Source organism: Ruegeria sp. HKCCD6426 (assembly GCF_057221115.1).
Map to the genome: position 1 here is coordinate 57,036 of NZ_JBWVBF010000006.1, position 57,216 is coordinate 114,251.

Genomic DNA, 57,216 nt, shown 5'->3' on the forward strand with positions numbered 1-57,216 from the left:
CGCCCGCTCTGGCGCGAGACTACAAGACGTCCGTATCACGGTCGCCGCAATATTCACTGATCTCGCTGCAAAACTCGGCCAGCGAAATCACCGGCCCCGCCTTTGGCCACAACGATGTCGACCCTTTGGACAACGACCTGATTTACAACTACGCCCAGCCCGAGCAGAGCGCTATCGGTGAACGGATCATTCTGCATGGCCGGGTACTCGATGAAAACGCCCGTCCGATGTCGAATACTCTGGTCGAGATATGGCAGGCCAACGCCGGTGGCCGCTACCGCCATAAGAAAGACACCTATCTGGCCCCCATCGACCCGAATTTCGGCGGTTGTGGGCGGACACTTACGGATGAAAACGGCTATTTCTACTTCCGCACGGTCAAGCCGGGTGCCTATCCTTGGCGCAACTATGTCAATAGCTGGCGGCCGGCGCATATCCACGTCTCGGTCTTTGGTACAGCTTTTGCTCAACGCCTGATTACCCAGTGCTATTTCGAGGGCGATCCACTGATCCCGAAATGCCCGATCGTCAACACGATCCCCGACCCCGAGGCGATCGAGCAGTTGGTGGCGCGGCTTGACATGAACGCGACCATCCCGCTCGACACCATTGCCTACAAGTTCGACATCGTGCTGCGCGGGCGCCGGTCCACCCTGTTTGAAAACCGTCTGGAGGGGAACTGATCATGGCACAGGAACTTCACTATCTCAAAGAAACTCCTTCACAGACTGCCGGGCCCTACGTCCATATCGGGCTGGCCCCCGGTGCTGCGGGATTTGATATCTACGCGCAGGAACTTGGCTGGGACATCGCCGGTCCCAATGCCAGGGGCGAGCGTATTCGGGTCGAGGGGCTGGTGGTCGACGGCACCGGATCTCCGGTCAAGGACGTGCTTCTGGAGGCGTGGCAGGCCAATGCCGACGGAATTTATGCGCATCCCGAACATAGCGGTGACGTGGAAGAGGGCTTTCGCGGCTGGGGCCGTGTAATCACCGATTTCGAAACCGGCGAGTGGGGGTTTGACACTGTCAAACCCGGGCCGGTTATGGGGCGTTCCGGCAAGCTGATGGCGCCGCATATCAATCTGTGGGTTGTGGCACGCGGTATCAATGTGGGCCTGAACACGCGACTTTACTTCGAAGATGAGACCGAAGCCAATGCTCAGGACCCGGTCATCAACCTGATCGAATGGGAACGCCGCCGCGCCACACTGATCGCGAAACGAGGCGAGCGGGACGGTCAGATCGTCTATCGTTTCGACATCCGGCTTCAGGGTGAGGATGAAACGGTCTTCTTTGACATCTAAGGCCCCAACCGTCCGGGCCTGACCCGGGCGGTTTTCGTACTTCTTTGAGGAATTTCAAGATGACCAAACCCTGCATCATCTGCGTTGCGATCACTGGATCCCTGCCCACCAGAGAAAACAACCCGGCGGTGCCGATAACCGTCACCGAACAGATCGAAAGCACGCATGCAGCGTTCGAAGCCGGCGCTTCCATCGCACATTGCCATGTGCGCAACGACGACCAGACGCCCAGCTCGGACCCCGAGAAATTCGCCCGCCTCAAGGAAGGGCTTGAAAAACACTGCCCCGGCATGATCGTGCAATTTTCCACCGGCGGTCGATCCGGTGCCGGTCAGGCCCGCGGCGGCATGCTGCCTCTGGCGCCTGACATGGCATCGCTGTCAGTTGGTTCGAACAACTTCCCGACCCGTGTCTATGAGAACCCGCCTGATCTGGTGGACTGGCTGGCCGGAGAGATGCAGAGCCACGGGGTGAAGCCAGAAATCGAGGCTTTTGACCTCAGCCATATCCATCAGGCCGTGGCGATGAACCGGGACGGGCGGATTTCCGGAAAGCTCTATGTCCAGTTCGTGATGGGTGTAAAGAACGCGATGCCGGTGGATCGCGACGTCTTTGATTATTATATCCGGACGATGGAACGTCTGGCCCCTGATGCCGAATGGTGCGCCGCAGGGATCGGACGGCATCAACTGACCGTCAACGAGTGGTGCATCGCCTCTGGAGGACACACCCGCACCGGGCTGGAAGACAACGTGCGCCTCGACCGCGATACACTTGCCCCCTCAAACGCGGCGCTGGTGCAACGCGCAGTGGAGCTTTGCGAGAAATACGAACGTCCGGTAGCGACCTGGCAACAGGCGCGCGATATACTGGACCTGAAACCGGCAACCGGAGACAGCCGATGACCACGCGAAACATCCTTTGCGCCTATAGCGGCGAAGAGGCCGGGCTGAACACCCTCGACTATGCGCTCAAGATCGCCCGTCACCACGACGGCTGGCTGACTGGCGTCGTACATCACGGACAGCCGATCTTGGAATCCCGGTTTGCCGGGCAGTTGCCAAAAGAGGTCATCGACACCCTGCACGAGGCGGATGCACAGCGGGTTCGGGAAATCTCGACTGTGTTCAAGCGCGAGGTCGAACGCGCCGGATTTGCCGAGAGGGCAGAATTCGTGGAGGTTGACAACATCTCGGAATTTGCGCTCAGCAAGTTTGCACGCAGCTTTGACCTGATCGTGACCGGTGTTCAGACCGACAACACGCAAGAGGCCCATCTGGCCGCCAATCCGGACTTACTTGCCCTGCGCAGCGGTCGACCGGTTTTGGTGATCCCGGACGAATACAAAAGCGACACGCTGGCCAGCCATGCAGTCGTCGCTTGGGACGGCAAACGCTCTGCCGCGCGGGCTATGGGCGACGCGATGCCGGTGCTGGAGGAGAAGGCCAAAGTGACCATCCTGTCGGTCGGCAAAGTAGCGCCCGAGGGAATGGACCGCGTGCTACTGAACCTAAAGCGACATGGGATTGATGCTGAGACAATCGTAAAACCGCGCCATCACTCCATCGGGCAAACCATTCTTGAAACAGTATCGGAACTGGACGCGCAGCTGATTGTCATGGGCGCATACGAGCACAGCAAGTTCAGCCACGACTTGTTTGGGGGGGCGACGACGGACGTGATGGGAAAAGCGAAAGTCCCTGTGTTCATGTCGCATTAAGCCATGACAGCAGACGTATTTTTCCACCCTTGGTTGAGCGGATTATTCGGTGATCCCGAAACGGCGGATCTGATATCGCCACAGGCCCAACTGACCCATATGCAACGGGTCGAAGCGGCCTGCTCCCGAGCACTAGGAGAGTCCGGGGCGGTTACGCAGGAACAGGCCCGGATGGCAGCGGATGCCATCGAGGCGGCCCCGGTTGCGATGTCGGTACTGCGTGACGGTACGGCACGGGATGGCGTGGTCGTGCCCGCTCTGGTTCGCGCCCTAAAAAGGGTAATACCCCCAGAGGCCCACGACGCTGTTCATGCGGGTCTGACTTCGCAGGACGTAATCGACACTGCTCTGGTGCTATCGTTGCGAGACGTGTGCGAACTGTTTCGCACACGATTGGACATCCTCGCGCAGGATTTGCAGCGTCTGAGCAACACCCACGGCCTGAACAGCCTAACCGGCCGAACCCGCATGCAGGCGGCTCTGCCGATCACGGCCGCCGACCGACTGCGCGTCTGGTCCGACCCTTTGATCCTGCATGTCGAACGTCTCGATCAACTGAGGCCCCGGCTGTTGCAGCTGCAACTGGGCGGGGCTGCCGGGGATCGTAAAGCCCTTGGCCACTTTGCCGGGAAAGTAAGCGCTTTTATGGCGCACGCACTACAACTTGAAAACCCCTCTGACTGCTGGCATTCAAACCGCGAGTCGGTGGCCGAGTTTGCGAGCTGGCTGTCGCTGGTATCGGGCACGCTGGGCAAATTGGGGCAGGACGTTGCGCTGATGGCCCAACAGGGGGTGGATGAAGTGGCGCTGAGCGGCGGCGGCGGCTCTTCGGCTATGCCGCATAAACAGAACCCGGTTCTTGCAGAACTCTTAGTGTCTTTGGCCCGGTACAACGCGACACAGCTGACCGGAATGCATCAGGCGCTGGTGCATGAACAAGAGCGATCAGGTGTGGCCTGGACGCTGGAATGGATGATCCTCCCTCAGATGATCATGGCAACTGGCCGTTCCCTGACCGCGGCCCGCGAACTGGCGCAGCGGATCGAACGGATCGGCGACCCGAAGGGATAAGCTCAGGTTGAGCGTTCAGCCGCCGGACTGGTTCCTGCGGAATCTCACTGAATCCTCCATCAGTCGGATCAGATCGGCAGCGGTCCGGTTCGCCGGTGTGGCGATGCCGAGTTTGTCGCCCATCGCGGCAACCGCGCCGTTCAGAGCATCGACCTCAGTCGGACGCCCGCCATTGCGGTCCTGCAACATTGACGGTTCATGGTGCAAGTGATGCGCATAGGCATGCGCCATAAGCGCCTCAACGCGCTCCAGACTTGCTGCCACCGCCGAACCCCGCGCAACAGCTACCGCCTCTGCCGCCACGCGGCTGGCCAGGGCGCGCCCGGTGGCGGAACTGCCGATGGAACCCGGGGTCGCGTTGGACAGCGCGCACAACGCGTTCATGGCGCAATTGAAAGCCGCCTTTTCCCAGATCGCCACCTGAATATCCGGGTCCGGTGCAGCTTCGATCCCCCCTCGCTGCATGGCTTCGGCCAGCGCATGCAGCAGCGGTCGGTCCTGGCCATCCAGCGCATGAAACGCCGACTTTGCAGGCCCGTGGGATTCGACGCGACCCGGGCCTAGAAACTCTGCAGGAGTCATCGTCATCCCCAGCAGAATGTGGTCCCGCGGCACATGGGCGGCAATGCGTTCCGCATTACCGATCCCGTTTTGCAGACTCAGCACAGTCGCATGTTGCAACAGCCCGGCCACAGAAGTCAGAGCCGCCTCTGTGTGGAAAACCTTGGTGAACAGCAGGACCACGTCTGTCGGCCCGTCAAAGGCGTCGGGCCGCATGGCCGGAAGGCGCAAGGTATGCGTGCCGTCATCCAGATTGACCTGCAACCCATCCCGATTGATGGCATCAAGGTGCGCTTCGTTGACATCCAGCAGTGTCACTTCTGCTCCGCCCCGCGCGAGGCGGGCGCCAAAGACCGAGCCCATGGCGCCCGCACCCAGTACAGCAATTTTCAAATTGTCACTCCCTAACCAGCGAGAACTCGCGGCAACCACAAAGTCAGCGCCGGGAACAGGATCAGGAAACCAACCCGCACAACTTCGGCCCCGAAAAAGGGCAGGACGCCAATAAATGTCTCACGCATCGGAACGTCGCGGGCCTGCGCCGAGATTATGAACACGTTCATCCCCACCGGCGGCGTGATCAGGCCAAGTTCCACCACTATGAGCGCTAATATCCCGAACCAGATCTTCAGGTCCTCGGTATCCATGCCAAAGGGCGACATTTCGGCAGTGGCGTAATCACCACCGTTCATCTCGACCAGCACTGGCCAGAAGAATGGCATCGCCAGCAGGATCATCGACAGGCTGTCCATCAGACAGCCCAACACGATCAGTGCCAGTAGAAGGATCAGCAACGTCGTCATCGGCGCCAGCCCAGACGCCGCCATGAATTCGGCCATCGCCTGTGGGACACCGCCGCGAGACATGAAGATCTTGAGCAGTTCCGCCCCAAGCAGGATCAGATAAATCATCCCCGCGGTTCGCGCGGTTTCCAGCAGCGCCTCGCGGCTGTCCAACCATGACAGTTTGCGTCGCAACAGGCCAAAGATCGTCACCATCACGACGCCGACAGCTGCCGCCGGAGTCGGATTGAAAAAGCCTAGATAGATACCTCCGATCACTACGCCAAAGACCAAACCCACCGGCAGAACGTTCAGTGTGGCGGTGATGAATTCTTCGCGCGAAGCCTTTTCGCCTCGGGGCCCCGCGTTGGGCCAGACCATTACGTAGATCAGGATGGTCAGGATGAAGAACAGGACGGCGATCAGTCCGGGGATCAAAGCCGCCATGAACATCGTGACCACGTTGGCCTCGACAATAATCGCATAAACAATCAGCACCACCGAGGGCGGGATCAAGATGCCCAGAACGCCGCCCGCTGCAATTGTGCCGGTACCCAGACGAGAGGAGTACTTGTACCGTTTCAGTTCAGGCAGCGCGACGCGGCCCATAGTCGATGCCGTAGCCAGCGACGAGCCGCAAACAGCCCCGAACCCGGCACAGGCCGCGATCGCAGACATGGCCACCCCGCCGCGCATCCAGCCCAGCCAGGCATTCGCGGCCCTAAACAGATCGGCGCTGAGCCCAGAACGTGAGGCGACCGCGCCCATCAGTACGAACAATGGTACAACCGACAGATCGTAAACCGAGAACTGCCCGTACGCGAGGTCCTTGAGCTGGCTCATGACGATCATCGGGCCATTGAGGATGGCGATGCCAACCCCACCTACGGCGATCATTGCATAGGCAATGGGCAGCCGGATCGCGATCAGAAAAATCAGGGCCCCGAGGCCCAGCATGCCAATGGTGATGCTGTCCATGTCAGTAGGCCTCGCTTTGCCGTAGTTTCGACAGAGCCTCACCCAAAGTGATCAGCGAGGCCACAAACAAAAGGAACAGAGAGATCAAGGCAGGGACAAAGGCCCACCAGATCGGAATTTCCAGGATACCGGTGAATTCGGAGTATTCCCGGTAATCCTGCAATCCGGCGCTCATGCGCCAGATCATCAACGCGGCAAAGGCCAGCGCTATGAGACCTGCAAACACCGACATCAGGGCAATGGCCCGCGGGCTTGCCCGCATGGTGAAGATATCCGCCGACACGTTCGCCCCGACCAGTTGGCAATAGGGCAGGAAACAGAACACGGCGATAGCCGCCCCCATCTCTGTCAGCTCGAAATCACCCGGGAACGGCTTGTTGATGATTGCCCCGGCCAGGATCGACCAAGCATTCACCAGCACGACTCCGATCAGGACAAGACCACCCAGCAGTGCCCACCCGGTTATGGTGCGGCGGGCGAGGCCGACCAGCCCCGCCTCCTTGGTGTTTGCAGCCCCCGACATGGCTCAGTTCGTCGCCATGTTTTCGGACACCAGCTGTACTGCATGGTCATACAGCGCCTGACCGTCGATTCCCTTTTCGGCCATCTCTTCGATCCAGCGAGTCACTACCGGCGCCATCGCGGCCTCGAACTCGGCCCACTCCGCATCGTTCAACTGAATATGCTCGTTGCCAGCCTTAACTGCCAGCCCGATGCCAAACGCTTCAGCGCCATCCCAGATTTCACCAACCTCTGCGTGCCATTCGGGACCGGAGTTATCAATGAAGATCTGCTGGATATCCGCCGGAAGGCTGTCCCAACGCGCCTGGTTCATGACAACCGAGAACGAGGTGGTTCCAAGGCGCTTACCTCCCGGACCTTCGATCTGGTATTTGGTCTGCTCCTGAATTTTCAGCGGTGGAATAATCTCGAACGGGATCATCGCGCCGTCGATCACCTTTTTCGACAGGGCGACCGGGATCTCACCCACCGAGGTTTTCACCGGACTCGCGCCAAGCGCTTCCAGCACCCAGGCGCCGGTGCGCGAGGGAATCCGCATTTTCTTGCCTTCCAGATCAGCGGGCGAGCGTACCTCGTCGGACACCATATGCAGGGCTTGACCGCCATGCACATGCTGGAAAAGCGCGGTCATACCCTTGAAATCCTGGCTCAGCTCATCGGCATACATTTCCTGCATCGCCAAATTCACGGCGGCACTGCTACCTTGATGCACGCCAGGCAGTTCAAACACTTCGGTACGCGGGAATGACCCGGCCGCATAGGCGTTCACAATCCAGGCCATGTCGACCACACCGTCACGCACCTGACGCGGCAATTGCGGCGGCTTGCCTCCCAGTGTCATCGAAGGGAAAATCTCGATGCTGATACGCCCGTCCGAGGCTTCCATGATCCTTTCGGCCCAGGGCTCCAGCATTTGACTGTGTGCCGGTGCCTTCGGGCTCAGGAAATGGTGCAACTTGAAATCGAACTCAGCCGCAGCTGAGGCGGTGGCACCCGCGGCGGCGACGGCGATGCCAAGGGCGATCGCCTTGGTTTTTGCAACAACGTTCATTGGTCTTCTCCTCGTAGACTAGCTTTGACTTCCCCTCGCCGACGTAACCCGGCGACCTCCCAATCAGCTTTACCCGTTCACACCCGGATCAGGCAGTGAACAGTGCTTTGACCTCCTCCGGCACAGGACAGGACATAATCCCCTTGCCATCTTCGCTCCGTTTTACCAGAACCCGCTTTTCGAACCCTTCCACGGCCAGTGTCTCTCCCCGCAGCAGCTTGTGTTCGACATCGAAACTTGCCCGCCCGAAACGAGTGATCCGGGTTTCGATGGTCACCTCCTCCCCATAGCTTGAGGGGACATGGAACTTGGCCCGTGTGTCAACCATCGGAAATCCGACAACGCCGTACCGGCCCACCAACTCGGGCTTCGGCAAGCCGGCTGCCTTGAAATGGTTGGCGGTCGAAGCGTCAAACCACGCGAAGTAACGCGGATAAAAGACGATGTCGGCTGGGTCGCAATCGCCCCATTCGATCAAGACGGTCCGGCGGCTGGTTAGCATGTCGGATCTCCCGGAATCGGCGCAATGGCCCGTTTCAGTTCACCATAGTTTCCCTAGCGTACGAGGGAAAATGACTTTTCATCGTATTTGGTTATCATTTCTAGCAACAAAGTGCAGCAACCTGACGCGTTTGGCATCGCTGTGAAGCAACGTTCACGCTAAACGGCCTGTTTCAGGTTGGGAATTGGGGCCGCGACCGGTGATCCATTATCGAGGGCCTGGTCGAGCTTGGCATGGCTGTCGTCGGCTAGCGCCGCGCCGATGGCCGCGCGCAGAGCTCCTGCAGCTTCGCGCTCGGTCCCGTCGCGCAAGGCGGGCAAGACGATTCCGGCCATGATCCTGTCATAGGCGGACTTACCTCTCAACAACGTGTCGGAATAGCCTTTTAAAACCCGGGGCAGCTCTGCCAAGCCCGCAGCAAACTCGGGGGCACGACCAAGCGCCGTGGTCATCGCGCTCATCCAGTTCTCGATGGCGTGCTGTTCGTTCGCAAACCGGTACGACCGCCGCCGCATCCGGCGGAGGCTCGCCACGCCGCGCAACATCCAATACCCGGCAATCCCGTTCGACCGGACATGAATACCCTTGCCGAGAAACGGAAAGGAGCCACCGTTTTCGACCCGTTTCATGACGCGCGCGCCCAGCGATACCGGCAGAATGTCGGCAATCTCTTCGGCGCGCGGCTTCATGTATTCGGTGATGGTCAACACTTGACCTGGTTTCAGCTGAGCCTCGGCATGGATGCGTTCGAACCGTTCAGGCCGGGTCTTCAGATCGGCAACCCGCGCCACATCCTCATACGCCATCCACAATGCCAGACGGCGGCAACCTTCCTTGACCGCGTGCAGGGCCTGGTGGTTCGACAGGTCGGCGGCCGTCAACAGCTGATCAACCCGATCCAGATATTCTTCGCCATACTGCGCGTCCTGATAGTCCGTACAGCGGTCATGGCCATGCCCGATCACGGCACTCAGGTCGTCAGGCAGGTGCGACAGGTCCCGAGGGCTAATCGGCCTCGGGGTGATTTCCGCCTCGGGCTGCACTTCTATCCTTTCTCCGGCTTGCAGCTTTCGTACCGCGGCACAGGCAGTGTCGAACCCGGCAAGGCTGGCCGCCGCCGATTTACCGGTGCCGAACACTTTGCGGGAATGATCCAGGTTCCAAGGCAGAACCCCACTGCCCGCCAGCGCGCCGAACATGGTGGCACTGACGAATGTGCCATTGTCCGTTGCCATCTGCCCCAGATCGAGCAAGTAGCTTTCTTTCGCCATCGCCTCAGCGGTGCGGCGCACGTTCTCTTCGGAATAGCGGCCATCGCCCATCGCGATCTTTTCTGCGGTCGAGTAGAACCGTGCGGTCGAGCTTATGAGCGTCGTGACTTTGGGCGAGACGTATCCCGCTGCCATTGCCCGCGCGCTTTCAACCAGTTCGCTGGACAGAACCACATCCACCCGACCCGGCATGGGAACCAGGCTGAGCACGGGCGTTTCTGCCGTCGCAGGGGCGATTTCGATGTAGTAGCTGGTGGACCCGGTGCGCTGCGCCACTCCGGGGACGGATGTGGCCTGTGCGACCAACCCGGCGTCGCGTGCGGCACCAACGATCCAGTTCATCAGCACCCCACCGCCCTCGCCGCCAAGAGCGGCCAGCAGGATACGAAGCGGCGGGGTCTGTGTGTATTGCATGCTCATGCGGCTTTCACTCCGGTCATCAGGCTGCGGAAGCGGGCTTTGGTTCGGTCCCACCAGTTTGGGTTAGACACGATCTCGGCCCGCCAGAACGAGGGGCACAGCGTGGCGGCATGGGCTACCTCACCGCACAGCCCGCAACCGACGCAGCCATTGTTCACATGTGCCACCGGATCGGTTTTCAGCGGATCGGTCGATGATTTGATCGTCAGCGTCGGACAGCCCGACAGACGGATACAGGAATGATCGCCGGTGCAGGTGTCTTCGTCCACTCCGAACCGGGTACGCGCAACCCGTTCGCCGGCAGCCAGGGCCTTGGCGCGGATCGGCTTGATCCGGCGTTGGCGTTCCAGCTGACATTCGCCCTCGGCTACGATCACCTTGAGTCCATCGAATTTGGTGCTGAAAGCGTCCTTGAGCGTCTCGCGCATTTTGGACACATCGTAGTTATGCACCGTGCGGAGCCACTTCACTCCAACACCTTTCAATGCGTCTTCGATGGTGGTTTCGCCATGGGTGGCACTTTTCTCGGCCGAGGCCAGCTTCAGCGTCTTGTCCGGAGAAGAGATCACCTCCTGCGTGCCTGTGGCCGAGGTATAACCGTTCTTCATGATGACAAGGATACCGTCCCCGCCATTCAACAAACGCGACGTGACCCCGGACAAAAGTCCGTTGTGCCAGAACCCCCCATCGCCCATCACGGCGATGGGGCGTTTCTCTTGAAAGCTCGCCACTGACGAGTTGGAAGCAAGGCTCATACCGTAGCCCAAAATGGAGTTGCCGAAGTTGAACGGGGCAAAGGTGGCAAAGGCGTGACAGCCGATGTCGGCGGAATAGTGGACTTTACCGATTTCCTGCTCGGTCAGTTTCAGGGCTGAAAAGAAAGGCCGTTCCGGGCAACCGGTGCAAAAACCGGGCGGACGCGGCGGCACTGGATCGGCCAACAGTGCCTTCGCCTCAGACCGAAGCTCTGCGATTTCCTCGGCATAGCTTACGTCACCCAGGAGGTTGCCGACATTTGGCAGATGCTGACGCAGGAACTTGCCCACCCCGGCGCCCATGACTTCGGAAGTGTATTCCCCCGCCATCGGCAACACATCCTTCCCCGCCAGTATCACAGTCGATCCGGCGCGGCGCAGGATTGTGCCGATTTCATTCTCAATGTATTCAGGCTGACCCTCTTCCAGAACCAGTACCGCGCGTTTGTCTTCCGTGAACTTCAGGATCTCGTCGGGCACCAACGGATAAACCACGTTCAAGGCCAGGATCGGCAGCTCGCAATTACCGTGCGCATCCGCAAGCCCCATCTCGGCCAGCGCGCGGATCAAGGCGTTATATAGCCCGCCCTGCACAATGATGCCCATATCCTTTTGCGCCCCATCAAACCATTCGTTCAGCTTGTTGTCTCGGATGAAGTCACGTGCGGCCTGCATGCGCTCGCCTGATTTCAAACGCTCATGGCCAAAGGTGACAGGCGGGTGAGCCAGTTGGTCGTAGTTGTGCGGCGCAGGTTCCGACAACACCTGCTTCATCGAAATCGCGGGCGCAATGTTGTCCTTGGTTTGAAACGCGCCTTGAACATGGCAGGCGCGGATGCGCAGCTCCATCATCACCGGCGTATTCGACGCCTCGGACAGTTCAAAGGACTTTTCGACACAATTAACAATGCTGGGCAGGTTCGGGCGCGGGTCCATCAGCCACAGGGTCGATTTCATCGCATACGCATGGCTGCGTTCCTGAATGACACTGGACCCTTCGCCGTAATCCTCGCCGATTACGATAAGAGCCCCACCCATGACGCCCGGCGAGGCCAGATTTGACAATGCATCAGCGGCCACATTGGTGCCGACGATGGATTTCCAAGTGACTGCACCCCGCACCGGATACATGATCGACGCCCCCAACATGGCGGCGGCTGACGCTTCGTTGGTGCAAGGCTCCACATGCACGCCCAATTCGGACATTTCCGGAGCTGCCTGAACCATCACGTCAATCAGGTGAGACACCGGAGAGCCCTGATAGCCACCGACATAAGAAACGCCCGATTGCAGCAACGCTTTGGTGACCGCGAGAATCCCTTCGCCGTGAAACGTCTCACCGTTGCCGAGTTTCAGCTTTTCAATTTCCTTCGAGAATGAAACTTCCACGGCTGTATTCCTTGTCGTCTGGCGTTTTTTCTGCCGGTCCGAAACCGGAGTTGCCGAAACTATCGCGACAAAGTAATTATGCGTCCAACGGATATTCCGAATGGACTATATTCACGATGTCAATAAATCTGCGTACACTGGATCTTAATCTTCTCCGCGTTCTAGTAGAGCTGGGTGAAACCGGTTCGGTTTCCTTAGCGGCAGCGCAACTTGGCCTAAGTCAGCCTGCCTCCAGCAATGCTCTGTCCAGACTACGTCACGCTCTGGGTGATCCTTTGTTCGTGCGGTCACGCACAGGGATGGTGCCAACACCATTTGCCGAGCGGATCATTCCAGATGTCCGGCGCCATCTGGATGGGCTCTTCGAATCTCTTGGCGAGGGGAGCGAATTTGATCCTGCCAATTCCAAACGAGTGTTTCGCCTGTCGTTATCGGGATTGGGGGAAACCGTGTTTCTGCCGCAATTGGCCATTCGGGCGCTGCGGATCGCACCGGGCATCAAGTTGTTCAATCACTCGACTCCGCTGCCAATGCTGGCTCAATCATTGGAGGATGGCGATGTAGATCTCGCGATTGGCATGGTCAATATCCGCGAGCGGGGTATTCGGACGGTTACTTTATTTGAAGAAAGCTATGTGGCGATTGTCGGTAAAGGGTTGGATCGGCGCCCAAAAAATTTGGATGAATTGAGGAAGGAAAAGATCGTTCTTTCTGTTCCCGAAGCAACTTACGCCAAAGATATCAACGATTCAATTTCACGCCTCGGTCTATCTGGCAGCGTCGTCCTGCGCGTAGGATACTTCGGAGCCTTGCCCCAATTGCTGTCGCAGCTTGACGTCGTGGTCATCGCTCCTCGGCAATATGCCAACGATCTCAGAAGAACACATCAGATAGAGGTTTTGCCGTTTTCAATTTCGAAGACAGCCGCAAGCATCAAAATGGTCTGGCATACAAGAACAGAGTCGGAATCCGCCTGCGTCTGGCTTCGGTCTCAAGTTGCCGACCTGTTTTTGACATCAAAGTCAGACCTAGAGGGCTCAGTATAATCACGCAGCGCTCGGCGACAGTAAGCAGTTGTGTCGAAAATTTCGGCTTCAGATTGTCGAGAAAGGTATTTCGATAGTTTGCAATCGGATCTGCCCCGTTTCAGCAATTCGCAGAATTGGCTGTTTAACCCGTTAGCCCGGCGAAGTTTCTACGGTCAGCAACAAACTTCGCAACAGACCCTTCCGGTGTCTATGTCGCTAACTTTCGGCTCCGACGCCTCAGTGCTAACGGCGTCTCGATACTCGAACGAGGAGGGCAGTGACAATCTCATTCAAAGGCGCACAATTTCCAATGGACGTGATATTGCACGCGGTGTCCTCATATCTGCGTTAATCAGTATCGTACCGGGATCTGGAAAAATTCTCGCTGAGCGAGGCATTTCGGTTGGTCACGCAACTATGAACTGTTGGATCGTCAAAAACGCACCATTGATCGCAGACTGAGCATGTCGTCAGAAGCGTTGCTGCGAACGATTCTGGCGAATGGACTAAACCTATGCGCGCGTCAAAGGAGAATGGGTCTACCAATACTAAGCGGTCGACAAACTCGATAAGACTCTTGATTTCATGCTGTCTAAACGGCAGGAACAAACCTGCTGCGACGAAATTCTTCGCACGAATGTTGGAATGCAGCGGTCTTTCGCGAAATATCGTCATAGACAAGAACGGTGCGAACACCGCTGGTATCAAGACCATCGACAAGATGCTGAAGGGCTTTGGTTGCCCAATTCCAGTCGAGATGGTCAGGCGGAAGTATCTGAACAATCTCGTCGAGCAGGACCACCGTTTCATCAAACGGCGCACTCGACCGATGTTGGGGTTCAAAGCGTTTGCTTGAGCAGCGGCAACGCTGAACGGAATCGAAGTTGCTAACAAGGTCTGCAAAGGTCAACTCACGCCTGGACTCTGCCCGTTTCAGCAGTTCGCCCGATTGGCAGGATAATCGGCTCATCAGCCGCAACTGTGCTGCTCTCAATGAAGTTTGCGACAAAACCCAACCAGACGGTACCCGCCAAAGAAACAACGAGGCGGCACAATCGGTTCCGACGCTGCCAACCGGCAGTAAGGGGGATCAGAATTTGAGCAAGAGGCGGATTGTGCTACCTTCTGTTGTGAGGAAGCAAATATGGAGACTGCGAAGCAACGCTTACAACTCCTCTGCCTCATCATCCTGAGCTTCCTGTCGGCGGACCGGTTAAACGGCCAGGTTGATATGGCAGACGTACCTGAGAACCGGGTGTTGCACACGGTGATCGAGGGGCCAATTGGCCCGGCAACCGTGCGTCATATTACGCGCGTGCTAGAGTATTCACGAAATTCGCCGACGTCCGCGGTTGTATTGCAACTCAACACGCCCGGCGGGCTCGCCGACGCAATGCGCGAGATAATATCGGAAATACTGCTGTCGCCGGTACCGGTGATCACCTATGTCGCCCCGCCCGGTGCCCACGCGGCCAGCGCGGGCACTTACATCATGTACGCAAGCCATGTCGCAGCGATGGCGCCGGGAACGAACCTTGGCGCGGCCACTCCGGTTGCGATTGGAGGTATGCCTGGCGGTTTGCCGGAACAACCGCTCGACGAGGCGGATGAAAAGGACAAGAAAGCCAAGAAAGAGGCTGAGAGCGACCCGCTAGCGCCAAAGGATGCCATGTCGGCCAAAGCCACAAATGATGCCGCTGCCCTGATCCGCAGCCTGGCCGAAATGCACGGGCGCAATGCGGATTGGGCTGAACGCGCCGTTCGGCAGGCCGAGAGCTTGTCGGCGGAACAGGCACGCGAACTGAATGTTATTGATCTGATTGCCGCAGATCTCAGCGCGCTTCTGCGGGATGCGGACGGGCGCAGCGTGGTGATGGGTGAATCCCGACTGACTCTGGATGTCTCCGGTCAGCCTGTTGAGCGGATCGAGATGGGGACGGTCACCCGGATTCTCAGTATTCTGTCGAACCCAAATGTGGCGCTGGTTCTAATGATGCTTGGTGTTTATGGCCTGATATTCGAATTCTGGAACCCCGGTGCGATTGTTCCCGGCGTTGTCGGCGCAATATGTCTGACGCTGGGGCTTTATGCGCTCAATCAGTTGCCGCTCGACTATGCGGGGCTGGCCCTGATCGGACTGGGCATCGCCTTTATGGTGGCCGAAGCCTTTTCGCCAAGTTTTGGAGTGCTGGGTCTTGGCGGGATTATCGCCTTTTCGCTGGGGGCCGCGATGCTGGTGGACACGGATGTCGAAGCCTACCAAATCTCGTGGTGGCTGATCGGGGTCATGGCGCTGGTCAGTACGTCGATCCTGGCCGTGCTTCTGGGGTACACGGTCCACACCTACCGACAAGCGCCGGTATCGGGTTCGGCCCGCATGCTGGGGGCGCCGGCCCGTGTGCTGGACTGGTCCGATGGGACTGGCTTTGTCTGGGTCGAGGGTGAACGGTGGCAAGCCATGGGAATACCCGATCTCCGGCCCGGACAGGACGTATGCGTTCTGGGGATCGACGGTCTCACATTACAGGTTGGGCCAGAGACCGGAAAGAAATCAGATGCTGACGGAGGAGCATGATGATGGAAGTATTCCAGTTCGAATGGATCGCCTATCTCATCGCGCTGGTGCTGGTGTTCCTGTTCCTGCAGGCGGCGATCTACATTTTCCGGGAATATGAGCGCGGGGTTCTATTCACGCTGGGGCGGTTCACGCGGGTCTCAGGGCCGGGATTTGTCCTGATCATTCCAGTTGTGCAGCAGCTTGTACGTACCGACCTGCGCATGTTCGTCGAAGATGTGCCCAGTCAGGATGTGATCAGCCGCGACAATGTTTCGGTCAAGGTCAACGCGGTCATCTATTTTCGCATCGTGGACCCACAGCGCGCGATCATAAACGTGGCCGATTTCCGGGCCGCCGTCAGCCAATTGGCGCAGACCACCTTGCGGTCGGTCCTGGGAAAGCACGAGCTGGACGAGATGCTGGCGGAGCGTGACAAGCTCAACGCTGATGTTCAGGAGATTCTGGATCGCCAAACGGATGCCTGGGGCATCAAGGTCGCGAATGTCGAGATCAAGCATGTGGATATCGATGAAAGCATGGTTCGCGCCATTGCCAAACAAGCCGAAGCTGAACGCCTGCGCCGGGCGCGGGTTATCAATGCGCAAGGTGAGTTTCAGGCGGCGTCGAAATTGGTGGAAGCTGGCAAGCTTCTAGCGACCCAGCCAAACTCGATGCAGCTGCGCTATTTCAACGCCCTCAATGACATTGCCGCCGACGGTACGACGACGGTTGTGTTCCCGCTGCCCATCGATCTGCTTCCAAAAGCGCATAAGAAAGACGAATGAGGCGCATGTGACCACAGCGAAAACCGGAAAAACGGCGATTGTCCTCGGGGGTACAGGGTTCCTCGGGCGCCGGGTGGTTCAGCAATTGCAGGGCAGGGGGTTCGCCGTCGGCGTCGCAACGCGATGTCCGGACAAGGTCGCCCGGTTTGGCAATGATCCGGACGGTGGGGTCCGTGTGGTTCATTGTGATTTGAAAAGCCCCGATACAGTGCAAAGCGCGTTGCAGGGCGCTACTGTGGTCGTCAATTGCATTGGCCTCTATGTTGAAACCCGGACGGACACCTTTCGGGATGTGCATGTCGGCGGAGCCCGCACGGTCGCCGAAACAGCGAAGTCAGTTGGTGCCCGCTGTCTGGTGCATATCTCGGGGATTGGAGCTGACCGAGCCTCTCCATCCGCCTATGTTCGCGCCCGTGCGGAAGGCGAAGATGAGGTCTGCCGTGCCTTTCCGGAGGCCACGATATTGCGACCCAGTGCCATGTTCAGCCGCAGCGGCGCGTTTTTCGGGGAGTTCGACGCGATTGTTCGGCGCATGCCTGTTCTTCCGTTATTCGGTGACGGTAGCGTTCGGTTGCAGCCGGTTGATGTGGGCGATGTGGCCAAGGCGGTGGCTTCCATTTCGGAAATTTCCGGGCCCCGCGGACACGTTTACGAGCTGGGCGGGCCGGATGTGTTTACCTACAAGGAAATACTGCAACGATTGGCGCGGCGCGGTGGCAAAAATCGGTTGCTGCTGCCGGTGCCGTATTGGTTCTGGTGGTCTCTTGCCGCAGCGTTGGTCGTATTCCCCAGACCGCCGATCACACCTGCTCAGGTCGCGCTCATGCAGCGGGATAACGTGGTCGGCGGGAATGTTGCGACTTTTTCCGATCTTGCGATCAATCCGCAGTCCGCCGTCGGCTTGGGTCTGGTCTGAACGAACCACAGTGTCCGCACCATTGTTGACACCAGATCGGGGCCCTGTGCGGCGCGTAGCTTTTCACGGGAAAACCGTGAAGAACGGCGTTTCGGAGCCGCGGTTCCGACCGACCGCAAGAGAGCGCGATCCGCCGCTCCGGAGCTGCTAAAGGGTAGCTTGCATATTCGCAAAATGGGCATGAACAGATGGTTCGGGTTCGGCCCGACGACACCCAACACCGAGAAATCCTTGTTAAAAAAGGCCATTTGAGGCACAATTCATTGGTACATTGAACATTACCACAATCCGAATTCCGGCTGTATCGGGCCGGATTGAAAACGTACGTCGGGAGTCGACGTCGATGGAACAGGGGTTTTTTCTGATATTTGCAATTGGGGCCGTGGCGGCGGCCCTGGGGGTGGTGTTGGCGCGCAGTCCGATCCACAGCGCGGTGGCGCTGATGGCCTGTTTCGTCAATGTCTCGGCAATTTTCGTGCTGCTTCAGGCGCCGCTTCTCGCGGTTATCCAGATCTTTGTCTATGTCGGGGCGATCCTGGTTCTGTTTCTGTTCGTGACCATGATGTTGGATATCCGTGAAGCAACGCTGCGGCGGTTCCTGCCAGGAAGCAATTTCGCCGCTTTTGGACTGGTGGCGCTGTTAGGGGTTGAGATGCTGGTCCTGGTCCTGCTGGGCAGGCAATTCCCGGAAACCGTCGCGGGGACTAGAACCGGAGGAGAGATCCGCGAATTGGGCACAACGCTGTTTGCGGACTACCTGCTGCCCTTTGAGGTGGCCTCGGTCATCCTGCTTGTGGCTCTGGTCGGTGCCATAGTGTTGGCGCAGAAGGAGTCGCGCTGATGGTGCCGCTGTCGTGGTATATTATTCTGGGTGTGATCCTGTTCGTCGTCGGCGCAGCCGGAGTTCTTGTGCGGCGCAACGTTTTGGTGGTGCTGATGTCGCTGGAGTTGCTACTCAACTCGGTCAACATCAACTTCATTGCGTTTGCTCATTTCCACGACGATTTCCGCGGTCGTATTTTCGCGATCTTCATCATCGCGATCACCGCGGCGGAAGTTGCCATCGCTCTTGGCATCCTTGTCGCCCTGGTGCGAAACAAGGCCACGCTGAAGGTCGATGAAATCACGATCATGCGAGGGTAGGGGTGGAGGCGGTTCTTTCCATAAGGCCGCTTCTGGCCATCGCCGTCGCCGGATTGGCATCGGGGCTGGTTTTTTACCTCCGTGACCGCATCGGGCCACGAGACCTCGTGTCGCCCGTGGCTTCTGTGGTCCTGTTTGCTCTGGTTGCGTCGATGGCGCCCCGGGTTCTGTCGGGCGGCACCTATGAACTCGTTCTGTTCGAAATCCTGCCGGGGGTCGATTTTGCGTTCCGGGTGGATGCGCTGGGGATGGTGTTCGCCACCATTTCCTCGCTGCTGTGGATTTTTGCTTCGATCTATACCGTCGGCTACATGCGCAGCCTCGGTGAACATGCGCAGACGAGGTTCTACATTTGCTTTGCCTCCAGCCTTGCCGCCGCTGTAGGAGGAGCGTTTGCAGCCAATCTCTTTACGCTGGTGATCTTCTACGAAGTGCTGAGCCTCGTAACTTATCCGCTGGTCTATCATCACGAGGACGACGAGGCCTGGGAGGGCAGCCGAAAATACCTCGTCTACCTGATGGGCGCATCAAAAAGCGCTTTGCTGGCAGCCATTGCACTGACCTACCACCTGGCGGGCACGCTCGATTTCGTGCCGGGCGGATTGCTGGCCGGGTCTGAGGCCGCTCCGGTCCTGCTGACGATTGTCTATTTCTGCTACCTCTTCGGGTTCGCAAAGGCGGCGTTGATGCCGTTACATGCCTGGCTGCCCGCCGCGATGGTGGCCCCAACCCCGGTCAGCGCGCTTCTGCATGCCGTGGCGGTGGTTAAGATGGGGGTCTTCTGCGTATTGCGTGTGGTGTTCGATGTTTTCGGCACCGGGTTGATGGAGGCGCTGGGGCTGGCAATCGCTACGGCCTATCTGGCCTCTTTCACCATTCTGACAGCCTCGATATACGCCCTGACCCGCGACGACCTGAAGGCGCGGCTGGCCTATTCCACCGTCAGTCAGCTTTCCTACATCATCCTCGGGGCAGTTCTGTTTTCACCAATCGCAATGGTCGGCGGTGTCATCCATATCGCTGCGCATGCCTTCTCCAAAATCACGTTGTTCTTTTGCGCGGGGTCAATCTATTGCGCCACGGGCAAACGGAAGATCAGCGAGATGGGCGGCATCGGGCGGCAACTGCCCTGGACCATGGCCGCATTCTTTGTAGGGTCGCTCGGCATGATCGGCGTGCCACCGGCCGGTGGATTTGTGTCTAAATGGTATCTGGCATGGGGGTCTGTCGAAGGGGGGCAATTCGTATTTCTGGTCGTGCTGCTGGTCAGCTCAATCCTGAATGCGGCCTATTTCCTGCCGGTCAGCTATATTGCCTTCTTTGGCAAGGAGCCGGATGGGGAAAACCACGTCCGTGAAATCCCGCTGGTCACGGTTCCGCTGATCGCAACAGGGGTTCTGTCGCTTTTGATGGGTATTTTCCCGGGTTATTTCATCACATTGGCAGAGGAGGTGGTCAGATGATCGCTCGTATCGTCGGATTCTTCGGCAATCCGAAATATGCCAATCTCCGCCTTCGCCTGTTCTATCTGGTGCTGACCCTGATCGTCGCGGCGGATTTCCTGGTTCCTCGTGAAAATGTTGAATACCTGTGGGAACGGCTGCCGGGCTGGTCGGCTGTGTATGGGTTCGGCTCCTGCGTGGTGATCATTTTCGTTTCCAAGTTCCTCGGTCATCAGGGCGGGCTTATGCAGCCCGAAGATTACTATGACTGAGTTCCTGCACCCAACAATTCTGTTCTTTGCCGGAGCTCTGGTGATTCCGTTTCTGAACGGAACGATCCGCAAGCTCTGGTTGCTGTTGATCCCGGCCCTTGCCGTTGCCGCCGTTGCGATGTCCCAATCAGGCTCTTATGGCGAGGTCCGGTTTCTGGGGCAGGAGTTGTTGATTGCACGGGTCGACAAGCTGAGCCTTGTCTTTGCAACCGTTTTTACGATCATGGCGCTGATCGGCATGATCTATGCCCTGCATCTGACGCGACCGGGCCAGCATGTCGCAGCCTTCCTCTATGTCGGCTGCGCCCTGGGGGTAGTGTTTGCCGGCGATTACCTGACGTTGTTCGTGTTTTGGGAGGGCATGGCCTTTGCTTCGGCCTATCTCATCTTCGCCGCAGACGGTGAACAGGCGGTGCAGGCCGGGTTCCGCTATCTGATGGTGCATCTCACTGGGGGTGTCGCGCTTTTGGGCGGGGTAATCCTGCACGGGGCGGCGACAGGCTCGGTTTTTTTCGGCCCGATCGGGGGACCGCTAGGGGCCGCTGCCTATCTTATCCTGATAGGTTTTACCCTGAACGCCGCCGTGCCGCCCTTGAATGCCTGGCTGACGGATGCATACCCCGAGGCCACCGTCACCGGCGCAGTGTTCCTGAGCGCCTTCACCACCAAGACCGCCGTCTATGTGCTGGCCCGTGGATTTCCGGGGACGGAACTTCTGGTCTGGTTCGGCACCGCGATGGCGATATACGGGGTGATCTACGCGGTGATGGAAAACGATTGCCGCCGCCTGCTGGCCTATCACATCGTCAGTCAGGTGGGATACATGGTGGCCGGTATCGGTATCGGAACCGAAATGGCGTTGAATGGCGCGACCAGCCACGCCTTTGCCCATATCCTGTACAAGGCATTGCTGTTCATGGGGGCAGGCGCGGTGATCTATGTCACCGGGCGGCGCAAACTGACCGAACTTGGCGGGCTCTACCGGACTATGCCGCTGACTGTGATGCTCTACATGATCGGAGCTTTTGCGATCTCGGCCTTCCCTTTCTTTTCGGGCTTCGTGACCAAGTCGATGGTGGTGTCTGCTGCCGGGTACGATCATCGGGCGGCAGTAATGTTGCTGCTGACTCTGGCGTCGTCGGGGACATTTCTGCATACCGGCCTGAAACTGCCCTATTACATGTTCTTCGGCAAAGATTCCGGCCTGCGCCCGCCTGAGCCGCCACGCAACATGTTGGTCGCCATGTCCATCGCCGCGGTGCTGTGCATCTGCATTGGCGTCTACCCCGCGCCGCTTTATGCGCTGTTGCCGTATGAGGTTGATTATCACCCCTATACATGGGCGCATGTGAGCGAAAGCCTCGGCATCCTGATGTTCACAGCGCTTGGCTTTGTGTTGTTCCTGAAGGCGCTCGATCCCGAGGATACGGTCAGCATCGACACCGACTGGTTCTATCGCAAGGGCGCGCGGGCGTTCATGCGCTTCGCTGAAAAACCGTTCGCGCGCTATGAACAGGCGGTAAGCACGGTGTCGGAAAAATCGCTACTGCCCTTCATGCACCGCTCGGCGCAGGCAGGGCTTCGAGCCGATCTTGGCGGGGTCGATGCAATTGTGAACGGCGTTGCCCGCAGTGTCCTGCGCAGCGGCGAGCGGCTGCGCAGGGTCCAGACCGGCATCGTGACCCATTACGCGGTGGGAATGATCGCGGGCGTCATCGCTGCCATCGCCATTTTCGCCGTTGTGTGGCTTTAGGGGGTGGCATGGGGTTTCCGCTGCTCAGCCTCATCATCTTCCTGCCGGTGGCGGGGGCGGTTGCTGTTCTGTGTATGCGGGATGCGAAGACGATAAAATGGACCGCGCTTGCCGTCACGCTTGTCGATTTTGCTCTCTGCCTGCTGCTGCTGCTGGGTTTCGACACCTCCACGCCTGAGATGCAGTTCGCCGAGCAGCGGAATTGGATACCCGCGTTGGGGATCAAATATGCGGTGGCGGTTGACGGGATATCGGTACTGTTTGTCTTTCTCACTGCGCTTCTTGGCTGGATCTGCGTTCTAGCGTCATGGAACGCCATCGAGACGATGGTCAAATCCTTCATGGTCAGCCTGCTAGCGATGCAGACACTGATGCTGGGAGTCTTTTCGGCGCTCGATCTGTTTCTGTTCTACGTGTTCTGGGAGGCGATGCTGGTGCCGATGTACGCGATCATCGGCATTTGGGGTGGCGAGCGGCGCGTGTATGCGGCGTTCAAATTCTTTCTTTACACATTGGCGGGCAGTGTGCTGTTCCTGATAGGAATCATCGTGCTGTATTTTCAGGGCGGCAAGACCTTTGACATTCTCGCCCTGATGAACGCGGATCTGGCGTTTACCACGCAAGCCTGGCTGTTCTTTGCCTTCCTCATCGCCTTTGCCGTGAAAGTGCCGATGGTGCCGGTGCACACCTGGCTGCCGGATGCCCATGTCGAGGCGCCGACCGCAGGCAGTATCATTCTGGCGGGTGTTCTATTGAAGATGGGCACCTACGGATTTCTGCGTTTTTCACTGCCGATGCTGCCCGAGGCGTCGGTGTATTTCTCCACCTTGATGCTGGTTTTGTCTGCAATTGCGATTGTCTACGGAGGTTTGCTGGCGCTGGCGCAGGATGATCTGAAAAAACTGGTGGCCTATTCCAGCATCTCGCATATGGGCTTTGTCACGCTCGGTATCTTTGCCTTGAACAGCCGGGGGGTGACGGGTGGTATTCTGCAGATGTTCAACCATGGCATCACCACCGGGGCGCTATTTCTGTTTGTCGGGCTGATGTACGAACGGACGCACAGCCGCAGCATCGCTGATTATGGCGGGCTGATGAAAATCGCGCCGCTATGCTCCATCTTCCTCGGGTTGTTTACGTTGTCATCAATGGCGCTGCCCGGGTTGAATTCTTTTGTCGGCGAGTTGCTTATTCTGTCAGGCGCCTTCGCCGCAAATCCGCTGCTGGCGGGTATTTCGATCCTTGGCGCCGTTCTGGCAGCTGCCTATCTGCTGAGCATGTTCAGGCGCGTGGCTTTAGGCACTGCGCGGGTCGGCGAGCGGTTCGATTTCTGGGATCTTGACCGGCGCGAGATTACCGCGATCCTGCCCCTTGCCATACTGGTGATCTGGATTGGGCTTTATCCGAAACCGTTCCTTAGCATCATCCAGCTTTCGGCCGATCACTTGCTGACGCAGGTGTATGGAGAGGGGGGTGCGGAGTGAATCAGACCCAACTCCTCCAGTCGGTTCTGGCCAGTCTGCCCGAGATCGTGGTGATCACCGGGGCCTGTGTTCTGCTGATCCTGAGCCTGTTCGTTCGGCCCGAACGCGGGTATTTTCTGGATCTGGCCGCGATTGGTGTGGTTCTTAGCGCTGCCGCACTGACCTGGGCCTTGGCGGATCAGAACCTGTTGGTCTATTCTGGTATGTTCGCGTCCGATCACTTCTCGGCCTTTTTCAAGGCCATCTTCTACATCGCCACCGTGCTGACCCTTTTGCTGTCGCGCCGCTATGTCGAGATCGAGCGGGTCCAGCGCGGAGAATACAATGTGCTTCTGCTGTTCGCGCTGTCCGGCATGATGATCATGGCCTCGGCCACCGATTTGCTGTCCATCTATGTCGGGCTCGAGCTGATGGCGCTTTGCACTTATGTGCTGACCGGGCTGCTGCGGCGCGACGTACGTTCGAACGAAGCGGCGCTGAAATACGTGATCCTGGGTGCGGTTTCGACGGGTGTGTTCCTGTACGGCGTGTCGTTGATCTATGGATTGACCGGCACCACGGATCTCGATGGCATCGCCGCCGCCGTAACCGGCAGCCAGCGCGATCCCGGTCTGCTGTTGGCGGTCGTGTTCATAGTTGCCGGATTGGTTTTCAAGGTCGGCGCGGTGCCGTTTCACATGTGGGTTCCCGATGTTTACGAGGGCGCACCTACTCCCATTACCGCCTTCATGTCCGTGGGGCCCAAGGCGGCAGGGTTTGCTGTAATCCTGCGGGTTGTCCTGAACCCGTTGCTGGCGTCGACAGAGGTCTGGATCGTCGTTGCCGTGATTGCTGTCTTCACAATGGCCCTCGGCAGTTTCGTGGCACTGGTGCAGGACAACATCAAACGCCTGCTGGCCTATTCCAGCATCGCCCATTCCGGCTTTGCGCTGTTGGGCATCGTAGCAGGCGGCCCGGACGGTGCGGCAAGCGTGATGCTATACCTGTTGATTTATACCTTCATGAATATCGGTATGTTTGCCGCCATAATAGCTATGCGCTCTGAGACAAGCCGGGGCGAAGCCATCGATGACTATTCAGGACTTTCCAGATCGCATCCCGCGCTTGCCTTGTCGATGTTACTGTTTCTGTTCGCATTGGCCGGTATTCCGCCTACGGCTGGGTTCTTTGCTAAGTTTTATGTGCTGATCGCGCTGATTGAAGGGGGGCACGTGGCGATTTCCGTCATTGCAGTGCTGCTGAGCGTGATCGCGGCCTATTTCTACATCCGTATCGTCATGGTGATCTACATGCGCAAACCGGCGGGAAAATTCGAACTGGCGTTTACGCCCGGTCTGAAGCTGACGTTGGCGATTGCCGCCCTAGGGACCATCGTGATCGGCGTTCTACCCGCGTGGTTCCTCGAACTGGCACAAGTGTCGATTCCGGGTGGATAAACTGGGGCCAGACACATTGGCGCAAAGTACCTTCGATACTGCTTACTGACATACACACACATGTTTTTTATTTGAAAAACAGACGTCGACGGTTATCATTTCAGGTACAAGGAAAGCTTTCGAACTTTCCCTGGGGTTGGTAAGCCCTTGATATTTTGGCGGGTATTACGAGCGCAAGGTCCGGAGCACTGGGTTTTGCGATATGACTGGACTTGAATTTCTACCTGTTCTCATCATGGTCGCCGGGGTAATTCTCGTGGTGACGGCGACACTTTTTGTCTCGTCGCTGCTGCGCCCTTCCAACCCGTACCCCGCCAAGAATATGCCTTATGAATGCGGCATGGACCCGGCAGGCGAGGCCGCCGCAGGTCAGTTCAAGGCGCAGTTCTTCCTGATTGCGATCCTGTTCGTCGTTTTCGATGTCGAGGCGATGTTTCTCTTTCCATGGGCCGTCGTGCTGAAAGAAATCGGCATCGTCGGCTATATCGAGATGTTCGTTTTCATCGTTCTGTTGCTGGTGGGATTTGCCTACGCCTGGCTGAAAGGAGCGTTGGAATGGGAAACGTAATCCGCGACAGCGTGTTGTTTACCACAACCGACCAGATCGTCCGCTGGAGCCGCAAATCGGCACTCTGGCCAGAAACCTTCGGTATCGCCTGCTGCGCGATCGAGATGATCTCGGCGGGATGTGCACGCTATGATCTGGACCGGTTCGGGATTGTGTTCCGGCCATCACCGCGCCAGTCCGATGTGATGATCATCGCTGGCACGGTGACACGAAAATTCGCCCCGGTGATCCGCCGCCTTTACGACCAGATGCCCGAGCCGCGCTGGGTCATCGCTATGGGCACCTGCGCCATTTCCGGTGGAGTTTACAACACTTATGCCGTCGTACAGGGGTCCGAGACCTTCGTGCCGGTAGATGTGCACGTACCCGGTTGCCCGCCGCGACCCGAGGCGCTGATGCACGGGTTTCTACTGCTGCAGGAGAAAATCAAGAAATCCGAGGCGCTTGCGGATACACCGCTTGGCCGGGTTGCGGGTCCATGACCGGTGCTGCGGTCCCCTTCATAGCCCGGCTCGAAAAGCGGTTCGGCGATACGGTTTCCTACACGGGCGTGTCACATGGCATCCACGTTTTCACCATTTCACCCGAAACCATCGTCGATCTCTGCCGGTTTCTGAAAGACGAATTGGGTTTCAATTTTCTCTCTGACATATGCGGGGTCGATTACCTGCCGGACACTCCCAGATTCGAGGTTGTCTACCATCTGTATTCCCTGTCCGACAAATGGCGCGTCCGCCTGAAATGCCGGTTAAGCGAGCCACCACATATTGCCAGTATCGCCAGTGTCTGGCGCACTGCCAACTGGCACGAGCGCGAAGCGTGGGACATGTATGGCATCACGTTCGACGGCCACCCGGATTTGCGCCGCATTTACATGTGGGAGGAGTTCGAAGGGTTCCCGCAGCGCAAGGACTTCCCGCTCAGGGGCTACAGGGATGAACTGAACCCATTTGGCGCGGAAGGGGTGCCGCCAACGCGGCCTGACCTTGAGACCAGAGACATCCCCGGCGGTACCGGAGAAAAATCATGACAGAAGCCACGGAACTCAGGCCGCCTCCGGGCGGGCCGCCGGATACCAAGGAGGTACTGCTGAACCTCGGGCCGCAGCATCCCAGCACGCACGGGGTTTTGCGCCTAGTGCTGGAAATGGATGGTGAATATGTCGAGCGGGTTGATCCACATATCGGCTATCTGCATCGCGGGACGGAAAAGCTGTCCGAGAATTTCACCTACACTCAGATTTTTCCGCTGACGGACCGGCTGGATTATGTCTGCCCGCCGTCCAACAATCTGGCCTTCGCGCTGGCGGTGGAAAAGCTGCTGGAAATTGAGGCACCTGTTCGCGCGCAATATATCCGGGTCATCATGGCCGAGCTTGCCCGGCTGTCGGGGCATCTGCTGATCACTGGCGCGTTGCCGATGGATCTCGGTGCGATGACCGCGTTGCTTTACGCGATGCGCGAACGGGAAATGATCATGGACCTGATGGAGATGGTCACCGGCGCGCGGATGCATACTTCGTATTGTCGGGTGGGCGGCGTGCGAGAGGATCTGCCCGAGGAATTCGCGGGCAAAATCAGAGAGTTCTGCGACATCTTCCCCAATCGAATCCGCGATTACGAACGTCTGGTCGAAAAGAACCGGATGTTCATCAAGCGTACCAGGGGCATCGGCGTGATTGAGCCCGAGGATGCAATCGACCTTGGGCTCAGTGGTCCAAATCTACGGGCATCGGGCGTGGATTGGGACATTCGCCGGGATGAACCCTATGAGATTTACGATCAGGTCGAATTTGATGTGATTACCCGTGAAGAGGGCGATTGCTATGCCCGCTGGCGCTGCCGGGTCGAAGAGATGCGCGAAAGTGTCAGAATCATCGAGCAATGCCTCAGGCAGATGCCCGAAGGTCGGTTCCTGGCGGATATTCCCACGGTGGCCTTCCCGGTCGACAAGGACCGCGTGCACAGCTCCATGGAGGCGCTGATCCAGCATTTCGACCTGTCGGCCTATGGCTTCAAGGTTCCTGCGGGCGAGGTCTACTCGGCCATCGAGGCCCCCAAGGGTGAACTTGGGTTCTACATTGTCAGCGATGGCAGCCCAAAACCATTCCGGATGAAGGTTCGGGCGCCGTCTTTTGTCAATCTTCAGGCACTCTATGGGACTAAAAACGCCCATTACCTTGCCGATATGATCGCAGTTCTGGGCAGTTTGGACCCTGTGATGGCGGAGGTGGACAAGTGAACGCGCCAATGGACATGCGTATGCGGATTGAGGCGGCGGCGGCGCGCTATCCCGACCAGCGTTCGGCCATTATGCCGGCGCTGTATATCGCGCAGAAGGAGCACAGCGTTCTGACCGGCGAAGTGCTGGAAGAGGTGGCCGACATTCTGGGCGTGGAGCGGATCTGGGTCTATGAGCTGGCGACTTTCTACACGCTCTACCACACCAAACCCGTGGGCCGGTTCCACCTGCAACTTTGCAACAACCTATCCTGCATGTTGCGCGGGTCCGAGGCATTGCAGGCGCATATGGAACAGGTACTGGGCATCGCAAAGGGCGATACGACCGAGGACGGGTTGTTCACTCTGTCCACAGTGGAATGTCTGGGTGCATGCGAAATGGCACCGGTGATGCAGGTTGGCGACGATTATCACGGCAATCTTGATACGGCGCGGATCGACGACTTGTTGGCGGCATTGCGGAACACCGGGAGGACAGGTGATGACTGAGGCTGTCCTTCTCAGGAATATCGGCACCTCCGACAGCCAGAGGTTGAGCGTCTATCGGACCACAGGCGGATATTCGGCGCTTGCGAGGGTGTTGAAGGACTATACTCCCGATGAAATCATCGAAACAGTCAAGGACTCGGGTTTGCGCGGGCGGGGCGGAGCGGGATTCCCGACCGGGCTCAAGTGGAGCTTTGTTCCGAAGGGCGAAGAGAAGCCGAAATACCTCTGTTGCAATGCGGATGAGGGTGAGCCGGGCACATTCAAGGACCGGATCATCATGGAGGAGGATCCGCATCTGTTGATCGAAGGGATGGCCATCTGTGCCCGCGCGATAGGAGCTGAGACAGCGTATGTCTATGTGCGCGGTGAATATGTGAAGGCGATCAGGACATTGCGGGCGGCGATCTCTGAGGCGCGGGAACAGGGGTATCTCGGGGGTCGAATATTGGGGTCGGATTTCGATTTCGACGTCCATGTTCACGAAGGTGCCGGCGCTTATATCTGCGGCGAGGAAACCGCGATGCTAGAATCCCTTCAAGGCCGTCGCGCGCAGCCAAAACTGAAACCGCCTTTTCCGGCGGTGGCGGGGCTTTATGACTGCCCCACGGTGATCAATAATGTCGAGACGCTGGCTTGTGTGCCCGCAATCATCGAACGCGGCGCATATTGGTTTCGCGGGATCGGGCCCGAGAAAAGCCCGGGACCCAAGCTTTACTGTCTGTCCGGGCATCTGCGCAAACCCGGCCTTTACGAGCTTCCGATGGGCATTCCATTGCGAGAATTGATCGTAGAACACGGGGGCGGACCGCCTGAAGGCCGCCAGATCAAGGCGGTTATCCCCGGGGGCGTGTCGGCGCCGATGATCCCTGAGAGCGGGCTGGATGTGGGTATGGACTTTGACTCACTGGCCGCCGTCGGTTCCATGCTGGGTTCGGCGGGGGTAATCGCGATTGATGACGGCACCTGCATCGTCAAGGTCGCGACCCGGATCATCGAATTTTTTCATCACGAAAGCTGCGGCAAGTGCACGCCCTGCCGAGAAGGACTGGACTGGGTGGTCAAGATTCTGCGCCGGATCGAAGCGGGCGAAGGCGAACCGAAAGATCTGGATCAGTTGGAGGGGCTGTGCAACGGCATTTTCGGCAACACGTTCTGTGCTCTGGGTGATGGCGCGGCAATGGGGTTGCGTGCGTCGCTGGAGCATTTTCGCGATGAATTTGTCACCCATATCGACGAAGGGAGGTGCCCGTTTCATTGAGCGATACCAGCGATATCACCACCCTGACGATAACCATTGATAACCACGAGGTGCGCGTACAGCAGGGAACCACAATCCTGAGCGCTGCCGAAGGGTTGGGCATCGACATTCCCACTTTCTGTTTCCAGAAGCGGCTGCCGGTATTGGCCTCGTGCCGGATGTGCCTCGTTGAGATTGAAGGACAGGGTAAGCTGCAGCCCGCCTGTGCAACGGCGGTCATGGATGGGATGGTGGTGCGGACGACAACCGAGCAAGTCGCGGAAACACGTTCGGTTATGCTCGACATGTTGCTGGCCAACCACCCGCTCGACTGTCCGATCTGCGACAAGGGCGGCGAATGCGAATTGCAGGACATGGTGATGGAATACGGCCCTCGGGAAAGCCTGTTCCGCGATCCCAAACGGGTGTTTCATTCCAAAGACATACAGCTCAGCCCGGTTGTTATCATGAACGTCAACCGCTGCATCCAGTGCCAGCGCTGCGTACGCATGTGCGAAGAGGTGGTCGGCGCGGTGGCCCTAGGGACGGTCGAAAAAGGCATGGACACCGCCGTGACCGGGTTCTCAGGCAGCCTTGCCAGTTGCGACCAATGCGGTAACTGCATCGAAGTCTGCCCGGTCGGAGCGCTTATGAGCTTTCCTTACCGCTACAAATCGCGGCCCTGGGATCTGGTCGAAACCGACACGATCTGTGCCCATTGCGGAACCGGTTGCCACCTGACGGTGGGTTCACGTGATGGCGAATTCATGCGGGTGCGGTCGAAATGGGATACGGGACTGAACCTGGAAACTCTGTGCGTGCGCGGGCGGTTCGGAATGGACGTCTTCGCCAGCCCGGACCGGATCAAGCGTCCGATGATCCGGCAGGGCGATGCCTTGACACCGATGTCCTGGGAAGACACAGGCGCTCATCTGCGCGCGCGGCTGGCCCGGACCGGGGGCCGCGCGGCCGGGATAGTCTCGCCACGACTAACAAACGAGGCGCTGTTTCAGTTCGGGAAGCTCATGCGCACAGCCCTGGACAGCGATCTGGTCACTATATCCTCGCGTTTCGACTTCCCCGGTGCGCTTGGTCCGTTGCTGCGCGATTTCTATACGCGCGCGCCCTTCGAAGAGGTCATCAGGACAGATTGCACGCTGGTCATTGGCAGCAACGTGACCGAGGAAAACCCGGTCAGCGAGTACCTTTTGCGCGGCGCGGCGCGACAAGGTGCGACGCAACTGTATCTGCTTTCGGCGCGCCCGTCCCGGCTTGATGCCGACGCACGCGTTGCTTTGCGCATGCTTCCGGGAACAGAAGCCTCCGTTTTGTCGGAGATGCTCGAAAGTCTGCTTGATCAGCGCGAAGGGTCGTCCGAACCGATCATCTCTGAAATAGAGGCGGGGAGTGCGCGCGGTCAAAACGAGCAGGCGAAGGTGGGGCTGGGCGCTCTGACTGCGGCTCTGTCCGCCGCCCCAGGTATAACGGTTCTGATCGGTGTGGACCTGTTCAGAACCCCGGATGCCGAAGCAGTCGTTTCTTTGCTTCGTTGTCTTTTGCATCGCTTGCGGGGCCTTGGAAAAACTGTTGCATTGCAGGGGCTTTTTGACCGTCCCAATCAGATGGGCGCGCTGGACATGGCCGCGGTCTCGGACGGGAAACCGCGTGTGACGGTCGATGGGTTGCTCGATCTGTGCGCCGAGGGGCGGATCGGCGCGCTCTATGTTGCGGGTGCGGATCCCGTCGGTTCCTACCCGGATCGTGCCCGCGTTGTGGATGCGCTGAAGAAGGTGAATCTGTTGATCGTGCAGGATTGGGTTCGGACGGACATTGCCGGGCTGGCCGACGTGGTGCTGCCTTCGGCGGCACATGGTGAAGAGGCGGGAACATTCACCAATAATGAAGGGCGGGTCCAGACCGTGCGCAAGTTCCGTACACCGGTATTCGGAGCGCGGAGCAATCTTGAGATATTCGGATGGTTTGCGGCGCTTGGCGATACGCCTCTGAAACTCTCGGATCACGCGGGGGTCTTTGGCGAAATCGCCGGCACGTACCCCGCCTATTCCGGCCTTTCGATGGAAAAAATCGGACCGGATGGGGCATTCACGTCCGCGCTGAAACGGCCCTTGGATAGATCGCTCAAAGCACCGGAACCGGCCAGAATTGCAAGCGGGGACGGGCTGGCTCTGATTACGGGCAACGGGCTGTTTTACGGGGGGAATTTCTCTGAACACTCGGCCACGCTCGCCACGGTGGCGGAAGAGCCTTACGTAGAGATGAGTGCCCGGGATGCCCAGGAACGGGGACTTGCAGCCATGCAGATGGTGGTTGTGACATCACCTGCGGGGCACCTGACGGCCCGTCTAAAGATAAGTCCGCGGTTTCCCGATGGGCTGGTCTTTGTTCCGGAAAGTTATAGGAGCTTGCGGCTCAACAGCCTGATGAAGAAAGGTGAATATCCGTGCCGCGTCGAGGTCCGCACAGCGGACGGCTGAAACTGTTGCGACAGGTTGCAGGTCAGTGATATCCGGTCCCTGCGATATATTCATGCAGTTCCTTCTGCGTCCTCAATGCTTCGTCCAGACGCGCCTTGACCACGTCGCCGATGCTGATCACCCCGGCGACCGTTTCGCCGTCCATCACCAGAACGTGCCGTGTCCGCTGTTGAATCATTGTCGCCGAGACCTTTGGCAGCACGTCATCCTTGGAACAGGTGGAAATATCGCCCCGCATGATGTCCGACACCGGCAATCTGGCGACCTCGGCGCCCCGCTCGGCCACGGCATTGCAGAAGTCGCGTTCCGACACCGTGCCAAGGGCGTGCGCCGGTGTCGTGCCCACGACGGCCAGGCCAATCCGTCTTTCCCTGAAGAGTCTGAGCACCTCGACCATCGTCGTGCCCGGGGTTACCGAAATCACCTCGGAATTCTTCGATTGCAATACGTCAGAAACGAACATCCATACCTCCTTGGCGATGTTCCCGCCAGTTGCCACATGCGTGTCTCCGTCCTCTAGCAACTTCACTTGCGCCGAATGTTCCGCCACCAGTTGTATCCCGCGTCCTGCGCGGTCTGCACGCGTACACCGTCTGTGGTTTCCAGCCGGGCGTTGACCACGCCGCCACCGGTTTCGGCCTTGCCGGGCATCGTCAGGAGCGTATCCCGGTCCACTACCAGAAGGGCCGAGTCGTAGCTGGAGAATTCGTATTGTTGACCCAGCGCGATGGCGTCCGCCGGGCACGCGTCCTCGCATAGGCCGCAAAACAAGCACCGCGCGGTGTCGATGTCGAACACCTTGGGGTGGCGCGCGCCGTTTTCATCCTCGTACGGAACCACGGTGATGCAGTCGCAGGGGCAGATCTTGGCGCAAAGTTCACAGGCGACGCAGTTTATTTCGCCTTCTTCGTTGCGCTTGAGGAAATGGTGGCCTCGATAGCGCGCATAGGGCAGCCATTTTTCCTTGTCGGGATATTGCTGGGTCACCGGCCGCGACAGCATGTAGCTGAACGTCAGCATCAGCGCATCGCCAAGGTCGGCGAAGAAAGCCCACCCGATCCAGCCTTGCCGTTTATTTGCAACGTCTGTCATGGTTGCCCTCATAGGAAAACAACCCCGGTTATCATTATGTTCGCGAGTGATAGCGGAAGCAAGACTTTCCAGCCGATCTCCATCAGCTGATCATAGCGGTAGCGCGGGAAAGTGAAGCGGAACCACATGAAAACATAGATGAAAAAGGCCACCTTCAGAATGAACCAAAGGATCGGCGGCAAGGGGATCAACACCCCGTTCCAGCCGCCAAAGAACAGGATTACCGTCAGGACCGAGACCAGAACCATCACCACATATTCGCTGACCATGAAGAAAATGAACCGGATGCCACTGTATTCAGTGTGAAATCCTGCACCCAGATCGCCTTCAGCCTCGGCCAGATCGAAAGGAATGCGCTGCGCCTCGGCCAAACCGGCGACGAAGAAGACGAAGAACCCCACAGGCTGATACACCACGTTCCACATATCGGACTGCGCGCGCACAATATCGAGAAGGCTCATGGACTGCGCCAGCATCACCACACCGATGACAGCAAACCCCATCGGAATCTCATAGCTGATCATTTGGGCGCAGGTCCTCAGCCCGCCCAGAACGGAGTACTTGCTGTTTGAAGCCCAACCGCCGAAGATGACCCCGTAAACTTCGATCCCGATCACCGCGAATACGAAAAGAAGGGCTACGTTCATGTCTGAAACATAAAGCGTGATCTCGTGGCCCAGGACCGAGACGCTTTCGCCAAAGGGTATCGCGACAAACACGACAAACGGAGGCATCATCGCCAGAACCGGGGCGAGTTTGAATATCAGCCGATCCGCGTCGGCGGGGATATGATCCTCTTTGGTCAGAAGTTTGATGCCGTCCGCCAAAGGCTGCAACACTCCATGCCAGCCAACCCGCATCGGACCCATGCGTTGCTGAATGCGCCCGGCGATCTTGCGTTCAAGCCAGACCAAAGGCAGCGGCAGCAACAGCAGCGCCGCGATCAGGATGGCGACCTTCAGGACGATCAGACCAATAGCGATAACGAGTTCCATGACTATAAGTTCGTTCAAAGTCGGGACCGAGGCGCTCGGCGGCTGCTATCCCGGAAAAAAAGCACACAGCCAACACTAGCATATTTTCGGAGATCTTGTCAGAGCAGCTTGCTGGGTGTTGTCACGTCAACGGTTCTGTTGTGAAGTTTTGAATATGACGCGTTCTATCAGCGATCGGATCGTACTCACCCGACGAAGGTCAATGATGAGCTGCAAGGCGCAAACATCAAAAGGTTCGGCACCCTTGCCCGTCTGTCGCCGAGTGACATGCAAGGCATGATGCTCGTCCGCCGCGCGGAACTTCCAGTCGAAATTGTATCCTGTTCAGGCTTTCAACACTGTCCTAAATGCACGCAAAAAGTGCCTGGAATTTCCCTGCGTCATTGGCGCTACGCTTGGTCTTTGATCTGCAAATCCTGCGGTTCTAGCCTATTACCTCTCGGCACCTCACCAAGCGAAGAGTTTCGAACTCCCACACGGTTGGAAGCCCGAGCTTCAATGGGCGCAGCGTGGTTGGAGCAGCTGTATTGGCGCGGAAGTCAGCATGTTGGTCGGCAATTGGACTTGGCGCTACAAGTCATCCGAGTTCTTGTGCCAGAGCTTTGTCAAGCTGGACTCTGCTCCAAGACACGCCATGATTAGTATTTTATGCTCGCAGCGGTGCATCTAATGATTGCGAGACCATTGGCGGCTGTATCTATTGCAATGCGTCGTGATCCTACCGCACAAGAAAGGTTAGGCATGGCATTCCCTAGTCAACGTAATTTATTGGATCACCTGATTCACTTTTCATGCAGTTCGACGACACTGGCGAAAGATGATCACAAAACTCAGAAGGCTTGGTTCCCGGCACGAAAATCCGACAACACAACTAAACCCGATTTTCTGGTGGCGGCGAAACAAGCAATCGAACAACTCGGTGTAAATGTGGACCGTTCAGAGTTGCTCCGACGTGCTGGCCGAACGCTTGAAAAAAGCCGCCGCTAGCCTGTCGATATCCGAGAATTAAGGGCGCAAATTCGAGGCAAGTGCACCAGGAAGTATCTGCGTCCAGCAATTAAAGGCACAATGACAAATGCAAATGGATTGCCGAGGAAGATTGTGATCGACTAGAGCGGGGCCAACACCGCGAACCTCAAGGCCATCAACAAAATGCTTGCGGGCATTGGCTGTCCGATCCCGATCGAGATGGTGAGACGGAAATCCCTTAATAACATTGTGGAACAAAATCACAGGTTCATCATGAGACGAACTCGACCAGTGCACCTAATTTTTTTGCTACAGAGCCTATCTAAAGACTTTTCAAGCTGTTTTCTTGAGCTGCACGAATATGTTCGCGCATCGCTTCCTCGGCTCCATCCGGGTCGTGTGCCGCGATACGGTCGAAAATCTGGTAGTGCTCCTTCAATGCCTGATCGGCGCGACCGGGACTTGTCGAGGATCGCAGGCGGTGAATGCGAAGTTGGTAGTACACTTCGTTCAGCAACAGGCGTTCAATATTTGCACATGTCGATGCTTGCGCGATGGCAAAATGGAAGTCCTCGTCCGGCGTCTTTTGCAGATAGATGCGTTTTCCAGACTCCTCCACGCTCGAGGTGTGCAGTTTGAGGAGGTTCTCCAGTTCCACCAATCGTTCATCCGAAATATGTACGGCCGCTAGGCGTGCCGCCATGCCTTCCATGGCCTCCCGTAAGTAGAACAGTTGGCGCATTTCTTCTGCGCCAAATTCAATCACGCGAACACCGATGCGCGGTACACGGGATACCAGGCGCCCTTCGAGGCGATGAAGCGCCTCTCTCAAAGGGCCGCGGCTGATCCCAAGCTGACGAGCCAATTCCGATTCCGATATCTTTTGCCCGGGTTCGAATTCGCCTGAGGTTATAGCTTCAACCACACTTTCGAAAGCCTCTGAGACCAAAGAGGTGCTTTTTATTTGTTCCATCGTCTACCTTTGTTTGGATCGACACGATTTCGAGCATTTGCCTAGCCAGCGTCACTTTTTATCGCTCTGTCGCGGAAACCCGGCAATTACAGTTCACTGAAGAACATACTGGCTGACGCGCAGATCTGTCGAGACAGTAAATCGTAATCTGTTTTCCGTCAACTGTTGACAGTTGTCATGTTTATGAGTTAGCCAAGATGTCAAATAGGACTAGCGGGGCCCGCCCGCTTACCCCGGAGATTTGTTTGACTATGAAGAATACGACAAAGCTGAAGGTGCTTATTCAGGCTCGCGAGGCTGTTACAGTGCCGGGCGCGGCCAATGCTATGTTTGCCCGCGTTGCTGAGGAACTTGGCTTCCAGGCAATCTACGCTACAGGCGCTGGAATCGCGAACATGAACCTCGGCGCCCCCGATATTGGCCTGACCACCATTACGGAGGTCGCACAAGCGGTCTCAGCAATGGCTGAAGCGGTCGATGTACCAATCATCGTCGATGCGGATACCGGCTTTGGCAATGCGGTCAACATGGTCCGCACAGTCCGAATGCTGGAGCGTGCTGGCGCTTCGGCGATACAAATCGAGGACCAAGTCTTCCCGAAGAAATGCGGCCACTTCAACGGCAAGGCCGTCATTCCGCAATCGGAAATGGTCCAGAAGGTGAAGGCGGCGGTGGACAGCCGCGTGGATCAGGATCTCTTGATCATCGCGCGCACCGACGCACGCGCAATCGAAGGACTGGACGCCGCGCTTGAGCGTGCCAATGCCTATATCGAAGCAGGCGCAGATATGACGTTTGTTGAGGCGCCGCGCAGTTTCGACGAGCTTGCCAGGATCGGCAAGGAGTTGCTGGTCCCACAGGTCGCAAACATCGTCTTCGGTGGTAAGACGCCCGATCCCGGGCGCGAAGAGTTGGCTAAACACGGATTCGGGGTCGTGCTTTACGCCAATGCAGCACTTCAGGCTGCACTCAAAGCCACGCGCGAGGTACTGGGCAGCTTGAAAGATGAAGGATCTCTCGAAACGGTCGCCAACCGTTTGGCGTCCTTCGAGGAACGTCAACGTACCGTCTCCAAGGCACGTTGGGACGCTCTAGAGGAGAAATACAATGACCAATAAAACTGTTTCGCGCCCGTGGGATGGCATCATCAGCGAGGAAGAAAAGCGCGCTTACGCAGCGGCAGGTTTCGGCGCACCGACCGGGCTCGGCAAACGCCCGGCCTTGTTGATCATAGATGTGCAGTACCGCACTGTCGGCACAACGCCCAAACCCTTCTTCGAAGCCGTGAAGGAATTTCCAACCTCTTGTGGGCAAGTCGGTTGGGATGCGGTGGCCAATATTGCGCGCCTGGTGAAGGTTTTCCGCAAGAACAACTGGCCAATCCTTTACCCCTACGTTGCACCCAAGCAATCTTTCGACGTCGGGCGCCTGGCCGAGAAGGTGCCGGCACTGATGGGGGTTTCGGCAAAAGGCTACGAATTCGTTCCGGAAGTTGCGCCAACTGAAGACGACATCCTGTTGCCCAAGAAACATCCGAGCGCCTTCTTCGGCACTCCGCTCGCCAGCTACCTGATCGATCTCAACGTTGATTCCCTGATCGTGACAGGCTGCACCACCAGCGGCTGCGTTCGCGGGTCGGTAGTCGACGGCTTTGCCTACAACTTCCATATCACCGTACCCGAAGATGCCTGTTATGACCGATCGCAGACCTCGCATGCGGTGAACCTGTTCGACATGGCGTCCAAATACGCCGATGTCATGCCGACAGATGATGTGGTTTCGGTTCTGGCGGATATCGCCTGACTAAGTTGGCCACGCTTTGTCGTGCGTGGCCTCAATTTTCTAGCTTCAAGGAGAGCCCATGGCCAATGATGTGGATTTCTTGGTAATCGGAGCAGGTGCCTGCGGTTTATGTGCGGCGATTGCCGCATCAGATGCCGGTCTGACTACCGCTATTGTCGAAAAGACCGACCGGCCCGGCGGCAATTCCGCCCTCAGCACCGGGTCCGTTCCTGCGGCTGGAACCCGTTTCCAGAAAGAGGCTGGGTTGAAGGATGATCCTGAAACCTACTTCCGCGACCTGATCGCCACAGCCGGCGAAACCGACGACGAGGCGCTTGTGCGACGGATGACGGACATTTCGGCGGAAACCGTCGAATGGCTGGTCGACACCGTTAAGGCGCGGATCGAACTCGTCACTGCTTACAAGCACATCGGCCATTCCGTACAGCGCCTGCATGCGCCGAAATCTCGCCGCGGCATCGACCTGGTCAACGATCTTGTTCGCGCGGTCGAAGAGCGTGATATTCCGCTGGCGGTGGGCAACAGCGTCAAGCGATTGATCATTGAGGATGGCGCAGTCCGAGGCGCTGTCGTGGACACTGGCGATGGCGAGCCTGTGGAGATCCGCGCCGCCGCGACACTGCTGGCCTTGAACGGATTTGGCAACAATCGGGCGCTTGTCGAGCGGTTTTGCCCGGAGATTGCGGCAGCCCAGTATTTTGGCGCCGCAGGCTCCGATGGCGAGGCTGTGGAATGGGGCGAAGAACTGGACGCGCAATTTGACAATATGGCGGCCTATCAGGGCTATGCCGCTGTCGCAGATCCACATGGCAGCATCCTATCCTGGACGACGATCGAAAAAGGCGGTGTTCTGCTGGGTGAGAATGGCGAGCGGTTCGGGGACGAAAGCCTTGGCTATTCTGGCTATGCCAAGAACGTACTGGCACAGGGAAAATATGCCTACGCAATCTTTGACAAGCGTATCTTCGACATCGCCATGCAAGAAGAAGAATTTGCCGAACTCTATGAACATGGTGGGCTGAAGCAGGGTGACACCGTGGCTGAAGCCGCTGCCGCCCAAGGGTTGGACGGAGCTAGTGTCGAGGCGTCGGTCGCCGCGTATCAGGCGGCCGTCAAGGCCGGCGGCTCCGACAGCTTTGGCCGCACGAATTTTGGGATCGCCCCATTGCAGGCGCCGTTCTATTCTTGCCGGGTCGTGCCCGCATTATTCCACACCCAGGGCGGACTGCATGTTGATGCCGACGCCCGGGTCCTGCGCAATGATGGCACACCGGTTCCCGGACTATTTGCGGGTGGGGGCGCGGCCGCCGGCATCTCCGGGCGCGCCGGGGCTACAGGATATGCGTCAGGCAACGGCTTATTGACCGCCGTAGCATTGGGAAGGCTGGCCGCGCTTGCCGCAGCCGTGGACCTGAAGGCTCTCGCATGACATTGCTTGAGCGATTGTTGGACAAGGTGGCGTCGATCACGGAACTGCCACCTAAGGTCGAAAGCTGCGCTGCTTTGCATTTGATGGATATCGTCGGTGTAGGGACGGCGGCGGCCACCACATTGGCCGGGCGTCCCTGGCTGCATTATGCCGAACAACACATGTCTCCTAATGGCTTGTCCACGGTTCTCGGGCTCGACGGTGGTACGGTTCCAGCGGAGGCCGCGCTGGTCAACGGTGGGCTTATGCATTCGCTCGAGTATGATGATACCCATACCGGTTCGATCGTGCATGGCAGCTCGGTTCTGGCGGCCTCTGCGCTGGCCATGGCCGAGGCTACCGATTGCTCAGGTTCGAAGATGATCCGTAGCTACGCGATCTGGTACGAGGTGCTCATCCGCATCGGACTTTCCGCTGCAGGTGGGTTCCAAGGCAGGGGCTTTCAGGTCACCTCCGTCGGCGGTGCCTTGAGCGCAGCTGCAATATCAGCGGACCTGCGCGGGCTCGATCGCGAAAGCACAGGAAACGCCATCGGCATTGCCCTGTCGCAGGCGTCGGGCGTTTTTGCTTTCCTGTCGAACGGAGCAAATGTGAAATCTATGCATCCCGGCTGGGCCGCCCATGCCGGAATCAAGGCCGCCGAGTTGGCCGAAGCCGGGATCACAGGCCCCGACCGTCCTTTCGATGATCCCTACGGCCTGTTCAGTATTTTCGCCGGGGATCGCGCCGCCGCAGGGCGTTTCGAGCAAAGCCTCGACGATCTCGGCTCCAAGTGGCACCTGTTGGATGCGGCTTACAAGTTCCTGCCTTGCTGTCACTACATCCATCCCTTTGTTGAGGCTGCGCAAATCCTGTCCGACGGAATTGCCCCGGCAGACATCGAAGAGATGTGCTTTTTTGTGCCACAAGGAGCTGCGGCCATCATATGTGATCCTTGGGAAGCCAAGATCCGCGCAGAGGGGCATCAGGCGCGTTGGAGTCTACCGGTCGTGACCGCGATGCAGATGGTTGAAGGCGCGGTCGGCCTTGATCAATTCGACCGTCCGGTGGCCGACGGAGTGCATGAACTGGCCGCACGGAGCACTTGGGAGATTCTGGAAGACAGCGCTTTTCCAGTCAAATTTGACGCCCGGTTATGCCTGCACCTGAAAAATGGCGAAAAACACAGCCATAGTATCGATGATGTGTTCGGTAATTATACGCGCCCACCATCCGAAGCAGCGATCCATCAGAAATTCGAAAACAATGTTAAGCGAATGGGGGGTAGGACCGGCGCGACGAGCCTCGTAGAGCCTCTTTGTAACCTCACTCGCCTGCCGACGCTCGAGCCGGTGACGCGGAGTCTGCGCGCTGCCGCTAGTAACATGGAGATATCTTATGCCCTATGATCTTATCATCAGAGGCGGTGAAGCGGTCTTACCGGATACTGGCAGGACGCGTTGCGACATCGGTGTGACGGACGGAAAGATCGCCGCGATCCTCGAGCCCGGCACCAAGGCCCGCGCTGTCAAGGAACTGGTCGCGGACGGAAAAGTCGTTTTGCCCGGCGTCATCGATGGTCATCTCCATCTCGGCCACGGAAAGGACATCTCGCGCCCTCGTGTGGCGGAAGATGCCGCCCGCGAAACCGCGGCGGCGGCGATTGGTGGGGTCACTTGCATGATCCCCTACCTGTTGAGCAACGATCCCTATGAGAAGATTATCGAAGACGTGATCGAGGTTACCGAGGCCGGGGCGCGTATCGACTTCGGTTATCACTTCATCATCTCGACCGAAGACCAACTCGCCTCGGTGCCCAGCTATATCGTTGATCACGGCGCGCCAACGCTGAAAATATTCATGAACAACCGTGGCGGCGAAGGCGAACGGCTCGGTCTGCCCGACATCGATGACGGTTATCTCTTTCGGCTTGCCGAGGCGGCTGCTGAACACGGAGGCATGGTCAATCCGCACCCGGAAAATATCGAAGTGGCCTGGGTTATGCGGGAGCGGACGATGAAAGCTGACCCGGACGGGACCGGCGGCCTTGACTCGTGGGATGCTTCACGCCCGGGATTCATTGAGGGTGAGGCGGTGCAGCGCGCCTCTTATGTTGTAAACCAGGCCGGTGCGCCGCTCTACGTTGTGCATACCTCGTCGGTCGAAGCGGTGGAGGCCGCGCTAACCCGGCGGGCATCTGGCGATACGGTTTACCTTGAAACCTGTCCGCAATACCTGACGCACGACACTGACTGGGAGGGTGGCGTAGTCGGTAAGATCAACCCTCCGCTGCGCCGCGCCGAACATTGTGAGCGCCTGTGGCAGGCGATCTTTGATGGAGACATCGACACGGTTGCCACCGACCATGTGCATCGCGACATCAGCAGCAAGAATGGAGGTATCTGGAAAGCTTCACCTGGTTGCCCCGGTATGGAAACGCTGCTGCCTGTCATGTTGAGCGAGGGCTATCACAAGCGCGGGTTGCCGTTGGAGCGGGTGGTGGAACTGCTGTCTGAAAATCCCGCTCGCCTCATGGGGTTATCGCATCGCAAAGGGCGTATTGCGCCAGGGCTCGACGCTGACTTTGTCCTTGTAGACCTGGACGCGGAACGCGAGTTGCGGCGCGAAGATGTTGTTTCCTCAGCGGGTTACTCGATCTACGAGGGCTGGTCGCTCAAGGGGGTGGTTACGGACACCTTCGTGCGTGGTCGGCATGTCGTTTTCGACGGAACACTCGTCCAAGATGCCGTTGGGAGCGGCTGTTACATGCACCGCAAGCTGGACTTCTGACATACCGCGCCAGTGTGGCGCAGGCCCAGAAATACTTGTGAGGCAGGAGCATGGTTCCTGCCTCACTCACATCTGCACCATTTAACTTTTCCGTCCCAGCACCGCGTAGATCCGGCGCCGGTACCGCGGCCATCCCCGGCTGACTTCGGTGTCATGTGTCGCCTCCGCACCGATTCCAACCGCGTCCGCGACTTTGAACCGGGTCCCGATCATCTCTGCCAGGTGCCGCGCTGTCAGCGGCGTGAATGGCCCCTGAAGTGGCACCTGTCCGCGACTTTCCTCTTGCTGCCACAAACGCCCGTATCGAGAGCACAAATTCCGGCTGCTGGCCAGAACAACCCCGTCAGGTTTCAAAATGCGCTGGACTTCATCAAGAACTGTCTCGGGATCCGGCATCTGTTCCAGAACTTGTGGCATGTAGACGGCGTCGAGAGCAGCATCTTCGAACGGTAGGCGCCCTCCGGCCCAAAGGTGATAATCCGAAGGACGCGCGCCCAGCCCCTCGTTTTCGAGGCGGGTGCGGATGAATTCGAGATTGTGCCGCGACAACTCCACGATTTCCAGCCGAGCAGTCTCGGGCATCGCTCTGCGCAGAACGACGGTCGACGTACCGCCCCAACCCATCAGTTCGGCTACCCGGGCCGAGGCGGGCAGCTCGGGCATAATCTCCATGTCGCATTCGAAAGCCATACCGTTGCGCTGAGAACGGTAAACCCCCGCCAGCGGCGACTTGGCCCAGACAGCGAAGGCCCGGTAATCGGCAAGCTGCGCCCAGCTCCAGCGCGTAGGGTCCCATTCCGCAAAGGGGTTGTCGTCATTCCCGATCTGCGCCATCGGGTAAGCTTCGGCGGGCTTGGCCGGATAGATCGTGTGAGCCGGACGGACAAACCGGTTGACGGACATTATGCTGTTGGGATCGCGGCGCGGGGCCTTGAGACGCGGTGCGTCCGTTCGGGCACGCCCAATCGCCAGTGCACCTTGAATCTCGAACAGTGACGGCACACCAAGCATATCGCGCAATGCAGAATCCGACCCAATCCCGGCGTTCCAGATCGTCGCGAAGCCGCGCAGATGTGCGCTGAGAATCATGTGGTAGCCGGCAGCGGCGACCGACTGAATCACCGAGTAATTGCGGTGCGCCCAGCCTTTCTGGAAACACAGGTAAACCAGTGCACCGCATTCGGCGAAATGTGGGTTGCCTCCCGCAATCCGAGCAGCCTCTTGTAGAAGAGTGCGATCGGTCACGATTACAAAATGCCAGTGCTGCTGATTACAGGAGGATGGGGCTTGGGTCCCGTCCGAAACGATCTGTCGCAAGACGGCTACATCTATACTGCTTCCATCAAATGCGCGGCAGGATTGTCGTTCCGCAATTTTTTTAAGGATGTCGGTCTGCAATGTGTTGTCGGAATTCCCCATGAATTACAGGCCTCTTTCTTGTTTTTTCATTCTCATCGGATTATGGAGCACGTTTTATCGAACTTTTGTAGAAAGTAAACTGTTGACAGATTGCAGATTTGAATGCAATTTGCCCAAAGCAATAAGATGAAGGGCTAGACACGTCGTTCGCGGCACAACCAAAGCAATTCAAGACAAGGACCAATGAACTCATGAAACTGAATACACTGGTGCTCGGCGCCGTCTCAGCTATCGCTCTCGGATCGGCCGCCCAAGCCGCCGACTATCGTCTGAATTGGGGTCACTACCTCGCAAACGGTCCCTTCCTTGAAGTCGAACAGCAATTCATTCAGGCGGTCGAGGAACGCAGTGAAGGCCGTGTCGAATTCAATGTGGTCTATTCGGGCGGCCTCGGCTCCGGAGGTGAACTTTTGCCTCTCGCCGGTCGCGGTGCCATCGACCTGGCTGCCGTCGTGCCCGGCTACTATGCCGACCAGCTGCTATTCGCCAAGGCCCTGCAGCTGCCCTTCGTCTTCGACAGCCCGGCCGAAGCGATCGCCGTGGCGGAGTATTCCTATAACAACATCCCGGCGTTTGAAGATGAGTTGAAGCCGCTGCGCGTGCGTCGACTGTTCCACCAACCGATTGGTTCGTATTACCTCGCTGGCCCTTCTGATGAATGCAAGACCGTCGAAGGCCTGCGGGGCAAAAAGGTTCGAACCTTCGGTTCCGACATTCCTAAAGTAATGGCCGCTGCCGGTGCCGTTCCGCAATCGGTGGGCGCGGGCGATCAATACGAAGCGCTTGAGCGCGGAACGCTCGACTATGCATTCGTCAATATCGGCAACATCGAGGCTCTGCGCCTAAGCGAACCCGGCCCAAACCTGTGCGGCCCTGGCATTTCCATTTCGGGCCACATGATCGTCATCGGCGAACGCGCATGGCAGCGTCTGCCTCAGGACATCCAAGAAATCTTCTTGGAGGAAGCGAGCAAAGCGCAGCAACGCTACGTGGAATGGGTCGACGCGAGCGAAGCTGCAGCCGCTGAACGGCTGGTCGACGAAGGCGTGACAATTCACACGTATTCCAACGAACAGATCAAGTCGTGGCACGCCGCCGCACCCGACATTCTTGAGGCATGGGTCCAAGAACTGGAAGGCCGAGGTCACGGTGAAGCCGCCGCAGCCGCTGCAGAGGCTTGGCGCGCGCAGACCGCCGCAGAATAGTCGACGAGCATAGATTGTAACGGGGGCTGCCCAAACGCCCTCGTCCATCAGTGGAGGAGTCCGATGCTAGACAAAGTACAAAATGCCTTGGAGAAACTTGCGTTCTTTGCAGTTCTCCTCGGCGCATTAGGGCTCCTAATCTCCATGTTTTTCGGGGTTGGGGATGTTGTTGGCACTTTGTTCAACCATCCGTTGCCCGGCGCCCTTGAGGTCACAGAAAGCACGATGGTGTTGATCGTCTTTGGCGGTCTGGCCCTTGGCCAGATTCGCCACCGGCACCTACGAGTTGAACTGGCGTACCTGAAAGCCGGACCTCGGCTGCGGTCTGTCATGGACGTGGTGGCCTCACTGGCCGGAATTCTCTTTTTTAGTCTGCTGCTCTGGCAAAGTTACGACGAAGCCATGTTCAGCTATGCCATCTCGGAAAAAACATCCGGCCTTGTGCGGATGCCGCTTTGGCCCGCCCGCTTTGCCCTCGTCGGCGGCACCGCGATCATGATCCTGCAACTCGTCCTCGATCTGATCCGGAATATCGTCAGATTTGGTGTCGAGAAGGAATTCGAGCTCGGCTGAACCGACGAGTTCTTCCCTGCTCCTATAGTTAAAAGGAAGCAAACTTTGCTTGATCCAGCCTCAGCCGCTCTCCTTGTTATCGGCCTCGTCGCTTTTCTCCTGCTGTTCGGCGCGCATATCGGTGTGTCGTTGGGCCTGGGAGGTCTTCTGGGGATGTATCTGACCGCCGGGCCTGACGCGTCACTCGCGCAGTTGGCGACCGTTCCATTCAGCACAACCAACTCCTTCACGTTGGCGGTAATCCCTCTGTTCATTCTGATGGGGTCGCTCGCGACCCAAGCCGGCCTGACAACTGAACTCTACCGCGCTGCCTACAACTGGATCTCGCGCTTGCCCGGTGGCCTGGCCATGACCACGACCATCGGCTCGGCTGCTTTTGGCGCGGCCTCCGGTTCAACCATCGTGAACGCGGCTGTTTTCACTCGCATGGCGATGCCGGAAATGACCGCCTTGGGTTATGACAAGAAACTCAGCGCAGGGGCCATCGCCGCTTCTGGCACGCTGGCTGCAATGATCCCGCCAAGCGTTTTGATGGTCATCTACGCGCTGATCACCGAACAATCGGTCGGCCGGCTGCTGGTCGCAGGACTCGTACCTGGCGTTCTGACAGCTCTGGTCTTCCTCGCTGGCATATACGTAATGGTAAAGCGCAAACCCGAAATCGCGCCTATGCCGACCACCCCGATTCCGATGTCCGAAAAGCTGGGATCGCTCAAGAACGTTTGGGGCATCGTCGCTCTCTTCACGCTGGTCATCGGCGGCATCTACGGCGGTTATTTCGTGCCGACCTATGCCGGCGCTGTTGGTGCATTCGGGGCCTTTCTGATCGTTTTCCTGAAACGCCGGAGCCAAGGGCCAGTGCTGGCGGAAACCTTTCGCGACGCCGTAGTCACCTCTTCGACCATCTTCACGGTGATCATCGGCGGTATGCTCTTTGCGCGCTTTCTTACCTACACCGGCCTGGTGACCTCTATTTCAGAGATCGTACTGGCCTACGAGCTTCCCCCATTTGCCTACCTTCTGGCTTTTGCGCTGCTCTTCCTCGTCCTCGGCATGTTTATTGAGCCGATTGCGATCATGATCATGACCTTGCCAGTCATGTTCCCGGTAATGACCGAGGTCGGCTACGACCCCATTTGGCTGGGGGTCATCGCGGTGAAGATGGCGGAGATCTCACTGATTACGCCACCGGTTGGTCTCAATGTCTACGTCGTACGATCAGCCTCACCCGTGCCACTGCAATTGGGCGACGTGTTTCGAGGGGTGACGCCGTTCATCTTCATGGAAGTGTTGATCCTGATCCTGTTGATCCTATTCCCCGAAATCGTGACCTTTCTGCCATCAATGGCAGCCTGAGGCGGAGCACTGCCATGAATGTTCTACCGGAGCAAACCGCTGATGCGCTCGAAAGATTAACCGAATTCACTTCGGCGCTTACCTGGACAAAAGTGCCTACAGATATTCAGCGTCGCGCAGGGCTGATCTTTCTGGATGACTTTGCCGCAATGGTCGCCGCGCGAAATGAGCCAGAGCTAATCGCCTTGCGCCAACAGTTGGCGGGAAGTGCCGGCACCGGAATGTCCAGTGTTTTCGACGGATCGGGCGACCGGCTAGATCGATATAGTGCAGCGCTCGGCAATGGCGCCGCGGCGGATTGGTGTGAACTGGACGGCGGGTTCCGCCCTGTTGTCTGCCATGCTGCTCTCTACTGCCTGCCAGCCATATTGGCGGAGGGAGAAGAGACGGGCCGGACGTTGCAGGAAATGCTGTTGGCACTGGTCGTTGGCTACGAAACAGTCGCCCGGATCGCTATGTGCTATTCCTTTCCGCATTTGCGGCTTCATCCCCACGGTGGCTTAGCAACGATAGGTGCCGCCGCCTCAATCGCCAAGTTGAGAAGGCTCTCTGGGTCGGACGCGGCACTGGCCATCCAGACAGCGTCGACCATGGTCTTACCGGGGCCTTTCAATCATGCCGTTGAAGGAGCATTGGTCCGAAACGTGTGGCCCGGTCTTTGCGCCCAAATGGGTTTGCGCGCCGTCGATTGGTCGAGCGTCGGCATTTCCGGCACATCCAACAGCCTTGACCTCGTGCTCAGCAATATCTTGGGGGCGACCTCGACGCCACCTGCCCTCGACAATGCGCTTGGGGTAGATTGGGCCATGGCCCACGGATATCACAAGATGCACGCGTGTTGCCAATACGGACACTCTGCGGTCGAGGCTATTCTTTCGGCACTGCAGCCGACGGGTCCTCTGTCGGCGACGGACGTGCAGCGCATCGAAATTGAAACTCATGCACATGGGCTCAAGCTCGACAACGCGGCGCCAAAAACGACGCTGGCAGCAAAATTCTCGATGCAACATATTGTTGCTGCGACAACGGTCTTTGGACACGCTGGCGCGCCAGCGTTTCATGCTGACACACTTTTGAATCCTGATTTGGCCGCACTGCGTGCCCGCGTCGTTCTGAAATCGTTTGTACCGGAAATGCAGCCTCCCAATGATCGACCTGCCCGCGTCCGCGTGACACTTTCAGACGGGAGCAGCCTGACCGGGGAATGCCTTAGCGCACCTGGTGCCGCAGATAAGCCGTTTTCGACCGAGGCAATTGTGGGAAAGGCAAGGAGTAACCTTGGCGCGGCGTACCCCGCAGCACTGGACGTCTTGCGCGGATTGCCAACCGCGGATTCAACTCTGCTCGCGAAAAGTTGGGCTGAACTTGTCGAGGATTTCAGCGCAAGAGTGGTGTCACGTTAACTCTCCCACCCAATGAGATTGAAGGTGCCGCAAACTCTGGGCTCTGATTGACGAGAGTGCTTCTATCGGTTCCGTTTGCCGCCACAAACACAATGAGCAAGCTTTAGTTTGATCTCCTTCGAAGGCGCGCACTTCCCAATGGACGCGATCCTGTATGCCGTATATTTTTTCTCCGGTACACGGCGTCCTATCGTGATTTGGAAGAGATCATGGCCGAACGCGGTGTGCGAGGTGACCACTCAACTTTGATTGAATGGGTTGTGAAGTACCCGCCGACAGTCGCTGCACGGACGCAATCTAGAACGCGCCCAACCCTGAAATCCCGGCGTATGGACGATACCCGTCTACTGTTCGTGACAGACAAGTGGATGTATCACTATCGAGTGGTCGACAAAGCGGCAAGCGTCCTTGATTTCGTGCCGTCGGAGCGAAGAAGCAGTCCGGTTGCAACCAAGTTCTTTGCCAAAGCACTGTCAACAAACGGAATCCCAGACAAGATCGTTATCAACAGAAGCAGGGCCAATACGGCAGGTTTTCATGAGATAAACAAAACCCTGAACCGTTCCGGTTGTCCGACCAAAAGTGCAGACGATCAGGTCCAATTGCGTAAACAACATAGTGGAATAGGATCACAATTTTACTGGTCGGCGCATGCGACACATGTGTGGGTTCAAACCCTCGCTTCTGCGTCGGCTACCCTGGATGGTATCGAAGTCGCCACCATGAGCCGTCGAGGCAACTCCCTGAAGCGACAAAGTTCGGCTTTCGACTATTTCGACAATTGGCGGGATAGGTGTGCCGGGTGAAATGATAGAACAGGCCGTTCCAAAAAGATTGCGGCATATCGGATTGCTTTCGTAGGCAGAAAGTGGAGTTTCGCCGCGTATGTACGATGTACTCGCTTTCAAAAAACTCGTATCCGTTCAGGTTTTGGATCGCAAACAATGAAGCTGGTAGGCAAGTACATCCAGACAGGCCAAGACCATCCCCACCTGCCATTATTAAAAATGCGAAATAGGGGTCTTGCTGTTTTTCACAATCACGAAACGGCAATGAGAGGAGAGGCTAATTTTTCGTCACTGGGAGAGAGGCCGAATTTGCGGGAGTATTCCCGGCTGAACTGGGTCGGGCTCTCATATCCGACTTCGAACGCCGTTGACGCAACGGACTGACCGCCGGTTATCAGTAGCCGCCGGGCCTCCAGCAGGCGCAGTTCTTTCTGGTATTGCAGCGGCGTAGTCGAGGTCACCGACTTGAAATGCCCATGAAAGGCCGACGGGCTCATCCCGGATTCGGCCGCCAGATCGGCGACCGGGATGGGCCTGCGAAAATCACTGCGGATGAGGGCAATGGCCTTGGAAATCCGGCTGGCCGGGCTTTCGTGTTGAAGCAGCTGGCGTAACATGCCGCCGTGTCGAGCACGCAGCAGGCGGAAATGGATTTCCCTCATCACCAGCGGAGCCAGCGCATGTGCCTCGACCGGATCGCGCGACAGCCGGAAAAGCCGAGCCACCGCGTCGACCAAAGCCGCGTCACTGGCTGCAACATCCAGAGAATGCAGATTGCGCTCCGTTTCTTCCATTTCACCGATCTCGTCACACAGGCTGCGTGCCAATGCCAGATCCAGCCTTAGGGCAAGCGAAGTATATGGGGCCTCGGGGCTGGACTGGATAACCGCTGCGTCCACCGGAACCGCATGGCTGACGATCAGGGTCTGGCCCGCGCAATAGCGGACAACGCGCCCGCCCATATGCGCCTCTTTCGCACCCTGAAGCACCAGACACATGATGGGTTCGTAAAAGGCTGCCGAGCAGGCGGTCGTCCCCAGATTGCCAAAGGCATATAGACCGTCAACTCCCGTCTCGCACCCAGTTCCCAAGGCGCCTTGCGCTTTCACGTGGTTGAAAACATCGGTTACCAGATCTTGCGGTATCATCGGCGGGCCTCCCATTGTCAAACAAATATAGGTGGGACAGTGCGGATCATGAACTCAAAAACCCGCGCATTTGGAGGATTAGGCAGATCATTCGGAGGATAAGGCAAGGCGGGATGCGGCCCTGTTGCTAGTTAAATAGACACAAACGCAGCAGGAGTTCCCCATGCCACAGACCATACTCATCACTGGCGCGTCTACTGGTATCGGCAAGGCTACGGCCCGGTTTTTTCTGTCAAAAGGCTGGAACGTTATCGCCACGATGCGCAACCAGGAGGACGGTCGGGAATTCGAAGCCGCCGAAAACGCGATGGTCGTGGCATTGGATGTGACTAAACCCGATACGATTACCGCGGCAGTTACCCAAGGGATCGCGAGATTTGGCGAAATCGACGTACTTCTGAACAACGCAGGTTACGGGGCCTATGGCCCGTTGGAAGCGTTTTCGATGGCGCAGGTCGAACGGCAGTTTGATACCAACGTGATTGGTTTGTTGGCGGTCACTAAGGAGATTCTGCCCTACTTTCGCGCCCGTAAATCGGGAACGATCGTCAATATCTCCTCCATCGGCGGCCAGATGGCTTTTCCGCTGGGCACGCTCTACCACGGCACAAAATTTGCCGTGGAAGGCCTGTCCGAGGCACTGCATTTCGAACTTGAGCCTTTTGGTGTGAAGGTCAAAATCGTCGAGCCCGGCATGATCAACACGGATTTCGGCGGACGGTCATTCGAATTCGTGGTGGACGAGACCATGTCCGAATACTTGCCGACCGTTGCCGGGATGCAGGCGGCCATGGGAACCTACGCCGCTTCGCCGTCCGAGCCCGACCTGGTGGCCGATGTGATCTGGAACGCAGTGACGGATGGCAGCAAGCAACTGCGTTATCGCGCCGGTGCAGATGCCGAAGCGCTTTTGGACGCGCGTAAGGCGCAGGACGATGACACTTTCATCACTTCATTGAAGCAAAACATGGGGCTTTAGCCCCTGACAGGGAGGACGCCAAATGTACACACAAACACTCGAACACGGTGGACTGGCCGTCGTAACCGGCAGCGCTAGTGGAGTCGGTCTGGCGGCGGCGGAACGTTTTGCCAAGGCAGGGCTGGGCGTGGTTCTGGCCGATCTGCCAGGCGAGGCGCTCGACAACGCAGCCGCCCGAATTACCGAACTGGCATCTGAGGGAGCAACGGTTCTGTCCGTTCCCACCGATGTCAGTGACGCGGCTGCCGTTGGGACGCTGGCAGACGTCGCCTTCGCGACCGGTGAGGTCGCGGTTCTGATGAACAACGCGGGTATCGGCCGCCCCAGCGGCAGTTGGACCAACCCCGACGCCTGGCGGGCAACGATCGAGGTCAATCTTTTTGGTGTGATCAACGGTGTGCAGGCATTTCTGCCCCGCATGGTGGCTGCAAACCGCCCCAGCGTCGTGATCAACACCGGTTCCAAACAGGGGATTACCACGCCACCCGGAAACCCGGCCTATAACGTCTCAAAGGCCGGGGTCAAGGTTCTGACCGAAATGCTGGCCCACGACCTTCGCGAAGCCAAAGCCCCGATCTCAGCGCATCTTTTTGTACCGGGTTTCACTTATACGGGCATGGTCGCCCGTCATATCCCCGAAAAGCCGACTTCGGCATGGACTTCGGAACAGACTGTCGATCATCTGATCGACCGCATGTCTGCGGGAGATTTCTACATTCTGTGCCCTGACAATGACGTAACGCCCGAACGCGACAGATTGCGGATTGAATGGGCCTTGGGCGACATCCTTCAAAACCGTCCCGCATTGTCGCGCTGGCATCCCGATTTCGCGGATGCTTTCGCAAAACACGAACAATCCTGAGCCAAAACAATCAGCCAAAAGGGAGGCCCACAGCCGTGGCAATATCTCTGAAACTCAACGGCCAGACACATTCTGTCGAAGCCGAGGCCGGAACCCCGCTTTTGTGGGTGATCCGGGATGAACTGAAACTGACTGGCACCAAATTCGGCTGCGGCGTGGCCTCTTGCGGGGCCTGCACCGTGCATCTGGACGGAGAGCCGGTGCGCTCTTGCCAGACTTATATCGAAGATTTGGAAGGATCCGAGGTCACCACGATCGAAGGATTGAATTCCAACGTATCGGCAGCGGTTCAGGCGGCCTGGGTCGAGCTGGACGTAGTGCAATGCGGGTACTGCCAGTCAGGGCAGATCATGTCCGCCGTTGGCTTGCTCAGCGAGAACCCCAGACCAACCATCGAAGAAATCGACGATTACATGAACGGCAACGCTTGCCGCTGCGCCACCTACCAGCGCATCCGCGCAGCTATTCAGCGCGCATCCGAAATTATGGAGGCCTGAAATGACACTCAACCCATCCCGCCGCGGTTTCCTGAAGGGCGCTGCTGCAGCCGCCACCGTTCTTTATGTTGGGACTCGTCCGAATGGTTCGCTCGCTGCCGGGTCCGCGCCCGCGCAGTTGAACCCCTTCGTCAAAATCGACGCTGATGGCACCGTAACGGTTATCGTCAAGCATTTCGAAAAAGGGCAGGGGCCCGCCACGGGCCTGACCACGCTGATTGCAGAAGAACTGGGTGTTTCGATGGAGGACATCCAGTACGAATTCGCCCCCTCCGACCCTTCCATTTATAACAACCTGGCCTTCGGGCCATTTCAGGGAACCGGCGGGTCGACAGCCATGGCCAACTCTTTCCTGCAATACCGGCAGGCCGGTGCTGCTGCGCGCGAAATGCTTATTGCCGCCGCAGCGCAGGACTGGGGTGTCGCCCCGGACGTGTTGGTGATCGAAGACAGTGTTATCAAGGGGGCCGGGCGCTCTGCACCGCTGGCCGATTTCGTAGGGGTGGCTGCCCAACTGGAGGTTCCGGCAGAACCGCGCCTCAAGGACGCAAGCGAATTTCGTCTAATCGGCAACGCCACGGTTCGCCGCAAAGATTCACCGCCCAAAACAAATGGCACCGCAAAATACGCGATGGATCTGCATCTGCCGAACCAGATGGTTGTGGTCATCGCCCGCAGCCCTCGCATGGGCAGCGTCGCTATAGGTTTCGATGACACAGAGGCCAAGGGTGTGAAGGGGTACATTCGCGCCGCTGTTCTGCCCAACAAAGCCGGTGTGGCGGTCTATGCCGAAGACACGTGGTCCGCGCTTCAGGCGCGTGAAGCCATCTCGGTGGACTGGGATTTCTCGGCCGCTGAAAACCGGAGCTCCGATCAGATTCGCGACGAACTGATTGCTGCTGTGAATGCCGATCCGCAGTATAACGTGACCGGTGCGGATCAGAACGCGACCGCCGCATTGATCGACTCGGCGGCGAAGGTGGTCGAGCAGACTTTCTATTTCCCTTTGCTGGCGCATGCCCCGATGGAGCCGTTGACCTGCACGATTGAAGCGGATCAGGACGGTGGCGTCACCCTGCATGACGGGGCACAGATGCCCACCGGCCCGCACATGGCGATGGCGGAAATCTTCCAGTTGCCGATGGAAAAAATCCGCATCAACACGATGTTCGCGGGCGGCTCCTTCGGGCGGCGGGCAACGCCCACTGCGGATTATCAGGTCGAAGCCGCGCTGGCCTTTGCCATGACTGATCGCTCGCGTCCGGTGAAATTGGTTTGGTCGCGCGAGGATGACATCACCGGCGGATACTACCGCCCCGCCGTGGCGCATCGCGTCCGCGCAGGGCTGGACGGGGAAGGTAATATCATTGGTTGGGATCACCGGATCGCCGCGCAGTCAATCATCAAAGGAACCGCCTTTGAACCAATGTTGGTGCATGACGGAGTCGATCACAGCTCAGTCGAGGGTGTTACTGAAAATCCCTATCAAATCCCCGGTCAGTTTATCGGATTGTCCGATGTGGCAAAGGCCACGACAGTTCTTTGGTGGCGGTCGGTCGGGCATACTCACACGGCTTATGTGATGGAAAGCATGATTGATGAGGCCGCACGGGCAGCAGGCCGCGATCCGGTCGAGTTCCGCATGGCACTTCTGCAGAACGGCGGCAAGGATCAGGATCGGCTTGCCGGTGTCCTTAACCTCGCCGCCGAAAAAGGCAACTGGGGCAACGCACCCGACGGCCGCAGTCAGGGGATCGCCGTACACAAGAGCTTTGGCAGCTACGCCGCAGAAGTCGTCGAAATTTCGGGCATGGCTGAGGATGGCGTCAGGATCGAAAAGGTCACTTGCGCTGTGGACTGCGGTCTAGCGGTGAACCCAGATGTCATCAAGGCTCAGATGGAGGGAGGTATCGGCTATGGTATCGGTCACGTGATGCGCGATGAGATTACTCTGACCGGGGGCGTGGTGGATCAATCGAATTTCCCCGACTATGAACCCCTGCGCATCGGTGATATCGCAGCGATTGATGTTCATATAGTTGCCTCAGCCGAACCTCCGACCGGTGTCGGTGAACCCGGCACACCGCCTTCTGCCCCAGCACTGGCAAACGCCATCGCGCAACACGGACCGCGCGTCACCCAATTGCCGATGAACACCAACGGGGTCGACTTTTTCTGATGCCTCATCAGCGCCGGAGTGTTATCTCCCGGCGCTGAGTTTTCTGGGGATCTGTTACGAAGTTTTGAACGCAACGCGTCGTTTCAGTGATCGGATCGTGCTTAGGCAGCCAGTTCGGCGAATTGTTTGAAAGGACAGATTCCGGGCGAGAATTGGCCTTTGCGGACCATCTGTACCACTTCGATTCCGTCGAGCGTTGCCGCCGCTGAAGCGAGGGTCTTGAACCCCAGCATTGGCCGTGTGCGCCTCTTGGTGAAACAGTCGTCCTGTTCAACGATGTTGTTCAAGTATTTCCGCCTCACCATCTTCATTGGTATCGGGCAGCCGAAGCTCTTCAGCATTTTGTTGATGGCCTTGAGGCCCGCGGTGTTGGCGCCGCTCTTGTCGATCACAATCTACGTCGGCAAACCATTGGTCTCCAACATCCGAGCGAAAAACTTCGTGGCGGCTGGCTTGTTTCGGCGTTGGGAAAGCATGAAATCAGGTGTCCGGCCTTACTTATCGAATGCGCGGTAGAGATACACCCACGCTCCTTTCACGCGGATGTAAGTCTCATCCATTCTCCAGGAGCGGTCACATAGACGATTGCGGCGTCACTCTGTCTCTGCAATCGCGCCGGAATACCGTGTGACCCATCGGTTCAGCGTGGTGTGATCAATAGAAACGCCTCGCTCGCGGATGATCTCTTCCAGATCCCGTTTTGGCACGCCGTATCGGACATAGAAAATCATCGCGAACAGGATCACTTCCCTGGGATATTGTGCACCTTTGAAAGAGATCATGGGCTGACTTTCGACTTGACGATATCGAAATTCAATCATCCGCTGGCGATGCGGGCGTCAATGGCCCAAAACTTGCAGCGGATCCCTATGGATTCAATGGATCAGGATGGCTAGTCTTCTGCGCGGGGGAGATTGGGAAGGGTACGACGCCTTGCAACTGATTTGAGTATTGACGCCGCAGTTTGCTGAGAACGTAGGATAATTGACCCAATAAAGACGCTCACTCTGGTCGTTCCAATAATTTTCGACACGCCCCTTTTTTCATAAGAACGCTTACCTGAACCCAACAAAATACGCATCGGCCCAAAAATTTTGATGGAACCCGTACCGAAAATCGTACTTCGGTCCGGGTTCCAATTCACCAGTTAAAGTTCGGGCGCAACGCCAAACACAAACTTTGTCGGGGTGGCGCTGGTGTTGTGGTATTGATGTTCGAACCCTTCAGGAACAAAAAAGCCGTCACCGGGCTTCAGTTCGAACCACACTTGCCCATCTGCACCGGGCGCATAGACATTCAGGATGCCCTCCGTCACGTACAGACATTCGTCACCCTTATGTGTCTCCATTACTGTTTTGTGACCCGGCAATACTGTCATCTCGCCCGAGGTCAGATGCTCGGTCGAGCAGAATATGCGCGTAAAGGCCCCGTGGCTTTCCGCATCCAGCGTCCAGATGGCATCTGCTGGCGAAACCGGGATTATGGTGCGCTCCGCTTTTTGTTTCTCAAGACCCATCGGCCAGTTCCCCAGCCATTTGTCCTGACAGTAACGGCTGTCAGCAGGCTCCAGAAACGGTTTTGTTCGTGCATAGGGGCCCGACGTTCCCTGCGACGGGGGCGGCGAAAAATACTCCAGGATACGAACCTGATCGTTCCCGAGATTGAAGCCGTGGTGCCAGGTGCCGGCACGGAAGAACAGAGTGTCTCCAGGTTTGGCGACGTGAAACTCACCGGTTTGAGGGTTAGCAAGGCCAAACGTCCCACTGATGACGTACATCAACTCGTCGGCACCAAAAATCGTGCGAAAGCTCTCACTGTGGGTAAATTTCCCGCCGGGTGCCAGCCCAAAGAGCAACTGGTGGATTTTGTCGGTTGAGGCATAGATCCAGTCATCGACCTGACCAGCGTCTGGTTCGCCCCAAAGGTGTCGGGTGACATCTTCGTAGGCGATCTTGCTCGGCTGATCAAAGGTTGGCCGTGGTGAGGCTTTGTATCCCATATTTACTCCATTTCAGGCGATTTAATCACCAGTCGTCATGGCGATGAGCCTTTCGATCACATCGCGTTTCATTTGCGGGTTCAGTTTCATTACGTCGAAAGCTTCGGCCAGCCACATGCCTTCGGCGGCCAGCCGGATGATGGTTGCCAGAACCGGGTCCAGCCCGTCATTTTCAACACCGTGCTGGCACCGAATATTCTGTTGCCGCACAATCTCGAGATAGTCCGGGAAGGATGACAGGGCAGTCGTAATCGGAGCGCCGAGCCGATCGAAATCTGCTCCGGTCGTAGCCGCCCCGCCAAAGGTCGCGCGCAGATAGGCCCTGGAAAAGCGGCCCTTATCCGTGTCGTCGGCTTCTTTCAGCTCGTCGATACCGTTTTCGAATCTGGACACGAACTGCTCGACCATCGCCTTGATCAGCTCATTCTTGCTGGCAAAGTGATAGAGAATGCCGCCTTTGCTGAGACCGGACACCTCTGCGACTTTGTCGAAGGTCAGGCTGCTGACACCGTTCTTCGCAACGATGTCTTCGGCGGTTTTCAGAATAAGGGTTCTGGCGTTCGGTTTGCGTCCCACTTCGGTCTCCCTGAATTGAAGGCAACTTT

53 protein-coding genes and 3 pseudogenes (1 of these 56 cut by a window edge) are annotated in these 57,216 nt (G+C 57.8%); 40 read left to right on the forward strand and 16 right to left on the reverse strand.

What is annotated here, in order from left to right; genetic code table 11:
- The 5 genes in view from pcaH to AC2TDA_RS17080 are tightly spaced (at most 59 nt apart) and all read left to right on the forward strand, a layout consistent with a single transcriptional unit that may run on beyond the window.
- Positions 1–683, forward strand: partial view of a protocatechuate 3,4-dioxygenase subunit beta gene (pcaH, locus tag AC2TDA_RS17060; RefSeq protein ID WP_480879914.1) — the 3' portion only. 46 nt of this gene lie to the left of the window's left edge; the window shows 683 of its 729 coding nt (coding positions 47–729); its start codon lies beyond the left edge, outside the window; the stop codon is at positions 681–683.
- Between the two features lie 2 nt (positions 684–685).
- On the forward strand, positions 686–1,306 hold the full coding sequence (gene pcaG / locus AC2TDA_RS17065; RefSeq protein WP_480879915.1) for a protocatechuate 3,4-dioxygenase subunit alpha: 621 nt from the start codon (positions 686–688) through the stop codon (positions 1,304–1,306).
- Between the two features lie 59 nt (positions 1,307–1,365).
- The gene (locus tag AC2TDA_RS17070) at positions 1,366–2,211 is read left to right on the forward strand and encodes a 3-oxoadipate:acetyl-CoA acetyltransferase (protein ID WP_480849842.1); all 846 of its coding nucleotides are present in this window, start codon (positions 1,366–1,368) and stop codon (positions 2,209–2,211) included.
- On the forward strand, positions 2,208–3,026 hold the full coding sequence (locus tag AC2TDA_RS17075) for a universal stress protein (protein WP_480879916.1): 819 nt from the start codon (positions 2,208–2,210) through the stop codon (positions 3,024–3,026). Before AC2TDA_RS17070 ends, AC2TDA_RS17075 begins: the two co-directional genes overlap by 4 nt.
- Before the next feature lie 3 nt (positions 3,027–3,029).
- Positions 3,030–4,097: a 3-carboxy-cis,cis-muconate cycloisomerase gene (locus tag AC2TDA_RS17080; protein WP_480879918.1), complete on the forward strand. Its 1,068-nt coding sequence runs from the start codon at positions 3,030–3,032 to the stop codon at positions 4,095–4,097.
- A gap of 15 nt (positions 4,098–4,112) precedes the next feature.
- On the opposite strand, the gene AC2TDA_RS17085 is transcribed toward AC2TDA_RS17080, so the two are convergent.
- From AC2TDA_RS17085 to AC2TDA_RS17115, 7 genes are all read right to left on the reverse strand, one after another.
- Complete coding sequence (locus AC2TDA_RS17085; protein ID WP_480849836.1) at positions 4,113–5,051, reverse strand: ketopantoate reductase family protein; 939 nt, start codon at positions 5,049–5,051, stop codon at positions 4,113–4,115.
- Positions 5,052–5,062: 11 nt separating this feature from the next.
- Positions 5,063–6,418 (reverse strand): TRAP transporter large permease, encoded by a 1,356-nt coding sequence (locus AC2TDA_RS17090; RefSeq protein ID WP_480849834.1) that lies wholly within the window; start codon positions 6,416–6,418, stop codon positions 5,063–5,065.
- A 1-nt stretch (position 6,419) separates the two neighbouring features.
- The gene (locus AC2TDA_RS17095) at positions 6,420–6,941 is read right to left on the reverse strand and encodes a TRAP transporter small permease (protein ID WP_480879919.1); all 522 of its coding nucleotides are present in this window, start codon (positions 6,939–6,941) and stop codon (positions 6,420–6,422) included.
- Between the two features lie 3 nt (positions 6,942–6,944).
- Positions 6,945–7,991 carry a TRAP transporter substrate-binding protein gene (locus AC2TDA_RS17100; RefSeq protein ID WP_480849830.1) on the reverse strand — a complete coding sequence of 349 codons (1,047 nt, stop codon included), beginning with the start codon at positions 7,989–7,991 and terminating at the stop codon, positions 6,945–6,947.
- Between the two features lie 88 nt (positions 7,992–8,079).
- Entirely contained in the window at positions 8,080–8,493 is a 414-nt protein-coding gene (locus tag AC2TDA_RS17105; protein WP_480879920.1) for an acyl-CoA thioesterase, read from the reverse strand.
- A gap of 158 nt (positions 8,494–8,651) precedes the next feature.
- A complete protein-coding gene (locus tag AC2TDA_RS17110; protein ID WP_480879922.1) occupies positions 8,652–10,184 on the reverse strand; it encodes an indolepyruvate oxidoreductase subunit beta family protein in 1,533 nt (510 codons plus the stop codon).
- Positions 10,181–12,328 (reverse strand): thiamine pyrophosphate-dependent enzyme, encoded by a 2,148-nt coding sequence (locus AC2TDA_RS17115; protein ID WP_480879924.1) that lies wholly within the window; start codon positions 12,326–12,328, stop codon positions 10,181–10,183. Before AC2TDA_RS17115 ends, AC2TDA_RS17110 begins: the two co-directional genes overlap by 4 nt.
- Before the next feature lie 116 nt (positions 12,329–12,444).
- Here AC2TDA_RS17115 and AC2TDA_RS17120 point away from each other — a divergent pair, with 116 nt between their 5' ends.
- The 19 genes and pseudogenes from AC2TDA_RS17120 to nuoG all read left to right on the forward strand — a co-directional run bounded on the left by AC2TDA_RS17120 (position 12,445) and on the right by nuoG (position 32,173).
- On the forward strand, positions 12,445–13,374 hold the full coding sequence (locus tag AC2TDA_RS17120) for a LysR family transcriptional regulator (protein ID WP_480879926.1): 930 nt from the start codon (positions 12,445–12,447) through the stop codon (positions 13,372–13,374).
- A gap of 259 nt (positions 13,375–13,633) precedes the next feature.
- Positions 13,634–14,317 (forward strand): annotated as a pseudogene (locus tag AC2TDA_RS17125) (IS6 family transposase).
- A 183-nt stretch (positions 14,318–14,500) separates the two neighbouring features.
- Positions 14,501–15,931: an NfeD family protein gene (locus AC2TDA_RS17130; protein WP_480879927.1), complete on the forward strand. Its 1,431-nt coding sequence runs from the start codon at positions 14,501–14,503 to the stop codon at positions 15,929–15,931.
- Positions 15,931–16,698 (forward strand): slipin family protein, encoded by a 768-nt coding sequence (locus tag AC2TDA_RS17135; protein WP_480879928.1) that lies wholly within the window; start codon positions 15,931–15,933, stop codon positions 16,696–16,698. The genes AC2TDA_RS17130 and AC2TDA_RS17135 overlap by 1 nt, the downstream gene beginning before the upstream one ends.
- Positions 16,699–16,705: 7 nt before the next feature.
- Positions 16,706–17,614: a complex I NDUFA9 subunit family protein gene (locus AC2TDA_RS17140; protein ID WP_480879930.1), complete on the forward strand. Its 909-nt coding sequence runs from the start codon at positions 16,706–16,708 to the stop codon at positions 17,612–17,614.
- A gap of 343 nt (positions 17,615–17,957) precedes the next feature.
- Positions 17,958–18,455, forward strand: a complete 498-nt coding sequence (locus tag AC2TDA_RS17145) for an NADH-quinone oxidoreductase subunit J family protein (protein WP_480879931.1) — start codon at positions 17,958–17,960, stop codon at positions 18,453–18,455.
- Entirely contained in the window at positions 18,455–18,757 is a 303-nt protein-coding gene (gene nuoK / locus AC2TDA_RS17150) for an NADH-quinone oxidoreductase subunit NuoK (protein ID WP_352994516.1), read from the forward strand. The genes AC2TDA_RS17145 and nuoK overlap by 1 nt, the downstream gene beginning before the upstream one ends.
- 2 nt (positions 18,758–18,759) lie before the next feature.
- Positions 18,760–20,220 carry a monovalent cation/H+ antiporter subunit D family protein gene (locus AC2TDA_RS17155; protein WP_480879934.1) on the forward strand — a complete coding sequence of 487 codons (1,461 nt, stop codon included), beginning with the start codon at positions 18,760–18,762 and terminating at the stop codon, positions 20,218–20,220.
- Positions 20,217–20,471 carry a hypothetical protein gene (locus AC2TDA_RS17160; protein ID WP_480879936.1) on the forward strand — a complete coding sequence of 85 codons (255 nt, stop codon included), beginning with the start codon at positions 20,217–20,219 and terminating at the stop codon, positions 20,469–20,471. The genes AC2TDA_RS17155 and AC2TDA_RS17160 overlap by 4 nt, the downstream gene beginning before the upstream one ends.
- Positions 20,464–22,224, forward strand: a complete 1,761-nt coding sequence (locus tag AC2TDA_RS17165) for a Na(+)/H(+) antiporter subunit D (protein WP_480879938.1) — start codon at positions 20,464–20,466, stop codon at positions 22,222–22,224. The genes AC2TDA_RS17160 and AC2TDA_RS17165 overlap by 8 nt, the downstream gene beginning before the upstream one ends.
- A gap of 8 nt (positions 22,225–22,232) precedes the next feature.
- Positions 22,233–23,708, forward strand: a complete 1,476-nt coding sequence (locus tag AC2TDA_RS17170; RefSeq protein ID WP_480879939.1) for an NADH-quinone oxidoreductase subunit M — start codon at positions 22,233–22,235, stop codon at positions 23,706–23,708.
- A complete protein-coding gene (locus AC2TDA_RS17175; RefSeq protein WP_480879940.1) occupies positions 23,705–25,144 on the forward strand; it encodes an NADH-quinone oxidoreductase subunit N in 1,440 nt (479 codons plus the stop codon). The genes AC2TDA_RS17170 and AC2TDA_RS17175 overlap by 4 nt, the downstream gene beginning before the upstream one ends.
- A gap of 202 nt (positions 25,145–25,346) precedes the next feature.
- Entirely contained in the window at positions 25,347–25,712 is a 366-nt protein-coding gene (locus tag AC2TDA_RS17180; protein ID WP_170763339.1) for an NADH-quinone oxidoreductase subunit A, read from the forward strand.
- Positions 25,700–26,194: a NuoB/complex I 20 kDa subunit family protein gene (locus tag AC2TDA_RS17185; RefSeq protein WP_480849805.1), complete on the forward strand. Its 495-nt coding sequence runs from the start codon at positions 25,700–25,702 to the stop codon at positions 26,192–26,194. The genes AC2TDA_RS17180 and AC2TDA_RS17185 overlap by 13 nt, the downstream gene beginning before the upstream one ends.
- Positions 26,191–26,742 carry an NADH-quinone oxidoreductase subunit C gene (locus tag AC2TDA_RS17190; RefSeq protein ID WP_480879941.1) on the forward strand — a complete coding sequence of 184 codons (552 nt, stop codon included), beginning with the start codon at positions 26,191–26,193 and terminating at the stop codon, positions 26,740–26,742. The genes AC2TDA_RS17185 and AC2TDA_RS17190 overlap by 4 nt, the downstream gene beginning before the upstream one ends.
- The gene (nuoD, locus tag AC2TDA_RS17195) at positions 26,739–27,953 is read left to right on the forward strand and encodes an NADH dehydrogenase (quinone) subunit D (RefSeq protein WP_480879942.1); all 1,215 of its coding nucleotides are present in this window, start codon (positions 26,739–26,741) and stop codon (positions 27,951–27,953) included. The genes AC2TDA_RS17190 and nuoD overlap by 4 nt, the downstream gene beginning before the upstream one ends.
- On the forward strand, positions 27,950–28,441 hold the full coding sequence (gene nuoE / locus AC2TDA_RS17200) for an NADH-quinone oxidoreductase subunit NuoE (protein ID WP_480879943.1): 492 nt from the start codon (positions 27,950–27,952) through the stop codon (positions 28,439–28,441). The genes nuoD and nuoE overlap by 4 nt, the downstream gene beginning before the upstream one ends.
- Positions 28,434–29,699 (forward strand): NADH-quinone oxidoreductase subunit NuoF, encoded by a 1,266-nt coding sequence (gene nuoF, locus AC2TDA_RS17205; RefSeq protein WP_480879945.1) that lies wholly within the window; start codon positions 28,434–28,436, stop codon positions 29,697–29,699. The genes nuoE and nuoF overlap by 8 nt, the downstream gene beginning before the upstream one ends.
- The gene (nuoG, locus tag AC2TDA_RS17210; protein WP_480879946.1) at positions 29,696–32,173 is read left to right on the forward strand and encodes an NADH-quinone oxidoreductase subunit NuoG; all 2,478 of its coding nucleotides are present in this window, start codon (positions 29,696–29,698) and stop codon (positions 32,171–32,173) included. The genes nuoF and nuoG overlap by 4 nt, the downstream gene beginning before the upstream one ends.
- Positions 32,174–32,195: 22 nt before the next feature.
- Here nuoG and AC2TDA_RS17215 read toward each other — a convergent pair whose 3' ends face one another.
- From AC2TDA_RS17215 to nuoH, 3 genes are read right to left on the reverse strand one after another with little or no spacing between them, the layout of a single operon-like run.
- On the reverse strand, positions 32,196–32,723 hold the full coding sequence (locus tag AC2TDA_RS17215) for a CBS domain-containing protein (RefSeq protein ID WP_480879948.1): 528 nt from the start codon (positions 32,721–32,723) through the stop codon (positions 32,196–32,198).
- Entirely contained in the window at positions 32,699–33,265 is a 567-nt protein-coding gene (locus AC2TDA_RS17220; protein WP_480879950.1) for an NADH-quinone oxidoreductase subunit I, read from the reverse strand. Before AC2TDA_RS17220 ends, AC2TDA_RS17215 begins: the two co-directional genes overlap by 25 nt.
- Positions 33,266–33,273: 8 nt before the next feature.
- Positions 33,274–34,260: an NADH-quinone oxidoreductase subunit NuoH gene (nuoH, locus tag AC2TDA_RS17225; RefSeq protein ID WP_480879952.1), complete on the reverse strand. Its 987-nt coding sequence runs from the start codon at positions 34,258–34,260 to the stop codon at positions 33,274–33,276.
- A gap of 669 nt (positions 34,261–34,929) precedes the next feature.
- Between nuoH and AC2TDA_RS17230 the strand changes: the two genes are divergently transcribed.
- Both AC2TDA_RS17230 and AC2TDA_RS17235 read left to right on the forward strand, forming a co-directional pair.
- Positions 34,930–35,247 carry a hypothetical protein gene (locus AC2TDA_RS17230; protein WP_480879954.1) on the forward strand — a complete coding sequence of 106 codons (318 nt, stop codon included), beginning with the start codon at positions 34,930–34,932 and terminating at the stop codon, positions 35,245–35,247.
- 93 nt (positions 35,248–35,340) lie between these two features.
- Positions 35,341–35,523, forward strand: a pseudogene (locus AC2TDA_RS17235) (IS6 family transposase); the annotation flags it as partial.
- 28 nt (positions 35,524–35,551) lie between these two features.
- On the opposite strand, the gene AC2TDA_RS17240 reads toward AC2TDA_RS17235, so the two are convergent.
- Complete coding sequence (locus AC2TDA_RS17240; RefSeq protein ID WP_480879956.1) at positions 35,552–36,202, reverse strand: GntR family transcriptional regulator; 651 nt, start codon at positions 36,200–36,202, stop codon at positions 35,552–35,554.
- A gap of 251 nt (positions 36,203–36,453) precedes the next feature.
- Here AC2TDA_RS17240 and AC2TDA_RS17245 point away from each other — a divergent pair, with 251 nt between their 5' ends.
- Genes AC2TDA_RS17245 through AC2TDA_RS17265 form a run of 5 tightly spaced genes read left to right on the forward strand, consistent with a single transcriptional unit; the run spans position 36,454 to position 42,203 of the window.
- Positions 36,454–37,320, forward strand: a complete 867-nt coding sequence (locus AC2TDA_RS17245) for an isocitrate lyase/PEP mutase family protein (protein ID WP_480879958.1) — start codon at positions 36,454–36,456, stop codon at positions 37,318–37,320.
- Positions 37,310–38,005: an isochorismatase family protein gene (locus AC2TDA_RS17250; RefSeq protein WP_480849782.1), complete on the forward strand. Its 696-nt coding sequence runs from the start codon at positions 37,310–37,312 to the stop codon at positions 38,003–38,005. The genes AC2TDA_RS17245 and AC2TDA_RS17250 overlap by 11 nt, the downstream gene beginning before the upstream one ends.
- Before the next feature lie 58 nt (positions 38,006–38,063).
- Entirely contained in the window at positions 38,064–39,434 is a 1,371-nt protein-coding gene (locus AC2TDA_RS17255) for an FAD-dependent oxidoreductase (protein WP_480879960.1), read from the forward strand.
- A complete protein-coding gene (locus AC2TDA_RS17260) occupies positions 39,431–40,822 on the forward strand; it encodes an MmgE/PrpD family protein (RefSeq protein WP_480879962.1) in 1,392 nt (463 codons plus the stop codon). Before AC2TDA_RS17255 ends, AC2TDA_RS17260 begins: the two co-directional genes overlap by 4 nt.
- A complete protein-coding gene (locus tag AC2TDA_RS17265; RefSeq protein WP_480879963.1) occupies positions 40,812–42,203 on the forward strand; it encodes a dihydroorotase in 1,392 nt (463 codons plus the stop codon). The genes AC2TDA_RS17260 and AC2TDA_RS17265 overlap by 11 nt, the downstream gene beginning before the upstream one ends.
- Positions 42,204–42,284: 81 nt before the next feature.
- On the opposite strand, the gene AC2TDA_RS17270 is transcribed toward AC2TDA_RS17265, so the two are convergent.
- Positions 42,285–43,622 carry a nitroreductase family protein gene (locus AC2TDA_RS17270; protein WP_480879965.1) on the reverse strand — a complete coding sequence of 446 codons (1,338 nt, stop codon included), beginning with the start codon at positions 43,620–43,622 and terminating at the stop codon, positions 42,285–42,287.
- Between the two features lie 191 nt (positions 43,623–43,813).
- Between AC2TDA_RS17270 and AC2TDA_RS17275 the strand changes: the two genes are divergently transcribed.
- The 5 genes from AC2TDA_RS17275 (at position 43,814) to AC2TDA_RS17295 (ending at position 48,965) form a co-directional block, all read left to right on the forward strand.
- Positions 43,814–44,827, forward strand: coding sequence for a TRAP transporter substrate-binding protein (locus AC2TDA_RS17275; protein ID WP_480879966.1), 1,014 nt, complete (start codon positions 43,814–43,816; stop codon positions 44,825–44,827).
- Positions 44,828–44,890: 63 nt separating this feature from the next.
- A complete protein-coding gene (locus tag AC2TDA_RS17280; protein WP_480849771.1) occupies positions 44,891–45,400 on the forward strand; it encodes a TRAP transporter small permease subunit in 510 nt (169 codons plus the stop codon).
- Between the two features lie 45 nt (positions 45,401–45,445).
- A complete protein-coding gene (locus tag AC2TDA_RS17285; protein ID WP_480849770.1) occupies positions 45,446–46,756 on the forward strand; it encodes a TRAP transporter large permease in 1,311 nt (436 codons plus the stop codon).
- Positions 46,757–46,770: 14 nt separating this feature from the next.
- On the forward strand, positions 46,771–48,159 hold the full coding sequence (locus AC2TDA_RS17290) for an MmgE/PrpD family protein (protein WP_480879968.1): 1,389 nt from the start codon (positions 46,771–46,773) through the stop codon (positions 48,157–48,159).
- Between the two features lie 329 nt (positions 48,160–48,488).
- A complete protein-coding gene (locus AC2TDA_RS17295; protein ID WP_480879970.1) occupies positions 48,489–48,965 on the forward strand; it encodes a DDE-type integrase/transposase/recombinase in 477 nt (158 codons plus the stop codon).
- Positions 48,966–49,198: 233 nt separating this feature from the next.
- Here AC2TDA_RS17295 and AC2TDA_RS17300 read toward each other — a convergent pair whose 3' ends face one another.
- Positions 49,199–50,095: an AraC family transcriptional regulator gene (locus tag AC2TDA_RS17300; RefSeq protein ID WP_480879971.1), complete on the reverse strand. Its 897-nt coding sequence runs from the start codon at positions 50,093–50,095 to the stop codon at positions 49,199–49,201.
- A gap of 163 nt (positions 50,096–50,258) precedes the next feature.
- On the opposite strand from AC2TDA_RS17300, the gene AC2TDA_RS17305 reads away from it, so the two are divergent.
- The 4 genes from AC2TDA_RS17305 to AC2TDA_RS17320 are packed head-to-tail and all read left to right on the forward strand — an operon-like array spanning position 50,259 to position 54,612.
- Positions 50,259–51,074, forward strand: coding sequence for an SDR family oxidoreductase (locus AC2TDA_RS17305; RefSeq protein WP_480879972.1), 816 nt, complete (start codon positions 50,259–50,261; stop codon positions 51,072–51,074).
- Positions 51,075–51,096: 22 nt separating this feature from the next.
- Positions 51,097–51,936, forward strand: coding sequence for an SDR family NAD(P)-dependent oxidoreductase (locus tag AC2TDA_RS17310; protein ID WP_480879973.1), 840 nt, complete (start codon positions 51,097–51,099; stop codon positions 51,934–51,936).
- 35 nt (positions 51,937–51,971) lie between these two features.
- Positions 51,972–52,433 carry a (2Fe-2S)-binding protein gene (locus AC2TDA_RS17315; RefSeq protein WP_480879975.1) on the forward strand — a complete coding sequence of 154 codons (462 nt, stop codon included), beginning with the start codon at positions 51,972–51,974 and terminating at the stop codon, positions 52,431–52,433.
- A gap of 1 nt (position 52,434) precedes the next feature.
- Entirely contained in the window at positions 52,435–54,612 is a 2,178-nt protein-coding gene (locus AC2TDA_RS17320; protein ID WP_480879977.1) for a xanthine dehydrogenase family protein molybdopterin-binding subunit, read from the forward strand.
- A gap of 101 nt (positions 54,613–54,713) precedes the next feature.
- Here AC2TDA_RS17320 and AC2TDA_RS17325 read toward each other — a convergent pair.
- The 3 genes and pseudogenes from AC2TDA_RS17325 to AC2TDA_RS17335 all read right to left on the reverse strand — a co-directional run bounded on the left by AC2TDA_RS17325 (position 54,714) and on the right by AC2TDA_RS17335 (position 57,187).
- Positions 54,714–55,394: pseudogene (locus tag AC2TDA_RS17325) on the reverse strand (IS6 family transposase).
- 365 nt (positions 55,395–55,759) lie between these two features.
- A complete protein-coding gene (locus AC2TDA_RS17330; RefSeq protein ID WP_480879978.1) occupies positions 55,760–56,611 on the reverse strand; it encodes a cupin domain-containing protein in 852 nt (283 codons plus the stop codon).
- Positions 56,612–56,632: 21 nt separating this feature from the next.
- Positions 56,633–57,187, reverse strand: coding sequence for a TetR/AcrR family transcriptional regulator (locus tag AC2TDA_RS17335; protein WP_480849752.1), 555 nt, complete (start codon positions 57,185–57,187; stop codon positions 56,633–56,635).
- Positions 57,188–57,216 lie beyond the last annotated feature (29 nt).

What these genes read in the sequence shown, in the direction of transcription:
- AC2TDA_RS17270 (WP_480879965.1), bottom strand. Translation starts at nt 43,622, where the DNA reads ATGGGGAATTCCGACAACACATTGCAGACCGACATCCTTAAAAAAATT.
- AC2TDA_RS17170 (WP_480879939.1), top strand. Translation starts at nt 22,233, where the DNA reads ATGGGGTTTCCGCTGCTCAGCCTCATCATCTTCCTGCCGGTGGCGGGG.
- AC2TDA_RS17305 (WP_480879972.1), top strand. Translation starts at nt 50,259, where the DNA reads ATGCCACAGACCATACTCATCACTGGCGCGTCTACTGGTATCGGCAAG.
- AC2TDA_RS17330 (WP_480879978.1), bottom strand. Translation starts at nt 56,611, where the DNA reads ATGGGATACAAAGCCTCACCACGGCCAACCTTTGATCAGCCGAGCAAG.
- AC2TDA_RS17165 (WP_480879938.1), top strand. Translation starts at nt 20,464, where the DNA reads ATGACTGAGTTCCTGCACCCAACAATTCTGTTCTTTGCCGGAGCTCTG.
- AC2TDA_RS17075 (WP_480879916.1), top strand. Translation starts at nt 2,208, where the DNA reads ATGACCACGCGAAACATCCTTTGCGCCTATAGCGGCGAAGAGGCCGGG.
- AC2TDA_RS17280 (WP_480849771.1), top strand. Translation starts at nt 44,891, where the DNA reads ATGCTAGACAAAGTACAAAATGCCTTGGAGAAACTTGCGTTCTTTGCA.
- AC2TDA_RS17220 (WP_480879950.1), bottom strand. Translation starts at nt 33,265, where the DNA reads ATGACAGACGTTGCAAATAAACGGCAAGGCTGGATCGGGTGGGCTTTC.
- AC2TDA_RS17190 (WP_480879941.1), top strand. Translation starts at nt 26,191, where the DNA reads ATGACCGGTGCTGCGGTCCCCTTCATAGCCCGGCTCGAAAAGCGGTTC.
- AC2TDA_RS17185 (WP_480849805.1), top strand. Translation starts at nt 25,700, where the DNA reads ATGGGAAACGTAATCCGCGACAGCGTGTTGTTTACCACAACCGACCAG.
- AC2TDA_RS17230 (WP_480879954.1), top strand. Translation starts at nt 34,930, where the DNA reads ATGATTGCGAGACCATTGGCGGCTGTATCTATTGCAATGCGTCGTGAT.
- AC2TDA_RS17100 (WP_480849830.1), bottom strand. Translation starts at nt 7,991, where the DNA reads ATGAACGTTGTTGCAAAAACCAAGGCGATCGCCCTTGGCATCGCCGTC.
- AC2TDA_RS17245 (WP_480879958.1), top strand. Translation starts at nt 36,454, where the DNA reads ATGAAGAATACGACAAAGCTGAAGGTGCTTATTCAGGCTCGCGAGGCT.
- AC2TDA_RS17310 (WP_480879973.1), top strand. Translation starts at nt 51,097, where the DNA reads ATGTACACACAAACACTCGAACACGGTGGACTGGCCGTCGTAACCGGC.
- AC2TDA_RS17070 (WP_480849842.1), top strand. Translation starts at nt 1,366, where the DNA reads ATGACCAAACCCTGCATCATCTGCGTTGCGATCACTGGATCCCTGCCC.
- AC2TDA_RS17300 (WP_480879971.1), bottom strand. Translation starts at nt 50,095, where the DNA reads ATGATACCGCAAGATCTGGTAACCGATGTTTTCAACCACGTGAAAGCG.
- AC2TDA_RS17135 (WP_480879928.1), top strand. Translation starts at nt 15,931, where the DNA reads ATGATGGAAGTATTCCAGTTCGAATGGATCGCCTATCTCATCGCGCTG.
- AC2TDA_RS17105 (WP_480879920.1), bottom strand. Translation starts at nt 8,493, where the DNA reads ATGCTAACCAGCCGCCGGACCGTCTTGATCGAATGGGGCGATTGCGAC.
- AC2TDA_RS17080 (WP_480879918.1), top strand. Translation starts at nt 3,030, where the DNA reads ATGACAGCAGACGTATTTTTCCACCCTTGGTTGAGCGGATTATTCGGT.
- AC2TDA_RS17110 (WP_480879922.1), bottom strand. Translation starts at nt 10,184, where the DNA reads ATGAGCATGCAATACACACAGACCCCGCCGCTTCGTATCCTGCTGGCC.
- AC2TDA_RS17260 (WP_480879962.1), top strand. Translation starts at nt 39,431, where the DNA reads ATGACATTGCTTGAGCGATTGTTGGACAAGGTGGCGTCGATCACGGAA.
- AC2TDA_RS17160 (WP_480879936.1), top strand. Translation starts at nt 20,217, where the DNA reads ATGATCGCTCGTATCGTCGGATTCTTCGGCAATCCGAAATATGCCAAT.
- nuoH (WP_480879952.1), bottom strand. Translation starts at nt 34,260, where the DNA reads ATGGAACTCGTTATCGCTATTGGTCTGATCGTCCTGAAGGTCGCCATC.
- AC2TDA_RS17295 (WP_480879970.1), top strand. Translation starts at nt 48,489, where the DNA reads ATGGACGATACCCGTCTACTGTTCGTGACAGACAAGTGGATGTATCAC.
- nuoD (WP_480879942.1), top strand. Translation starts at nt 26,739, where the DNA reads ATGACAGAAGCCACGGAACTCAGGCCGCCTCCGGGCGGGCCGCCGGAT.
- AC2TDA_RS17275 (WP_480879966.1), top strand. Translation starts at nt 43,814, where the DNA reads ATGAAACTGAATACACTGGTGCTCGGCGCCGTCTCAGCTATCGCTCTC.
- AC2TDA_RS17265 (WP_480879963.1), top strand. Translation starts at nt 40,812, where the DNA reads ATGCCCTATGATCTTATCATCAGAGGCGGTGAAGCGGTCTTACCGGAT.
- nuoK (WP_352994516.1), top strand. Translation starts at nt 18,455, where the DNA reads ATGGTGCCGCTGTCGTGGTATATTATTCTGGGTGTGATCCTGTTCGTC.
- AC2TDA_RS17180 (WP_170763339.1), top strand. Translation starts at nt 25,347, where the DNA reads ATGACTGGACTTGAATTTCTACCTGTTCTCATCATGGTCGCCGGGGTA.
- AC2TDA_RS17145 (WP_480879931.1), top strand. Translation starts at nt 17,958, where the DNA reads ATGGAACAGGGGTTTTTTCTGATATTTGCAATTGGGGCCGTGGCGGCG.
- AC2TDA_RS17130 (WP_480879927.1), top strand. Translation starts at nt 14,501, where the DNA reads ATGGAGACTGCGAAGCAACGCTTACAACTCCTCTGCCTCATCATCCTG.
- AC2TDA_RS17250 (WP_480849782.1), top strand. Translation starts at nt 37,310, where the DNA reads ATGACCAATAAAACTGTTTCGCGCCCGTGGGATGGCATCATCAGCGAG.
- AC2TDA_RS17120 (WP_480879926.1), top strand. Translation starts at nt 12,445, where the DNA reads ATGTCAATAAATCTGCGTACACTGGATCTTAATCTTCTCCGCGTTCTA.
- AC2TDA_RS17090 (WP_480849834.1), bottom strand. Translation starts at nt 6,418, where the DNA reads ATGGACAGCATCACCATTGGCATGCTGGGCCTCGGGGCCCTGATTTTT.
- nuoF (WP_480879945.1), top strand. Translation starts at nt 28,434, where the DNA reads ATGACTGAGGCTGTCCTTCTCAGGAATATCGGCACCTCCGACAGCCAG.
- AC2TDA_RS17095 (WP_480879919.1), bottom strand. Translation starts at nt 6,941, where the DNA reads ATGTCGGGGGCTGCAAACACCAAGGAGGCGGGGCTGGTCGGCCTCGCC.
- pcaG (WP_480879915.1), top strand. Translation starts at nt 686, where the DNA reads ATGGCACAGGAACTTCACTATCTCAAAGAAACTCCTTCACAGACTGCC.
- AC2TDA_RS17255 (WP_480879960.1), top strand. Translation starts at nt 38,064, where the DNA reads ATGGCCAATGATGTGGATTTCTTGGTAATCGGAGCAGGTGCCTGCGGT.
- AC2TDA_RS17240 (WP_480879956.1), bottom strand. Translation starts at nt 36,202, where the DNA reads ATGGAACAAATAAAAAGCACCTCTTTGGTCTCAGAGGCTTTCGAAAGT.
- AC2TDA_RS17290 (WP_480879968.1), top strand. Translation starts at nt 46,771, where the DNA reads ATGAATGTTCTACCGGAGCAAACCGCTGATGCGCTCGAAAGATTAACC.
- AC2TDA_RS17320 (WP_480879977.1), top strand. Translation starts at nt 52,435, where the DNA reads ATGACACTCAACCCATCCCGCCGCGGTTTCCTGAAGGGCGCTGCTGCA.